Raw genomic sequence first — 57671 nt, 5'->3', positions numbered from 1 at the left:
TTAAAATGCTTCTGGAATCAGATGTTTTCACCATGATCTGTGGATACAGCAGCACGGCATACAGATCTGGTAAAATAGGTAACGAAATAAAATCTGCTGGATCACTGGCCTTTTGCATCACCATACCACCTATGATGGACGGCGCCACATTGTCAACGTGCGGACTACCACAGGCTGCCTTTTCGCCTTGAGCGGCAAAATAGACCAATTGGTTTTTAGTGAAAGGCTCGCCCATGATGTCGTTGTAAGCAAAAGCTGCAGCGGCACTGCTCGCACTACTCGACCCTAAACCGCTACCAGAAGCAAAACCTTTTTTGATGTGAATATCAACGCCTTTGAAATCCTGCAATTCTTCCTGCATGCAACGCACGACCACAGAGCAGCAATTCTTTGCTGCTTCCATAGGTAGGTCAGCGCCATTTTCTATGGACAGGATCGTATTGGAATCAGTCCCGTTAAATGACATCGTGACCTCATCGCCTATTCCTTGCAGGGCAACTCCCAGAAAGTCAAAACCCACATTAAAATTGGCTATGGTGGCAGGTGCAAAAGCGGTTACCTTTTTCATGATTTCCTATTGAAGATGAGCATCAAATCTGCAAAAACTCCACTTGCGGTGACTTCTGCACCAGCACCAGCACCTTTGATGACTAGCGGCTCGTCCACGTATCTTGAGGTGTTCAACGCGATGACGTTGTCCTTTCCTTCCAGGTTATAGAATGGGCTGTGCGATGGAACTTCTTGCAAGGCGACAGACATATTGCCATCGTTTAATGAAGCAACGACCTTGAGTTTGCACGCTTTCGCGAAAGCGGAATCATAAATAGCCTTAAAGTGCGATTCATGCTTCAACAATTCCTCAAAAAGAATCTCGTTACTGGCCGCATTCTCGCAAGGCTCTGGCAAGAAACTTTTGTAGGTGATGTCGTCAATCTCGCGATTCAAACCAGACTCACGCGACAAAATCAGGATCTTGCGCATCACGTCCAGACCGCTCAAATCGATCAATGGATCTGGCTCTGTATAGCCTTCATTCATCGCCAGTCTCACCACATCTGCAAAAGGTTTTGTGCCATCATATTCATTGAAAATAAAGTTGAGACTACCGGAAATGACAGCCTCGATCTTGTGGATGCGATCACCGCTAATGATCAAATCCTGTATGGTTTTGATGACCGGCAAGGCCGCTCCAACCGATGTCTCATATTTGAAATCGCAGTTGTACTCGCGTGCGCTGTGGTTGAGCTCTTCAAACAGTTCCTGCGAACTGCTGCAGGCAATTTTGTTACAGGTCACCACCGAGATGCTTTTCTTGAGCAATGGCAAGTAGCCGTCACTCACAATTGCGGACGCGGTCATGTCTAGGAACACACTGTTGGACAGGTTTTGGTCCACGATTTCCTTCAGGAAATTTTCATAAGCGCCGTAATCCTTTCCGTTTTCCTTGAGTGATTTGATGTCTGCGGTGGATAGTCCATCATTGCTATCAAACAGCATCTTGCGGCTGTTTGCGACACCACAAATCTTAAGATTGAGGTTGTAATCTTCCAGCAATGCCTTGCGCTGACCGTCCAGCATAGTGAGGAACTCACCACCTACATTCCCAACACCAGCAATGAAAATATGGATGTTTTTTACCGGTTTTGAGAAAAATCGCTCGTGAATGACGTTGAGTGCCTTAGTCTCATCCTTTTTATCAATCACGATGGATATGTTTCTTTCACTAGCGCCTTGCGCGATCGCCGTCACATTAATACCATTCTCACCTATGGCGCTGAAAACGTGTCCACAAAGTCCTACTTTGGACTTCATTTTATCACCTACTAGGGCTATAATGCAGTGATCCAAGGAAACTTGCGCCTCGTTAAATTGTTGTTTGGCAATCTCTTCGGCAAAGCGATTATCAAGGATCGTTTTTGCAAAGGCTGCCTTGCTTTGATCAATACCTAGACCAATACTTTGCTCTGAACAGCTTTGGGTGATCAAAATGATATTGATGTCGTTATCTTCCAACACCTGAAACACTTGACGTGCGCTACCCTTACGACCTGATAATCCAACACCAGAAACTGTGATCATCGCGATATTGGCAAGTGAAGAAACACCTTGAATCTTGTGAAGGTCTGATTTATTATGGTCACTAATGTAGGTTCCCAATTGATCAGGTGCTCCTGTATTTTTAAGTAATAAAGGGATTTTCTTATTGCGCAGCGGTATTACAGATGGCGGATAAAGAACCTTAGCGCCAAAGTAGGCCATCTCAAATGCTTCTTCATAACTCAGGTTTTCAATAGCGATGGTTTGCTTCACCTTTCTAGGATCTGCACTTTGTACACCATTCACATCACTCCATATTTCTACGGATGCAGCCTCAAGCACATTTCCTAAAAGAGCTGCCGTATAATCGCTACCACCGCGACCTAAGGTGACCACTTCACCTTTTTCATTTGATGCAATAAAGCCGCCAATGATATAGTTGGCATTTTTTACCATGGCAGCTGCTTGTGCCGCTGTTTTTTCAAAGTCAACCGTAGTGTTCAAGTAATCACCATTTCCTGTAATGATTTTAGTTGGATCCAATAATTCAATCGTTAATCCATGAGCATTGAGATAGCGATGTACTACAAAGGAGGAAAGTCGTTCCCCAAAACTTAGGATCAAGGCTCTGGTCCTATTGGATAATTCCTGCAACGTGAATACCGATGTACAGATATTCTCCAACTGATTGCATTTTTTCTGGATCTCTACAAGAACTTCCGTTTGTTGTTTGTCTGTGAAATAATTCTTGATATGATCCACGTGAATATCCTTGAACTCTTTAAGCAATACGTGAGGTTCTTGTTGCAAGGAATTTGTAGCGATGGATTCCAATAGATTGGTAATTCCAGAAAATGCAGAAACTACAACGATAAAGGATTCTGATTTTGACTCAATAATGTTCTTGAGCTGTTTTAGGTTGGCTGGTGAAGAAACGCTGGTTCCTCCAAATTTTAATACGATCATGGAATAATTTTATGGAAATGGTAAATGCTATCTCTATGATAGAAATGATGGTCTGATGTAGTATGTAAATAGATAACCCTTAACGGGTAATAATAGTAATACGTCCACCAATGGTTAACGTATCTGCAATAGAAGAAATGATTTGCACTATTATCATAATTCCAAATGTATACAATTGAATTGAATTGACATTTTTTTAACTAAATAATTTCTAAAGCGATTTTAGACCTAGCTCAAAAGTTGTAGTTGTGTGAAAAATTAGATAAAATTGAGGTGTATTGGCTTTTATATCGACAAACGACCAATAAATCAGTTTTAGTTGTGAACAATTATTTTTAATCTGATTTGCATTCAAACTTAACAATGACAAGCAATTATAATTTTTTTTAAGCCTTTTAAAGTCTGGTTTACCAAATAAAAGTTAATTTTTTGAATAGTTCTATTTGTTTCTAGCGGTCTTATTTCTCTAGTTTTAAGTTCTCGAGAAAAGTGTTTTAATCAATTTAACCCCTAATTCATTTAACAATGACAAATTCCATTTTCAAAAAAACATTCTTAGGACTTTCTGCTTGTGCCCTATTATTTACGGCTTGTGAGAGAGAAGAAAGTTTTGATCAAGAAGTAGATCAAAAATCAGAGCTTGCCAAAGCAAAAGCCTATGCAGAAGAAATAGGTTATCACCCAGATGATATAAAAATCGATCAATTCATGTTACCTGATGGATCTACTGAAGAGCGCATCTTTATAGAAGATGACATCGCTCTTGAGGCATCAGACTTTTATGCCCTAGAAAACATGAACACCATTGCAAAGCAATACCGCACGACTAACCTTGTTACCGGTACTAATCGCACGATTGATATTATAGGTTACACTGGTGGCGGTGGACAAGGACTGACCAATACGCAACGTACAGCTCTGCAATGGGCAGTTGACAACTACAATAGGTTGAGTGGTGTAAGTTTGACTTTTAGACTAACCTTTGGTACAGCATACCAAGATAAAGACATGGTCATTTATCGTAATCCAGGAAACACTGGTGCTGGTGGATCTGCTGGTTTCCCTTCTAGTGGTAGACCTAACAAATTTGTACAGCTTTACGCTGGGATGGATGCCTATGACACTAATGTTAACGAGCACGTTATCACGCATGAGATAGGCCACTCGGTTGGTTTCCGTCATACAGACTATTTTTCTCGCGCTTCTTGTGGACAGAACGTCAACGAAGGTGACGGCGGCGTAGGTGCTATTAGAGTATCTGGAACACCTAGCGGTTATGATCCAGATTCTATCATGCTTTCCTGCTTTAGCTCTGGAGAAGATGGTGAGTTTGGAAGCAATGACATCATCGCATTACAGGCCATGTACTAAGAGTTTATCAAAATTTCTATCAAGGCCTCGATGTGACCACATCGAGGCTTTTTGTTTTAATAATGTAACACACTGTAAATATCGAGGTCGCCCAGTTGCTTTCTTCCTTCCAGAAAATCCAGTTCCATGATAAAATTGGCACTTATTACCTTGCCGCCTATCTTTTCTATGAGTTGGACGGCTGCTCCAGCAGTACCGCCAGTGGCTAGGACATCATCGTGAAGCAATACGTGACTACCATTAGGGATAGCATCCGTTTGAATTTCAATGGTATCTGTGCCGTATTCCAAATCATAAGTGAACTTCTCAATGTCGCCAGGCAGCTTGTTACTTTTGCGCAACATTACAAAGGATGCTTCAAGCGCTTCTGCCAGCAGCATGCCGAATAAAAATCCGCGAGATTCTATGCCAACTACGACGTCGATTTTTTGATTCTTATAATTAGATACGATGGCAGCGGTCATAGCTTTTCTCGCTTTCGCGGAAGCGAGCAACGGAGCAATGTCCTTAAACACGATACCAGCTTTGGGAAAATCTGGAACGTCTTTGATGAAATTTTTGAGTTGATCTGGCGTCATGGGAAGATTGAGATTTATTAAAGTGAAATAAGTTTTGGAAAAATACAAATAACCGTATATTTGCACCCGCTAAAAGATCATTGATCTGAAGTAAAATGGCCTCGTGGCGCAACTGAATAGCGCACTTGATTACGGCTCAAGAGGTTACAGGTTTGAATCCTGTCGAGGTCACTAAATTAAACTCACAAGAGCATCAAAACCTTGTAAATCTTATGATTTGCAAGGTTTTTGTAGTTTTTGGGCAATCATATTATTTGATATAATATGTTTTAATATGACCACAAAGCGGTCAACAAAAATTACTGCGGTCAACGTGTTGACCGATTGCTTTAAAACACTGAACCATAGTTGATTTGACATTCGTCGCATAAAGTTTAACCTTTAAAGACGAACAACTATGAAGTATGAAAACACATTCTCCATCCTATTCTGGATAAATGCTTCACGTGCAAAAAATAACGAAGCTGAAATCTATGCGCGTGTTACCATTAATCAAAAGCGGGTCAATATCAGCTTAAAACGCAAGGTCCTTATTGATCAATGGGATTCTAAAAAGAAAAAGGTCAAAGGTTCTTCAGCAGCAGCTCGTCAACTGAATCAGTACATCGACCAGACGTACACCAAACTATTCCAGATATATCAAGACTTAAAGTTTCAGGAAAAACTGATTACTGCTAAACTCATCAAGGTTCACTACACAGGCGAGAATGAGCAGTCCAAATCACTTCAAAACCTCATCGAATACCACAGTAAAAAAATTGAAAACACACTGGCTAAGGGAACGATTAGGAATTTTGGAGTAACAGAAAACTACCTCAACAAATTTCTAAACACAGCCAAGAAAACAACGGACATCTAGTTAAAAGAGCTCGATTATAAATTCGTGTGCGACTTTGAAAATTATCTAGCCAATTACTGGCCAGCTGGCCATCCAAAAGCCTTAAGTCAAAATACCGTGATGAAACACATTCAGCGCCTACGTAAAATGGTGACGCTGGCCTATCATATGGAATGGATCCGACGGGATCCATTTGTAAGGTGGAAGCCTGTTTATGAAAAGAAACAACGTGAATTTTTATCGGTAAATGAGCTTTCCAATATGGAAAATTTTGAGTTTGCAAGTGAACGCCTAGACAGAGTTCGTGATTTATTTGTCTTCAGTTGCTACACTGGTATCAGCTACGTCGATATTATGAACTTGACTAAGGACAACTTGGTGCTTGGAATAGATGGCGATAATTGGATTTATACCAAACGGCAAAAAACAAAATCATCTGTAAAAGTGCCACTCTTAGGTAAAGCGGAAGACCTTATTGCCAAATACCAAGGACACCCAATGATTGAAGTAACCAGATCGTTATTACCAATAATTACTAATGAAAAGCTCAACGTTTATCTAAAAGAAGTGGCACACTATGTTGGCATTAAAAAAAACCTAACCTTTCATATGGCACGACATACATTTGCTACTACCATCACGCTCTCAAACGGTGTGCCTATTGAAACCGTTTCTAAGCTATTAGGTCATAGCAAGATCGCCACTACTCAAATTTATGCACGGGTATTAGAGAATAAGATCAGTGATGACATGACCGCACTAAAAAGTAAACTAAGAAGTCATAGTAACTTAGATAATTTATCAAAGGCATTGTAACATCTGTTACTGAATCAAATATCTTAAGGGAATATTTTTGAAATAAACATAATCGTAGTGAAGAGATCATATCTATACAGTCTTTTATTTCTGAAATGTCCGCGATGTAGACAAGGAGAATTCTTAGAAGCAAATCCATACAAGTTTTCAAAAATGAACCATGTGTGTGAACGCTGCCCAAAGTGCGATTTAAAATACTCCATTGAACCTAGTTTTTATACTGGTTCCATGTACGTTTGTTATGCTGTGGGTATAGCCTTTGCAGTCGCCACTTATGTTATTCTATTAATTCTAGGAATGGCAGACGACCCTTTGACCATTTTTATTTCGATAGTGTGCATACTAGCATTGACTTTTCCATACATTGGTGCAGTATCTAAGTCCATTTGGGCACATTTATTTTTTAAATATGATCCAAAAATTGCCAAAGAAGTAAATAATGATACAAGAAATTAAAACGCATTACGGGTCTTTATTTGAGCCTGCACTTATTGAAGAAATAAATCAAGTGGCAACGTTTATGGATGTACCAGATGGTCAAGATCTAATCAGACCAGGACAATACATAAAATCAATGCCTTTATTACTTTCTGGTAGTATCAAAATAATGCGGCCTGATAGTGATGGTGACGAGTTACTATTATATCATCTAGAAAAGGGAGATACCTGTGCAATGACCATGACCTGCTGTTTGGGTAATACAAAAAGCGAGATACATGCTGTTACAGAAACACCAGTAAAGCTATTGATGATACCTATTGGAAAAATGGAAGAATGGTCTAGTAAATATAAAACCTGGCGCAACTTTGTATTTTCCAGTTATCATGAGCGTATGATGGAGATGCTTGAAAGTATTGATAACATTGCGTTCAATAATATGGACGAACGACTGGAGAAATACCTTGAGGATAAAATTAGTATTTTAAATAGCAAGCATATCTACACTACCCATAAAGATATTGCCAGTGATCTTCATACAAGCCGCGTTGTAATTTCACGATTACTTAAAAGGATGGAAAATGATAATAAAATAAGGTTGCACCGCAGTTTTATTGAAGTCATGTAACATCAGTTACCGTGTGTAGAGATACCTAAAGATAGATTTGTCATATAATAAATAGACAAATGGAAATCATAGAAATTCTTGGGTACGTTGGAGCTCTTCTTATTGGAGTGGTTTTAGGATTAATTGGCGGTGGCGGTTCTATATTGACGGTTCCCATTCTAGTCTATGCCCTGATGCTTAATCCAGTGGTAGCGACAGCATATTCACTTTTTGTTGTAGGAGCCACGTCCCTTGTAGGTGCTATTAAGAATATGATGAAAGGGATGGTAGATTTTAAAACAGCTATCATCTTTGCTATACCAGCTTTTATCGCAGTATATCTTACAAGAGCATTTTTGATACCAGCTATACCAGTAGAACTTTTTGAAGTAGGCGATTTCATGGTTACCAAAAACCTGGTGATCATGTTATTTTTTGCCATCATCATGTTATTGGCTTCCATCTCGATGATACGCAACAAGCGTAAAGAACTTGAAGAAGATGTTGAAATCACCTACAATTATCCACTTATTGTGATTGAGGGTGTAGTAGTAGGGACAATAACAGGTATAGTAGGTGCTGGCGGAGGCTTTCTAATCATACCTGCACTGGTTCTACTAGCAAAATTACCTATGAAAAAAGCGGTGGCCACTTCCCTTTTCATTATTGCCATAAAATCGTTGATCGGTTTTCTGGGCGATGTTCAAAATTTGGATATTGATTGGGCTTTCCTGCTTTCGTTTTCGGCATTATCCATCGTTGGAATCTTCCTTGGCATCTGGCTCAACAACTTTATAGACGGCAGCAAATTAAAAAAAGGATTTGGTTGGTTCGTTTTAGTTATGGGAGTTTACATCATTTATAAAGAACTAGTTAAGTAACCTGTGTTACTCTCTGGAATTATTTCCTATTTTAATTTTAGTATGACAATATCGCTTTCGCGAAAGCGTAAAAAAGAATAACAAATTTCAAATTCTATAATTATGAAAATCGAACAAATTTATACCGGATGTCTGGCGCAAGGGGCCTATTACATTGAAAGTAAAGGTGTAGTGGCCATAATTGACCCCTTACGAGAGGTGCAACCCTATATCGACAAAGCAGAATCAAATGGAGCAACCATCAAATATATATTTGAGACTCACTTCCATGCAGATTTCGTTTCGGGCCACGTGACGTTATCAGAAAAAACTGGTGCACCTATCATCTATGGACCCAATGCAAATCCTAGCTTTAAAGCGATAACCGCAAAAGACGGTCAAGAGTTCAAACTGGGCGACCTCACATTTGTGGTCCTGCACACACCAGGCCATACCATGGAAAGTACCACCTATCTATTAAAGGACAAAAACGGGAAGGACTATGCGTTATTTACAGGAGACACCTTGTTTTTAGGAGACGTGGGACGACCAGATCTTGCGCAAAAAGCAGCACATATGACGCAAGAGGAACTTGCGGGCACTCTATACGATAGTTTAAGAAACAAGATCATGCCGCTATCAGATGACGTGACCGTATATCCAGCACACGGCGCAGGCTCTGCCTGTGGTAAGAATATGATGAAAGAAACCGTAGATACCTTAGGGAATCAAAAACAGATGAACTATGCCCTGCGGGCAGACATGACTAAAGAGGAATTCATAAAAGAAGTGACAGATGGTTTACTACCACCACCTGCCTACTTCCCTATGAATGTTAAGTTGAATAAGGAAGGTTATAGAGATATTGATGAGGTTATCGCACAAGGCGAGAACGCTCTATCTCCAGATGCCTTTGAAGCGGCGGCTAATGAAACAGGAGCCGTAATGCTTGATACGAGACATCAAAACGATTTTGCTAAAGGGCACATTCCTGGATCCATTTTTATTGGTATCGACGGTAGTTTTACCCCTTGGGTAGGTGATTTAATTAAGGACGTAAAGCAGCCCATCCTATTGATTGCAGATAAAGATCGTATTGAAGAAGTCATCACGCGTTTGTCCCGAGTTGGTTTTGACAATACGTTGGGATATCTTGATGGTGGTTTTGAAGCTTGGAAAAAAGCGAGTAAAGAATATGACACGGTAACTTCTATTCCAGCCGCAGAATTTAAACAAGCTGAAAAAGACGCTCAAAATGAAATGACTGTTTTCGATGTTCGTAAGAAAAGTGAATTCCTAAGCGAGCACGTTTTAAATGCCCACAATACACCTCTTACCGAGATCAACGACCACTTAGCAGAGTACCCTGATAATGAAACCTTCTATGTGCACTGTGCAGGTGGCTACCGCAGTATGATAGCTGCTTCTATTTTAAAAAGTCGCGGTATCCATAACTTAATAGATGTTCAAGGTGGTTTCAAGGCCATCAAGGAAGCAGGAGTAGAAACCACAGACTATGTGTGCCCGTCTACCTTAAAGTAAGATTAATTGGTACAAGGATCATGAAGTGGCAATTACTTACCGCTTTTTGTTTTGAGTTTCTTTTTAAACACAAGCGTTGTCATCGCTCTTTCATCTTGAACATTAGTGGTTTTAATAGGTTCAATGAGTTCTATATCAAACTCCTGTACCAAGTTATCAATCCTTTCACGAGTTAAATAATACGTACCTTTTTGTCCATTTTCCTTATACATTAATTTTGGTGCGTTACCGTCTAACCCAATATTTGATGCCATCCTAATGAGCAACGAGCCATTTGGTTTGAGTACACGAACCAGCTCATCAAACATTGCGGTAAACTGGGCTTCGCTTTGAGCAAAATGCAAAACAGCACAACATATGATATGATCAAAATTGTTATTGTGGTAGGGTAACTTTTCTAAATTTCCAACATTAAAATTTTTGGCAGATTTTGGGTATTCCGCTTTCGCGAAAGCGAGAACATTTTCATCTGTATCTATTCCATAAATATCGAGATCATTGGCATAAAACCACTTTAAATTACGACCTCTACCACAGCCTGCATCTAGAATGGAAGGTCGATTTGTATAACGTCCTTTCAAGATTTGGTCAATTATGTAAATATCAACACCGCCTATTAAATTAAAGGTCTCCTGGTAATTCATAAGCTGTTTTTATGGTCAGAAAAATAGATTGATTTTATCAGGTTTATGTAACACCTGTTACCTAACAAGGTGCCGATTATCCTTAATTTTAGATAACAATATTAAAGCAAATACTATGGAAAATTCAGAATTAGGCAATGTAAACCCAATGCCTAGAATCGGTGATCAAGCACCAGATTTTAAAGCGAAAACAACCAAGGGAGAAATCCAAATGTCAGATTTTGCAAAGGACAAATGGATAGTGATGTTCTCACATCCAGCAGACTTTACGCCTGTCTGTACTACTGAGATGAGCGGTTTTGCAATTCGTAAACAAGAATTTGACGCTCTCAATACAGAACTACTGGGACTAAGCATTGATAGTATTCACTCACACTTGGGTTGGGTGAATAATGTAAGGGAGAACACGGGAGTTTATTTTGATTTCCCCATCATTGCAGACATTGACATGAAAGTTTCAAAACTCTACGGGATGTTACAACCCAACGAGAGTGAGACTGCAGCTGTAAGAGCGGTATTCTTTATAGATCCAAAAAAGAAAATTCGTTTAATCATGTACTACCCACTCAACGTAGGTAGAAACATGGACGAGATCTTAAGAGCGTTGGAAGCTTTACAGGTTTCAGATGAGCACGGCGTGGCTATGCCATTAGACTGGAAGAAAGGTGATAAGGTCATTATACCACCACCAAAGACTTTAGATGAGATGAATGCTCGCATTGCTGATAATACTTGTGAAAAAGTAGACTGGTATATAGCAAAAAAATCACTTTAAGTTATTAGTCTGTTTCAATTAAGGTTGGTAGTAAAGAAGCGACGGTAATCGTCGCTTTTTTTTATGCCATGGTAACAATGATTACTTAATTGAAGGATCACACGGCATAACTTTACTAATGAACAAATAATTATTAATAATATCAAAATCTTGATCATGACTTTCTTAAGCTCAATCTTTGGCGCTAACGCGCAAACTGCCCCTAACCTAAGCATCCTTTCAGCATCAGAGTTTAAAGAGGCAATTACAAACGAGAATGTTCAATTAGTAGATGTACGCACTGCAAATGAATTTAAGGAAGGTGCCATTGAAAATGCATTGAACATAGACTTCTTCCAGCAGGAAATTTTTAATGAAGAATTTAGCAAGCTAGATAAAAATAGGCCTGTATATCTCTATTGCCGTTCTGGTAATCGTAGCCAGCAGGCAGCTAGAAAATTAGACGCATTGAGGTTTGAACAGATTTATGACCTAAAGGGTGGTTACATGGCATGGCCATATAAAAAATAGAATTATGAAGACGACTCTCCAATTACAAAATGTAAAATGTAGCGGCTGTATCAATGGCATCGCGGTCAAGCTACTGAGAATAAACGGCGTCAATAGTGTACAAATGGCCGCTGATGGCTCTGAGGTAACGTTGACATACGACAGCGTTAATGATCTTGCTATTGCAGAACGTACATTGATCCAGATGGGCTATCCACCAGTAGGAATAGAAAATACGATATCCAATAAAGTAATGTCTTTTATTAGCTGTGCTACTGGTAAAATAAATATGAGTTTATGAAATATTTCATCATTTTATTTTCGCTTATACTGCTCAACAGCTGTCATCAAAAGCAAAAATCATCATATCAATCACTCACCACGGTAGATACTAATAAGGGTCCAGTTAATGATGGAAAGCTATTGATGGAGCAGAAGTGCTATTCATGTCACAATTCCAGTACAGATCACAAGGAACGTATAGCATCACCAATGGTCGCGATAAAATCACATTATCTTAATGATAGTACTACTAAAGAACAGTTTGCAAATGCTATCTGGAATTTTGTGCAGCAACCTAGTCAGGAAAAATCAAAAATGAAAGGTGCCATTAGACGTTTTGGCTTAATGCCCTATCAGTCATTTGAAGAGAATGAAATCCGCGCGATTGCAAATTACATGTACGATTACAAGGTCGACGAGCCAGAGTGGTTCAAAGAGCATTTAAAAGATGGCAAGGGCAAAATGAATTATCATAATGACGGAATAAAAGTAGGTGCTATTAATAGGGACCAAAAGAAAACACCAACAGAAAAAGGGATGGAATATGCTTTAAACACCAAAAAGGAACTAGGTAAAAATCTAATGGGCACCATCCAAAAAAAAGGAACTCTTGAGGCAGTTTTATTTTGTAACGCACGCGCCTATCCCTTGACAGACAGCATGGCAACCGCTCAGAATGCTAGAATAAGAAGGGTGAGTGACAAAGCTAGAAATCCGCAGAACGCAGCTAACGATAAAGAGTTAAAGGTTATTGAACAGTTTAAAAAAGCAGTTGCGAATGGCGAAGACTATCTGCCTATAACAAAACTCGAGAACGGGCGCCATGTTTTTTATTATCCCATAATTACAAATTCTATGTGCTTGCAATGTCACGGTAGTCCTAATAAAACAATAAACCCTGAAGTGATTGCAACCATAAGGAATTTGTATCCTAATGATAAGGCGATGGGATATGACATAAACGAAGTACGCGGTATATGGGCTATAGATTTTGATAACACCAATGCAAAATGAAGTTATTGGGACTTATAGGCGGCACATCCTACCACTCTACCGTTGTGTACTATAGAAAAATTAATGAAATGGTAGGCGAACAGATAGGTGCACAGGGTAATCCACCCTTGTTATTGTACAGCATGAATATAGAATTGATGCGTTCCCAAAATACAGAGAAAATCAATGCATCATATCTTGATACTGCATTAAAACTGGAGAAAGCAGGTGCAGCAGCTATAGTTATCTGTGCAAACACACCCCATATGGTGTATGATTTTGTAAAGCCCCAAATAAATATACCAATCTTACATATTGCAGATGCAATGGGAACAGAAGCTAAAAAAAGAGGCCTTTTTAAATTAGGTTTACTGGGCAACCGGCCGACGATGACCAAAGGGTTCATCCCTAAAATATTAAACGAAAAATACCAAATAGAAACCATCATTCCAGAGACAAAGTACCATTCACTCGCACATGATTACATTTCTTTAGAATTGACGCAAGGGATATTCTCAGAGCAAGCAAAAGATTTTTTTCTCAATCAAATACAATTACTTAAAAAACGAGGTGTGAATGGAGTCATATTGGGATGCACAGAGCTACCTATCATCATTAAAGAAAGTGACATCAATATACCGTTACTTTCTACTACAGATTTGCACATAAAGATGGCAGTAGACTTCATTTTAAGTGCATAAGTAAACTTGATGCGAACCAACTATAGTTGGTTTTTAATGAAAGAGCAGCTCTAGATGACCTGCTCTTTTTATTTCTAAAATATCAGGTTGTGTAACTCGGGTTACGCCCTGTGCATCAAGCATTCAATAATTTTACTCTTGAAACAATTACAGATGCACTATAGATTATTAGTAACGCTCTTATTATTTACAATATCTGTTCAGGCACAGAGAGAGCGATATGAGCACAACAGCAGTTGGAATACCTTATCTATTAAAATGGACGTAAAAGAACGCTTGTTTGTAAGATCTGAGTTTAATTTCCGTAGGACTAATTTTATTAAAGATTGGGAGCAAATTGTTTTAAGACCCTCTATCGAATATAGATTGGATAAGTCTATAACAGCGGCAACAGGATATTCCTACATCAAAAACTATAGTTATTCAAATTTTTCCACGCCTCTTGATTTTAAAGAGAATAATCTATGGCAACAACTATTCATACAACACAGCATCAATCAATTTGAGATTTCCCATAGGCTTCGGTTTGAAGAGAGGTTCAGAGAAACAATTGATTCAACAGATAATCGTCATATCATTTCAAAAACAGACTACTCTGGACGATTGCGATATCGCCTAATTATTACCATACCGCTATTTAGTGCAGATAACATTTCAGTGTTAGCCTATGACGAGGTCTTTCTCGACTTTCAAAAAAGATTTCAACCCCAAAAAATAGATCAAAATTGGATCTTTCTAGGATTACGCTTTCGCGAAAGCGAACACATCACTATCTCCTCAGGTTTTCATCGTATCAATATACCTAGGGAAAATAGTTCCATAACCAATAATATCTGGGAAACCAGTATAACCTATACCCTATAAATGAAAACGGTATTTTTCCTGATTATTTCTCTATGCGCAACGCAGGTATCACTAGCGCAACAACATCATCGCATTGAACAACAGACGAATACAAAGGGGCTGCGTATAGCCGCTATTATAGGTCATACTTTCATCAACAGCGATGGGATCGACGGCAACTTATATATCCCTTCTTGGGGTCTTGATCTAGATTATTGGTTCAACCATCAATGGGGCATTGGTCTGCATAATGATGTTGAAATAGAAAACTTTGTAGTTACTAAAAACAATAATGAGACTATTGAACGTGTGAATCCATTAGTCTTAACGCTGGATGGACTTTATCACTTAGATAATGGTATTGTAATCAGTCTGGGGCCAGGTGTAGAATTAGAAAAAAATGAATCTTTTTTTCTGGCTCGAGTGGGCATAGAATATGAATTTGATATAGCAAATGGATTTTATGTAATGCCCACATTATTTTATGACCAGCGTTTTGACGGGTTCAGTACAACAACATTTGGATTAGGTATTGGTCATGCTTTTTGAAAAATTAGAAAAAAGAGATCTGTAACAACAGTTACACATATTCTGATTAGAGCTATTTACATTTAAGAGAATTATAAAGACATACTATGGCAACGCATCATCAAGTACTGATCATAGGCGGCGGGACCGCTGGAATTATGACCGCAGCTCAACTATTACAGCAAAAAATATCCAATAGCATCGCTATCATTGAACCTGCAGAAACGCATTTTTACCAACCCGCATGGACTCTAGTGGGAGCTGGTACCTATGACTATGAAAAAACTGGTAAGCCCATGGCATCGATTATGCCTAAGGGTGTCAAATGGATTAAGGATAAAGCAACCGGTTTTGATCCTGACAATAACGCAGTTTTAACTCTCAATCATGGCGCTGTCACGTATGACTATTTAGTAGTTGCACCAGGTTTAGCCTATGACTTTAGTCTTGTGCTAGGTTTAGGCGATGCCATGGACAAAGGTGTTGTATGTAGCAATTACACAGATCCAGTCCACACGTGGAATGTGATAAAGAACTTTAAGGGTGGTACAGCATTATTCACACAACCTACAACGCCCATTAAATGTGGCGGCGCGCCTCAAAAAATAATGTACTTAGCAGATAGTCACTTCAGAAAAACAGGTGTTAGAGATAAATCTAATGTAGTTTTTGCCACTGCGGGATCAGTGATTTTTGGAGTCAAGGAAATTGCGAAAACTCTCATGAAAGTGGTAGACCGCAAAGACATCAATCTTAGGTTTCATCATAAGCTGGTGGCCGTAGATGCAGAAAAGCAAATTGCCTGGTACGAACTGGCAAAGGATGTAACAGCTGGTGGTTGTGTGGTAATGTCTGGCCAAGACGAAGGAAAATTTATTGACAAGGCATTTCAATATAATTATAAAGATGTAAAAGTAATTCGTGATGGGAAACGCTACGGTATTCATTACGATATGCTTCATACCGCTCCACCTAGTGTAGCACCTAAATTCGTCAAAGAATCCGTTTTAGTCAATGAAGCTGGTTGGGTCGATGTGAACAAGCATACCATGCAGCACAATAAATTTAAAAACATCTTCAGTTTAGGTGATGTTGCTGCCTTACCTACAGCAAAAACAGGTGCGGCAATTAGAAAGCAAGTCCCAGTTGTTGTGGATAATATTAACTTAATGATTCAGACAGATAAATTAGGTTCTAAATCTTATAATGGTTATTCATCTTGCCCTCTAGTCACTGATTATGGAAAGATGGTACTGGCAGAATTTGATTACGACAACAACTTCACACCAGACCCTAAGCTCAAACAAATGTTTATCTCAGACAGTTCAAAAGAGCACTGGCGTTTATGGATGCTTAAAAAATTCATGCTTCCCTATCTATACTGGAACAAGATGTTGAAGGGTATAGATGTGTAAAACTTAAAAGCAAAGGGATATTTCAGAAGGTCATGAATTTACATCGTGACCTTTTTCTTTTTGCGCTCAAAAAGAGAAAGTAAAACAGTATGGTTAGTAGAATAAAAATAAAGCCTCTAACTACAGCTGTAGTTAAATAAAGTTTTCTTGTAAATACCATCTCTTCTACAATTATAGTTGCGTAATTTAAAAATCAGAATTCGCAAGTAGTCAAGCAATGCACTTTTGAGGCTCCCACCTTTCTACCATCATGCTACTGCAATCTTTACTGGAAATAAGTATCTCTTGTTACACTTTAGTTAAAAGTTGATTTTTAACTTTAGAGTCAAATTTAAAGCCCCCATGGACACAGAAATCCTTGCTAGAATTCAGTTTGCCTTTACTATAGCTTTTCATTATATCTATCCACCTCTAAGCATAGGTCTTGGGTTGATCATGGTGTTCTTTGAAGGGATGTACTTGAAGACTGGCAATAAACAATATGAAATACTGACACGATTCTGGTTAAAGATTTTCGCAATAACATTTGGGATAGGTGTTGCCACCGGTATCATCATGGAATTTGAATTTGGTACCAACTGGTCGGTATACTCAAGGTATGTAGGTGATATTTTTGGTAGCGCGCTTGCGGCAGAAGGCCTATTTGCATTTGGTTTAGAAAGTGCATTTTTGGGCATCTTATTATTTGGGTGGAATCGGGTGTCGCCCAGGGTGCATTTTATATCAACCATTGGAGTATTCTTAGGCTCCATGTTTTCTGCCGTGTGGATAGTGGTAGCAAACAGCTGGCAACAAACTCCAGCCGGTTATCACATTGTAGGAGAAGGTTTCAATGCTCGAGCTGAGGTGACTGACTTCTGGGCCATGGTATTTAATCCTTCCAGTGTTGATAGAATCATTCATGTATGGCAAGGGGCTTTTTTGGCAGGGGCATTTTTAGTTTTAAGTGTCCATGCCTATTATTTACTTAAAGGACGATATGTAGAAATTTCTAAAAAGGCGTTCAAGATAGCCTTGGTTCTAGCCACTATCATTTCATTGACGCAACTTATTTCTGGCCATAGCTCTGCAGATGGTGTTGCCGTAAACCAGCCAGCAAAACTTGCCGCTATGGAAGGACATTATGAAGCATCAGCACCGGCAGATTTGTACCTATTCGGTTGGGTGGATAATGAAACCCAAGAAGTCACAGGTGTTAAAATCCCAGGCGGTTTATCATTCCTCGTGCATCAGGATTTTCAAGAGCCTATTACTGGACTCAACGCCTTTCCTAAAAGGGATAGACCTAGTCAGGTAAATGCCGTATTCCAATTTTATCACATTATGATTTCCATAGGCATGATCCTTATAGGTCTAACACTTTATGCCAGTTTCCTGTGGTGGCGTGGGACGCTATTTGATAAGAGATGGCTCCTTAAGTTTTTTGCATTTTCAGTGCTTCTACCCCAGATAGCAAATCAAGTCGGTTGGTTCTCTGCAGAGATGGGAAGACAACCTTGGATTGTATACGGGCACTTAAGAACGGACGAAGGTTTCTCACAGGAAGTCTCTTCCAATCAGATTCTCTTTTCGTTGATTTTATTCTTAATAGTGTATAGCATACTTTTTCTTCTATTTCTTTACTTCATGAATAAGAAGATCAAACATGGCCCTTATGAAGAAGCGCAAAATCCAGACGAATTTTTGAAACACGTATAACAAATCACTATGGAAACTTTTTTAGGACTGGATTATCCCACGCTGTGGTTTTTAGTTGTCGGCTTATTGTTCTCTGGCTATGCCATTCTAGAAGGATTTGACTATGGTGCAGGTGCCTGGCACTTATTTTTCAGAAAGGATTTGAGCAGACGTATCGCCATCAATGCAATAGGACCACTTTGGGACGCAAATCAGGTATTTTTGGTCATAGGTGGTGGTGCATTGTTTGCAGGTTTTCCAGTCATGTATGCTACCATGCTCTCATCGATGTACGTGCCATTTATGTTATTTCTTATGCTTCTGGTTTTGAGGTCCATTTCCATCAAATTTAGAAGTGCAGAAGAAATGCCCTGGTGGCGCAAAACATGGGATATTGTCTATTCCCTTTCCAACATTTTGATCTCCTTTTTATTAGGTGTCGTGTTGGGCAATATTATTCAAGGGTTTGCAATAGGTAAGGATCTAAGCTTTGAAGGAGGTATTTTCTTTCACTTTCTATCGCCCTATGCCATAATGGTAGGAATAACTACAGTAGCTCTATTTATGACGCAAGGAGCTATATTTTTATTGCTTAAAACAGAAGGCCGCCTACATGCTAGGTTAACTTTTTTACTCAAGAGAGGTATGATATTTTTTATTGTTAGTTTTTCTGTAATGTCTTTGTATACCCTCATTTTTGTAGAAGGTGTTACAGAAAATTTTAAAGAGCAACCCATATCGTTCGTTCTCCCTGTCTTGGCGTTGCTGGCAATAGCAAATGTGCCTAGACTTGTTTCAAAGAAAAAATACATCAATGCATTGGTGTTCTCTTCTTTGACCATGTCCTTTTTGTTAATGCTGGTAGCTTTTCAACTTTATCCAGTATTGCTGCCATCCTCCATCGATCCTGAATATAATGTAACGATCTATAATGCAGCTTCTTCACAAAAATCGTTGGGAATTATGTTGACCATCGTATTGATTGGTGCACCACTGCTTGCTGGATATTTCATCTTTCTATATAAAACTTTCAACGGTACCGTAAAGCTGGATGATACTAGTTATTAAATATGGAATAAAGTAACTATTGTTACAATTTCGCTTTCGCGAAAGTGTCATATTTGACAGAAATAGTAAAAATGAATTGGATTTATGAACCGTGGCCTTGGTATGTAGCAGGACCACTTATCGCATTGACCATGTTCATTTTGTTGCTTCTGGGCAAACAATTTGGAATGTCTTCAAATTTGAGGACAGCTTGTGCGACTGTAGGTGCTGGGAAGGCTGCAGGTTTCTTCAAATTTGACTGGAAAGCAGAACGCTGGAATCTTATGGTCGTGTGGGGCGCAGTAGCTGGTGGTTTTATCGGCTCAAATTTTATGAGTGACAATAAGGTCCCGATCAATCCAGAAATAGCACAGCAGCTTCAGACTGAATATCGTATTGAGCTCACGAAATAAATGAAAAACCACACTCCATTAAAGAGTGTGGTTTTTTGATTTCTTGAGGTTTTGTAATTACCATCTTTCGTGGCTGATTCTCTTGTGTGGTGAGACAGCCTCAACAAAAAAATCCAGTAAGGCACTGCCCTACTGGATTTGTATTGAAAATCAAGTTACTCTATTGAATAACGATTTTTCTAGTGATACTGTTGTCGTTGGAATACACTTTCAAGAAGTACACACCGCTGTTTAAAGCGTCAACATTAATCTGGTTGCTGTTCCAGTCATTAAGTGCTTTTACTCTTTTTCCCAATACGTCAAAAATTTCTGCACCTGTTATGGCTTCTGGTCCATTGGAAACCACATTAAGAAAAGACGTGGCTGGGTTAGGATAAATGGAAAGGCTAGTGAAAGCAAAAGACTGTGAAGACGCCACGTCTCCACTCTGACCAAAATTAAGCGCTCCTATATTGTTCTCTACAATTGCTCCTGCAAAAAAACTTGGAATCACTCGACCATCGGTAGAAGAGAACTCGTATTGAGTTCTTTCAGCATTTCTACTGTTGACATCGCCGCCTACCCAATCAGAAGTAGTTTCATCATCAGTAACGGTATATCCATTGCTGTTATTAATGCGTGCAGCATAATCATATTCATCTGTACTTGTCATCACCACCGTGGATCCTGGAAGCGTGATGGTCGTGTTGCCTGGATTTTCTTGTACAAAATTAATCTGTCCATATACGATTTCGCCGCCATCATCGTCAGAAAACCCGATACTATCATAGATGGTCCAGCTTGCAAAAACATCTCCATCTGGTGTACCATCGTCGTTTGAGTCAATATCATCACTTGATTCTGGTTTGACGGGAGCATTGATGAGCATAAAAGTATGACTCTTGTCTTCCAGCGTTCCATCGGTAACATCTAAAAGTACGGCAGCATCAGGATCAATGGTGTAATCATTCCCAGTGGATGCGATCACTAATATTCCATTTGAACCTAAAGAAATGCCACCTAGCGGAATAATACCACCTTGTGAAAACGTGTTATCTCCACTAGAACTAGGACTATCAGACTCTACATCACCTGGATTATTGTCGATGTCACCTTCAATTTGAACTAAGTAGGTTCCTTCGGGAAATGTACCACCGTTAGGGCCTCTCAACTCGATGTATTCATTAGGGAAGTCGTCTCCTGGAGGCGCCACAAATATTTCGTTTATGTAATATTGGGCAGATGCTAATTGTGTCGCCATAAATGCAGCAACTAAAATGAGTAATGTTTTTTTCATAATAAATGGTTTAACTGTTTAGTAAAATGAATTAACGGCCTGGTGCTTTCAATTATCCTGATTAGAAAAACTTGGTCGACCAGACTGGTCTACCAAATATACAGGAATTTTCATTTTACACAACCCTTATATTATGGATCCTTAAAATATTAAGGTATTTACTGTGGATGTATTGGTATTACCCGTCTAGGCTTGCCTTATTCAACATAGCAAGATGATCCTTGCTTAAGGAGTTGGTTGCTGCTTCCCTAAAGGCTTGAAGTTGCCCTGGCTTTGTGGCACTCACGATAGGCGCCGTGATTCCCGGCTGTGCGATGGTCCGCGCAATGGTCACACCAGCTTGTGATATTCCTGTGTCCTGAGATACTTGTTGTAGAGCCTTCAAGACACGCATACCTTTATCGTCAAAGTATTTCTTCAAATTGCTTTCGCGAGAGGTTCCTTTAATGTCATCGATGCTCTCATATTTACCAGTGAGGAAACCGTTAGCCAGTGCCCAGTAATTCGTGACCGCGATATCGTTTTGAAGAACGAAATCCTGATAGCCATTTTCAAAGTCGGTGCGATGTAGGATGCTGTATTCTGGCTGGTAGATTTGATATTTAGGCAACTCATGTTGCTCATGCAAAGCGATGGCCTTTTTAAAGACATCCAGTGGGAAACTGCTGGCGCCTACGTGCCTCACTTTTCCCTCCTTGATCAATCCCGCATAGGTCTCCAGCACATCTGCTACCTCAACGTTGGGATCATGGCGATGTGAGAAATAGATATCTACATAATCGGTTTGTAGGTTGTGGAGACTTTTCTCAATTTGCTGGGTAATGTGGCTTCTGGAAAGGTCGATGTGTCCTTGACCTACATCCATTCCAACCTTGGTCGCGACAATGATGCGGCCCCTTAAGCCGCGTTCCTTCATCCAGGCGCCCAAAATGCGCTCGCTCTCGCCACCTTCATGCCCATCGACCCATCTGGAATACACATCTGCCGTGTCCATGTAATTGAATCCCATTTCGTACAACTCATCCAACACTTTAAAGGACTGTTTGCGATCCATGGTCCACCCCAACACGTTACACCCAAAGGCTACTGGTGGGATTCTTAAATCTGTAGTTCCTATCTGTTTGGTTTCCATGACTTCTTTTTCCTAAGGTACTCCTTAGAAACCTTTCTGGCGAGTTCGCTACCTCGATTTAGCAGTTTTTTAATGTGTACCAGTTGTGGGATGATATCGCTTTCGCGAAAGCGAACTCAATGACCATCTATCCTGCTTCTTTTGTGCTGTTGCGTACGATTTTGACAATGCGGTTGATGAAGATCTGGGAAAGATTCCAGTTGTAACCTTCAAAATCTGTGGTATTCATCACCTGAATGACGACCGTGTCGATGTCCTCGTGGTATTCGGCGAGGCTTTGATAACCTGGTATCAAACCACCATGTTCGTATTCGTAAATCTGCGAATAGGTTTCTTGTTCTGCTGGGGTGAACAAGGTGCCGTCGTTCAAGGCTCTTAGAAATATGCCTACGTCTTGAGGCGTGGCAATCATGGAGCCGTAATCATTGGTCTTGATGTCTTCTTCAACACCTACGTAATAGCCGCTCATCAAACGGTCCAGGTCGATCTCGCTCAAACTAAAAAAGGTGTTTTTTAAGCCTAGCGGTTGTAGGATTTGCTCTCTGATAAATTGATGATGGGAATAGCCTACAGCCTTTTCGATAAGCCTGGTAAGCAATAGGTAATTGGTGTTAGAATATTCATAATCAGTATCTGGAGCAAAGTTAGCCGGTAGATCCAGTGCGTATTCCAGTACATCAGTATTTTTATCTTGAGGGTTTTCCCAAAATCCTGGATATTCTGTAAAATTAGGGATGCCACTGCGGTGCATGACCATGTTGCGCACGGTGATCTGGTCTGCGTACTCAATTCTATCGGCCAGCTCTGGAAAGTAATGTGCTAGGTTCTGGTCTAGAGCTAGTTTGTTCTGGTGTACCAATTTAGTGATCGCAACGGCGACATAAAGCTTATTAATACTAGCAATCTTGAAAAGAGCATGAGGATCTGCGGGAATCTTATTGGCACGATCCTTATATCCAGCAGCATAAAATTGTGGCGCTTTACCAGCTTGATCCACATACACTACTACGCCATCGATATCATAATCGATGATCGCATCGACTTGCTCTTGCACGGTATCTGGCAACGGCATGATCCAGGCTTTTACCAGAACCCATGGAACAAAATACAGAGACCCAATACTGGCTGCGATGAATAAGACTCTAAATATATTTTTAAGCTGGGATTTTTTCATTTGAAATACAAACTTAGCATTTTCCAAAGAACGCAGTTTTTAATTTCTTCAATCCGATGCATTTAGATCTTGCGATGACTCAACAGCTCTGATAGTATTCACATATTAAGTCTTAATATTCTCATTGGCGTGCGTCTTGGTATACTCAATTTCATTGAAAGTAGCTGGTTAATAGAGTTTCTTCTACTCCATAACTCTATTAATTTGATAAATGATATAGCGTCCTTTCAATTTCAAATACTCCACACTTACTGGGTGCCAATTCTGATCTTTCGAATTTTATGATGAACTTTTTACCAAAATTTGATTTGTAAATAATGTTTCCTATGGCATTGTTTTAAATAGTTGAATCACATAGACAATGAAAATACTTACCGCCAAGCCTATGTTGACTTTAGCAAAATCCTTAGCGATTAGTTTGTACGAGTTCTTTAATTGCTTGTTGTTGAGTAAGTAGTTGATTGCAATTTCGCGTCCTGCTAGGATCCCAATAAATGTCCAAGTAGTACTCATGGGTACCGAATTGTAATTTCCATAAAGAAATAGAATCAACCCGTAGCACAAATCAATAATTGTAGCAGAACGGATATTTCTTGTATTAACTTTTTGATTGACAATTTCTTGAATTTTACCACCGCGGTTCTTGAAAATCAATGCCATAATTAATAAAATCACCACAATGGATCCCACTAATACCCAAACCGACAAATCTCTGGGAAGGAATACATATATGTTGGCAAAATCCTGTATCAACCATTGGGACCACAAAAATGCGGTTGAACCCCATTGCGCAGCGATCCAAAACTTTTTTTGGTTGCTTTGTTCTAGTTTATCAATAGATTTTTTGGATTCAAAAAGTTTTGCAATCAACAGGTACAGTACAAATGCAGATACAACAGATAATGCATAGCCGTAAACAGATTTCATTACCATTTTTTCTATAAGCTGCTGACTGGAGAATACACTCAATATTAAAAATGTGGTGCTCACGGGTATTCCAATACGAGTAATAATGAGCAAGGAAAGCGGAGCAATCAAATACCACCAGTTCAAGGTTTCTGGAAGCGGAATCTTATCCAACCTATCGTATGAAACATCACCGTTGTAAAAACACCAGCCGTAAAGTAGCGTACCCACCAAAATAGCAGAGGCATAAGCCCACAATACCGTCCAGTGGGTTTTGTTATTGGAGGTAAGAAAAGTTCCTAAGGTTTGAATAACATCATTCCCGATCACGGCATATGCAGCCAATATAAAACCAACATACAGCACTAATAATTCCATAATCCAGAGTGAATCATCACCGACCTAAACTAAGTTAATCTCTTTATTATTTAAGCAATACGTAGCTTTTTTTACCGTAGTAAAGAATGGAGCAAGAGTACTAAATGTGATTGAATTATATGCGACTAGATATGATAATATAATGCACCACTTAATTATATTCTTTTGCATATAATTATTATCGACAAGGCTATAGAATTGAGTAACAAATTCCATTCTGGAAATTCTTTGATACGCCTTGCGCATTATTATCAGATGCTAGCATTAGGTTCGATTGATCCCGATCTAGTTTTACTCTTTACTAAACAAAATCTGTCCGCCGCCTTGAAATAGGATCATGGCGTTTTCTGAAGGATTGAATTCAAATTTTGCTCCTGCTTGATCAAACTTAAAAGTGTCTTTTTCTGTGGCTTCTAGTGGGAAAGCAGGTTGACCAGTTCCTTGAGCGATCAAGGTAGCTCCTTCTTTGGTTATGGTAATTTTAATAGGAATTTGGCTGGATGCGTAAACTCCCAAATATGGGTCCAGATCTTCCGTGGTTAGACTATAACTTTTAAAGGAAGGAATTTCATAAGGCTTGTTATACATAGCATTTAGTACAGCGACTGAGATATCGTTGTTATTGATATGGGTTCCATTTGATGTTAAGGCATAAGAGACCTTACTCTCTGGAAAATAAGTATATACGGAACTAAAACCATCAATGCCACCCGTATGACCATAACCTATATTTTCATAGAAAGGAAACTGAAACAATCCTTTCCCATAAACGTCTTTTATGATTTTCATAATTTCTAAACTTTCTGGCGTTACCAGTTTTCCAGTAAACAAAGCGTCTGCAAATCTTGTTAGGTCTATTGGTGTTGATGTGATGGCTCCAGCACCTAACGGAATGCTAGCGTCTGTCTCTGGTTCTACCTTCCAAGTATTAAGAAATTTATAGGATTTGGCTTCATTATTAGCAATATCTAAGTTTCTAAAAACATAGGTGTCGGTCAATCCTATAGGTTCAACAATATGCTCTTGAACCAATTCTGAATACGGTTTTTCAAAAGTCTTTTCAAGTATGTAGGACAACAATACAAAATTGGAATTACTGTATTCTGCCTTGCTGTCTGGTTCAAAATCGCTACCACCGTTGGTAATAATACCTACTAGTTCTTGTTCTGTTTTTGACTGGGTATTGTAGGTTAAATATTCTTCATCGTCGGTAAAGTTATGGATACCGCTTCTATGCCCTAATAAATGTTCTAGGGTGATTTTGCTTGAGTTTGCTATCGATGGAAACCACTTGTTAATGGTTTGACTTAAGTTCAGCATCTTCTCTTCGACGGCTTTCATTACTAATACGGCCGTGAACGTTTTTGTTATCGAGCCTATTCTATACTTCGTTTCCTCAGTGGCTTCTACATTATTCTCCACATCTGCGTAGCCTATGGATTTGGTGTAAAGCATTTCGCCATCTTTTGACACAGCAACGCTTCCCATAAATTTGTCGTTTTGTTCTAGTGCTTGAAAATAGCTGTCCAGTTTCGCTTTATCAAAGTTGGTTTGAGAAAAACCGAGTTGGCTCAACGTAAGAAACAGAATTGTGGTGAGAATAGCTTTAGTCATTGGTCAAGTTTTAATTGATTGGACTATAGGTTGCTCTTTTGTGTGAATTGTTTCAATTAAAAACAATTCATTTAAATTTTAATTTTCAGCTAAACTTATCCCTATCAAATAATTGAATGGTTTTAACCGCTCATTAAGTTGAGCAGAATCACATAATATTATCTAGCTTTAGAGGCGAATTTTACGGTCAATAAACCCAACAACCATGTTGCGTGATTATTTAATTAACTTCAATCTTATCATGAGGTAGTAACTCTCGATACCACTTTTCTAATTTTTGATCCTTAAAAAGGAATAAATAAAATTCGTCCTTATTGTAAAAGTCTCGATAAGATAAAACTTCTATTTCGTTGCTGTCTTGAACTCGCTTTTCTGCAATAGTATAGTCATTCCCTAATATCTGCGTTACTTGTTCTTTGGACATACCTAATTCAAGTTTATTCATTTTTGCACTTGTCATATTTACTATCTGGCAAGACACAAAGGAATGTAGCAACAATATTACAAAAGCGGAACGGACATAAAATTTGAAATTTTTCATTTACAAGATTGTTTTAGAATGCGCATTAGCAACTCGATCATTTAGTTTTCCACTAATACAGCAGAAAAAAGTATCATGCGAGGAACACATTGACTTTTCACAAACAATTATCTTGCCCAAAGTTTAATTAAGTTGACAAAGCTGAATTCTATATCAAATTTGAATTGAAAGGTACACAACTGCAATTCTAATTATTACAATTTCATTTCACGCTCTCGATTTAGTAAATAGTTTTTCCACTGTACGACATTGGGTAAAGTAATAGGATAGTTTATAGTTGGATTACACCACTCGTCTAATACTTCTCCAACTTTGTGACCTCCATTGTCTTCCATATCCCAGACAAAATAATCTGAACCAATCGCTATAAGTGAAAGGGTCGTCATATGATGGAGTTTTAAATTCCCATTTAAAACGTCATCACAAATTGCTAGCAAATGTTTGGGTGTGATTATAAATTCACCTTCCTGAATCATTTCAACCTCCTTCCAGTATGCCATTTTTTTCTCGCTTTTAGACTTATCTACTTTCACTAATTCTTTTGCGGGAATTAGTTCTAGGAAATAATCTCTGATCTTAGGTTCTGTCATTACGCATTTCTAAATACTCTCAACTACATCACTCAAATCCTTCCTTGACTTTGGCTTTTGACTAGGCTGGTTGGCGTCTTCTGGATCTCGGTAGCCTATGGCGACGGCCATGAGCGTGGTGTGATCTTTTTGTTTCAGGATTTCGTCATACTTCTCTGGCTCTACACCTTCCATAGGTGTGGCATCGATGTCCATAGCGGCACAGGCGCTTAAGAAAACTCCTGACGCTAGATAGACTTGTTTGTCAAACCAGGCCTTGATCTCGTCCACGGTTTGTGGTTTTATATAGTCGTTATAATAGTTGACGGAGCTTTGTGGTAGGTTTTCGTTCACATGTTGTTCGAACACTTCAAGATTATTGATGCGACTGAAAACGACCACCGTATCACAATCCAAGACCTTATTAGTATTGTGCCACGAGTGCTTGGAAAGCTGTTCTTTAATTTCAGGATCTGAAACAAAAGTGAATTTCCAAGGCTGACTGTTGATAGACGACGGACTTAACCTCAAAATCTCTTTTAGATCTTGAATTTTTGTGCTATCAACTTTCTTTGACGCGTCGTACTTTTTGGTTGTGTAGCGCGTCTGCATGGATTTTAGGAAGGTCATAGGTTTATATATATTGTTGCTAATGGTCGAATATATGGCTAGACGTGTTATTGGCACTTAACTTTGCAAATAGTTACTAAATTGAAAATTCGTGAAGACTTTAAGAAGTATGCGAGAAAAGGAATGTCTTACAGCCACTGTTGTGCGCAGTATTTTAATTATTTATTCTATTAACAATCTCCTCACAAGCTTCCAAAATTATTTTCAAGTCACATCTAAAAAATTCTCTTCTTGAAGTCAGCCTATATTTTTTCAATTTCTCATGAATTTTTTTTTCCGCCTCAATACAATCCTTCGTCGGATAACTATTGATTATGAAAAATTTATCAGGTGAGCTAGTGTTAGATAGCTCTTTCTTTCTTTTTTCAGTATTTCTTTTCGTTAAACCGACTTTAAAAATGTTTTCAGGGTGAACAGGTTGTCTCATTATATAAATGTAGCCTGCATTCTCACCTTGATAACTCTCAATTTGTTCAATTTTTGTTACTCCTTTGGAAGTAGAATAAAATATATCATTTCTCTCAACCCAAGTTTTACCAATAATTTTATTTCCTTTTTTATCAAAACCCTCCTCGTCAATATTTAGTCTTTTCCAAAAGCCTGTTTTTTCAACTTTAAAACTTTCGTCGGTTAGTTCATCACTTATTATAACAGTTTGCTCTTTCGATTCTAGATAATAAAATGGTTTTGCAAAAATTTTATACTTACCTGATACAGAAGAAAATTCTCTTTTAGATAGCGGTCCTTTTATAATAGTATTTAAATTTGTCTCATAAGTTACATCTACAATTCTGTCCTCATTTTCAAACACATAAGATGGAAGTGCTAAACAATAATTTGCAAAATCAAAAACAGCGTCATAATTATTCAGTTCTTTAACTTGATTTTCGTGATACTCTTTAAAATCTTTTTCGGACAAACTTTCTTTGCCATTAAAAATTGCATTAAAGTCATCTGTAAATACTTTAAAACTTAGATTTTCATCTCTTGCAACGAAACGAATATCAATGCTTCTATCTTGCAAATCGAATAGAACACCAATATTATGTGACCATAAGTCATTCCTATCTTTGAAATAGACGACGCCTGGTTCATCTTTATTTTCTAATGTCATTCCAAGAGCCTTTTTATGAGGATGTAGAGAGTTCTCAATTTTTTCTCTCGTATTTTCCTTAAAGTAATTTTCTGCCTCTTGTTTTTCAAAAGATTCACCAGCTTGTATTAGTATAGACACTTCATTCCCTTGCCTTACCAATGATAATCCGCCGACAATAAATGTTTTGCCATTATTTGAAAAATTAATTTCATCATATCCAGTGGTAAAAGTGAAATGGTAGATAACATTATCAGGTATATTTTCGTGGAAGTCGATTTTGTCTAATTCAAAATCTTTTTCGGTAACAAAATCCAAAAAATCTACAAGTGAAACACCATAAGATTCTTCTTCGGAATGTAATTGTAATATTGAGTTATGATGATTGTAAGTGAAAAATGGTTCTAATGTGTTAAATGAAGTAGGAAATGATTGTGGTCCGTATTTTAAAAACCTATCTGCATATTCCATTAAATAATATCTCAAAGTCTTCTCATTTGCTTCTTCTAAACCATTGTTAAGTTGAATAAGTACAATTTTACGTCCTGTGTCAAATTGCTTTTTTAACTTTTTCCATAACCGAGGATTACTCAATCTTAGTTTTTCGACATCAGTTTTATCGGTTCGAGCATCAAACCCCGAAAATATATCTTTTAGTCTCATTTATATTCAATCCTGATTTATATTGCACCTAACGGTTGTGTATAAGAATAGTAGGGCAATTAATGAGCGCAAACCATTCGGATGAAACACAAGCCGAATTTTTGAATTTTTCTTATTGTCTTTTTTTGTTCAATAAGCCAAATTTAAAAATTTGGCGACTTCGTAAAAGTGCCTTTGCTTTTGGGTTAAACACTCATTGCCCTCTTATTTTTTATAGGGTGTTAGCTATGGTTATTTCATTCTGTAATGCCACTTCCCAATAAAACTCACAAAATCTAATATCGCCAATTTCATTAAAAAAGTATGATAAACAAAATCGACCAAAGATTTTTCCTTAAACTTATTTAGTTTTTTAAGATCAGTGTATGGATAATACTTTATTAATTGTTCGTACATAAAATATTCTGTTTTGGCATGACCAATTGCGTTCCTAATTTGACTGTTCAATAAAAACCTATAGTATTTTTTAAATGAGAATAATTTTCTATCACTTGCTTTTTTAATCCATTGTTCAAACTATAATATTGATATAAGGAATTACAATTGCGTATTCCCGAAAAATCATCTTCGCTTTTGTTTTGCCCAAAATTTGTAAATCCGATATAAAAAATTGAAGTCCTAGCCAAAAGCTCAAATGAGTCCTTATAATTTTCTTTTAGCTCATCAAATGAAAAAGTAGTGATGCCGTATTCCTTCTCAAAGACTTCTTCAAATCCGATGTAGCTCAAAGCTATTACAGGAACATACGAAGGTGAGTTTTTGATAAAATCTACAAGTATTTTAGAAGAATTAATAAACTCTCTTTCAATATCACAATACTTATTTAGTTCAGTTTTAAGATGAATCAATGAGGCTTTATCCTTCTGTACTTTGTTGATCGTTCCTTTAAAGAGTAAACGAATTGTGTAACTATTCTCGTAGTTTTTAGGAATTGTATTTAAAATGAAAAATTTAAAAATTTCACTAATGATGTAGTAGCAATTTTCTTGACTTTCTTCAAATGTGTTTTTTAAATCAGGTAATTCGTCCGAAAAATGTTTTTTTGCTTCGGCAATAACGAGTTGATAATTCTTTCCTTGAAAAAGGAAAATAATATTTTCTAATGCATCAATATTTTTGTCTCTATATTTTGCAAATGCTAAATATTTGTCTCGAAAAACCGCAATAGTATCGTAGGATATAGACTGTGTTAAAGCCATATAAGGATTTAGTGTAAAACCAAATGAACCGGGAATTATTTCTGTTGATTGTTGCGGTATAGGTAATTCGGTAGAGATTGGAATTACTGGAATATCATCTGGAAGATTTTCTCCGTCTGTTGGTTTAGCCTTATCAAAATTTAAGCTAACCCCAGGTGGTATTTGTAGTAATTCTCCTTTAAATAAACTGCCACAATTTGGACAACCAATTCTTACTTGAACTTTTTCAAGATAACCAGCCTGAACTTTTACTAAAGATTTGAATTCGCATATGTTACATTCTATTGGAAATCTAAATGTCATTTTTCATAATTATAGCTAACTAGCTAATAAACAAATTGAAGGCTTTAGCACCTATATTCAAGCTCACTTTCAGTTGGTTACAAAAGTCAAAATTTGATTTTAGCACAACTTGTCAATTGGTGGTGGTTATGCAACTTTTTTTGTATTAAACGTTAAACATCGTTTCTGCTTTCGCGAAAGCGAACTAACAAGACTCCTACAACTCTGGCCTGTTGTTATTCACTAGGAATACCGAGTTGACAAATAGCAATTTACCGTTCTCCCAGAAGGCGCGAAACAATGGGTCGTCCACCATATAGATCACGCTACCAGCACCCAGACGCTGCTCGCCAAATACCATGGAGTTCTTTAATTTGGTTTTGGCCGTGTCGCCTGCAAAACCAGATACATTCACCACATCGTCTGTGATCCAACCCACGTTGTAACCGTCCTCCAAATAGCTATAGGAATCGCTGCCCAACTTTAAACTGTAATAGGCATCACCATAACCAAAGGCCATAGGGTGCGTCTTGTCCATCGTGATCTTGAATATACTACCGGTGATCAAATCTGTGGTTCCAGATTCCTCACGAGCGGCATAGGGGATCAATAGGTCTTTCTTCTCGTCCTTTTCTTCGGTAGAGTCTTGATCCTTGTCGTTTTTGGTAATTCCAAAACCGTCTTTGTCTGCAAATGCGCTCACGGCACCAGACAAGGCGACGACCTTGCCGCCACTGCGTACAAAAGTCTTGACTTTATTGAGTGTGCTCTCATTGAGCAAACTGCCGTAGTAACCGTCTGGCATGACCAGCACGTCGAATTGACTTAAATCGGCACGGCCTAGATCGCCGGTATCGATAGAGGTTACAGGATAACCCAAGTCTTGCTCAAAGAAATACCAGGTCGCACCATAACTTAAGGAAGACGTGCGCTCACCGCGCAACAAGGCCACTCGTGGCGCACTGATCAACTTCACGTCCGGCGAACCAAAATCTGGTCCTGAGGTGGCAAAAGAACTTAGTGCTGGTTCCAGTCCACGCTTGAATTCATTAGCCACCGAATTCACGATCAAACCAAAGTTGTCGATTCTTTTGTTGTCGCTTTTGGTAATGATCAAACTACCGCGGTCGTAGGTGGTGCCGTTATTGACAAAGGGCTTTTCGGTAAAGCGTACTTTGATACCGGCTTTTAATAGTTTGGCCAGGAATCTGGCGTCTTGCATGCTGTTCCATTTGGCAATATAACCGGTCGCTGTGTTGTTGGTATTGTCATCCGTCTTGATATCGAGCGTGGCGCTGGTCGCAGAAACGTTGCTGGTGCTGGCAACGGCTTCTAGGCCGTAGGCTTTGGGTAAGTTCCAGGCCGTAATGTCATAGGTCAATGGTGTGGACAATTGGGCATTAGGCTCAAAAAGCACTTGGACCATTTTCCCTTTCGGCTGGTTGGTAGAAACGACCATAGCGGTATCGTATTCTAATGTGGTTTTCTTGTCGTTGTTGTAGCCTAAACCGCTGGTTTTTCCCTTGCCTGTAAAGCCGTATTGGATCTCGTGACGGTCCAACAATTTTGCCAGTGCCATGAGTTGGTCGGTGCTGCCTTTGAATACAAAGCTTTTGGTAGTCAGGTTGCTGTTGTCAAAGTATTTCTCAAATTCGGTATTGAGTTTTTCTACGTTTTGGGAAGCGACCTCGATAGTGGAGAGTCCGGTAGTCTTGTGGTGTGCCACACGATCTACCAGCGTCAATTCAAAACCTTCGTCATTGTTGATTCCCAATCCAGCACGGCCGTGACCGGCTTGCTCATAGGTCATTCCTATCGCGCCCATGTAGGTAGGATAAGTATCGCCATAACTAGGGTACAATAAATCAAAGCGTTCTCTGGTAAAATACAACCAGCCTTCATTATCAAAATACTTGGCGTGATTCTGTCCTATTTTGGTCTGGAACTCGCGTTGGAAATCGGTAATGATCTCGTGAAAAGGTTCTGCTGCCGGAGCGAAATAGTACGGCTCATTAATGCCTTGCTCGTGAAAATCCACATGTATTTGTGGCATCCACTGGTTGTACACTTTCAAGCGCTGCTGGGATTCTACTTGCGTGGCCCAAGCCCAATCACGGTTCAGGTCAAAAAGATAATGATTGGGACGACCACCAGGCCATGGTTCGTTGTGTTCTGCAGCGATTTGTAAGGGATCGTACGGCTGGCTCGCCACCTGATTGTACCAGTTGGCATAACGATCGCGACCATCTGGATTCACACATGGATCGATGATGACGACCGTGTTTTCCAGCCAGTCTTTTTTAGTCGTGATCAATTCATACAGCGTCACCATGGAAGCCTCAGTACTGCTGGCCTCGTTACCGTGCACGTTGTAGGATAGCCAAACAATCGCCTTATCTGAAGTCGCATTGCCTTCAATAATTCCTGTCTGGGCCAGATTGTTTTTTCTGATTTGCTCGATGTTGTTTTGGTTCGCTGGACTGGTCACGATCGCATAGGTAAGCGGTCGGCGCTCGTTGGTCATTCCATATTCCTGATAGGTGACCATATCGCTGTTTTCGGCGACATGTTCAAAATAGCGCACCACATCGGCATGGCGCGAAAACTGGGTTCCTATTTCATAGCCTAGGAAATCGGCTGGAGATTGGAGTTGCGCCTGCACGGCGATGCTGGCGAGAAATAACAGACTTAAGAATAATGATTTGCGCATGAATAACAATTTGAAGTGCTAAGCTACTTAATAAACCGCAATCCCTTTTTGAAAAATCTAAATCTGTTATGCAGGAGTTATTTACCAGGAGTTTTTGAAGTAGTTCGCTTGCGCGAAAGCAGAATAGCAATAAGCTTTCTAACAAGTCAACCGCTCGTTCTCGGCACTTCGACTAGCTCAGTACGGCGCTGCCGCTCGAACCGGCTTGCTTTTCTATAAATCACAATCTCTTTAAACCAATATCGAGCATTTCGGCAAGCTCAATGTAAACTACAGTCGAGATATGGTTTGAGCACGATCTTTTTAACTGACCGAATCGCTCGTTCTCGACTGTCGCTCGAACCGGCTTGCCTATAAATTGCAATAAAGCTTTTGAACCAGTATCGAGCATTTCGGCAAGCTCAATGTAAACTAAAGTCGAGATATGGTTCTTGTTATGAAGCTCATCGTTTCCAATCGTTCGTTCTCGGCACTTCGAAAAGCTCAGTACGGCGCTGCCGCTCGAACCGACTTCTTTTTCATAGTTCACAAACTCAGTAAACCAGTATCGAGCGACAGTCGAGATATGGTTTTTGTTACTATCTTCATGACATGTTCAACTCATTCCACATCTATATTCTAGAATGCGCTGACGGCAAATTATACACCGGAATCACAAGCAATCTGGAACGTTGGCTGCTCGAACATCAAACAGGCTACAGAGAAACAGCTTACACCTTCCACCGCAGACCGGTTAAACTAGTATTCCAAGAATCCATTGGTGATTTGTTCCAAGCCCTACATTACGAAAAGCACATCAAAAAATGGTCTGCAAATAAAAAGTGGGCGCTGATCAATGGAGATTTTGATAGGCTCAAGATCTTGGCGCAATGCCAGAATGATTCTAGTAGTGCTTTTGTTTCTTCAGAGTACGTTCCTAAAAAACTTCGTGGTAAATGAACCGCTCGTTCTCGACTGCCGCTCGAACCGGCTTGCATATAGGTTGCACAATCCTTGTGAACCAGTATCGAGCGAGAGTCGAGATATGGTTTTTGTTATGAAGCTCATCGTTTCCAACCGCTCGTTCTCGACACTTCGACAAGCTCAGTGCGGCGCTGCCGCTCGAACCGGCTAGTTTTTATATTTAAAACAATCCCAGTTAACCAGTATCGAGCATTTCGGCAAGCTCAATGTAAACTACAGTCGAGATATGGTTTTAGCACGATCTTTTTAACTAACAAAATCGCTCGTTCTCGGCACTTCGACAAGCTCAGTGCGGCGCTGCCACTCGAACCGGCTTGCTTTTCTATAAATCACAATCTCCATAAACCAGTATCGAGCATTTCGACAAGCTCAATGTAAACTAAAGTCGAGATATGGTTCTTGTTATGAAGTTCATCGTCTCAATCTGCTCGTTCTCTATCCCGATAACTATCGGGACTCGAACCGGCTTCCATTGAAATTAAAATCCTAAAATAATACAGAGTAAACTACTGATCATCCAGCGTCACGGCATCTGGTGAGGCGCCGCATTCTTTGAGAATATCGCTAATGTCTTCCGTCATTTGTGGTGGTCCACAAACGTAGAAGTTTTTATCAAAATCATCCACCTGATTTTTGATCAGTTCCTTGTCCACTCGGCCTTTGAGATATTGGGTATCTTTTTGATCGGTAATGACATAGGTTACGCGATCGCCCAGCATTTGATCCAGTTCATCTTTCAGGATGATGTCCTTTTCGGTTTTGTTGGAAAACAATAAATGCAATCCGTCCAGTTTATTTTTGGTTTTCAGGTCCCTGAACATCGCGATGTAAGGCGTGATTCCAGCGCCACCAGCAATCACATAACCGTCACCTTTATATTCAATCGCGCCCCAAGTATCTCTAATGATTAAATGATCGCCTGGTTTCACGTGATCCAGTGCCTCAGTCACGCCATCGTGATCGGTATAGATTTTAATTACAAATTCCAGATCCTCGTCACCGGTAAGACTGGTGAAGGTGAAAGGTCGTTTCTCATCCTTCCATTTTTCCTGATCAATAGAAACCTCGGTCGCGTGACCTGGCGTGAATTCATAACCGTTTGGTTTCTCCACGCGAAATTGTTTAACGTCGTGAGTTAATTGTTTGATCGACTTAATTTTAACAGAATGTGCCATTTTTTTCTTTACAAGATAGAACATCTGCAACCTAGGAAAAAAGCATTGGTGGCGCATCGGCACAACTTTAGTAAAAGTTTAAGCCGGTGAGCTGCTCTGCAATGACGCACCACATCATGTAACTATAGAACCAATAAGATGTTTTCTCAAGGATGCTGCTGTGATGCGCAATAAGTCTCGTTTTAATTTCGCTTTCGCGAAAGCGAAATCCAGACAACACTTATAAGAACAAAGTAGAATCATTCCTACAAACTATTTTCACCTTGCTATCTTTGCCGCATGGCTCCAACCCAAAAAATAGGAATTACACTCGCCGGTGGCGGCGCAAGAGCATCGGCACACATAGGTGTGTTACAGGCGCTCAATGAAAATGGTATTTTTCCTAGCGAGGTGTCTGGCGCCAGTGCTGGTGCGATGATAGGTGCGTTGTACTGCCATGGCTACTCGCCTTTGGAAATTTTGGAATTGTCCATGCAGGAAGAATTTGTGCGCATCTTTAAATTCCAACTTTTAACGCGTGAATGGAACCGTCTGGCCATGCTCAAAAGGTTATTGGAAAAGCACTTGCCAGAGAACAGTTTTGAGGCCATGAAAATCCCTTTACATGTTTGCGTGACCAACCTCAACAAAGGCATTAGCGAATATTTAAACCAAGGCGATTTAAGCACCAGTATCATCGCGTCCTGTGCGATACCAGTCATTTTTAAACCGGTCGTTTTTAATAATGCTACTTATGTGGATGGCGGCGTTCTCAATAATTTACCAGTAGAACCACTGCTGAATCGCGGCATGAAAATCATGGGTGTGAGCATTTGCCCGCACGAGGAACTGGAAACCATTAAAGGCATTAGAGAAATTAGCGAACGCGTTTTCCAACTGAACGTATGGAGCAATACAGAACAGCGCCTACGACAGTGCGACGTCGCTTTAGAAGTGGAAGAATCCTTTCCCTACGGAATTTTTGATGTCAAAAAATCGGAAGAACTGTTCAAAATAGGCTATGATTGCGCCATCAAGCAGATGCCCCAAATTATCGCTGGGCTTTCTTGAGTACCGTCGTTATTCCATTTTCAATCTGTTATTTTAACAATTACCATATTTAATATTATTGCATATCAATAGGTTACAAACGTCGCCGCCGCAGACGTTAAACACGTAATGCCGTTGCATTTTTGACATTATATTTGTCCAAACAAGTATTTCATGCGCAACATTATTCTCCTAGTCATTCTTCTTTCTGCACTGCCGCTTCAAGCGCAGCAAACCTTTACCATTGATCGCGGAGAGACTAATTTGTGGCAGGATTTTACCTATGACATGGGTAATGTGTTTCAAGGGGTTGGCTTTGCTTATAGCAGGCCACTGTATTGGGATGGTGGTGACGCACTTATCGCTGGTGGCGTTGCGGCGACCACTTTGGGGATTTTTGTTATTGACGACGATATCAATCGAGAGTTTAGAAGTCATAGGGATGAAATTCCTTCCATCCTGTTGGATTATGGAAATTATGCTGGTGCGCCCCAAAACAATTACGGTCTTACTGGAGCCATTTATCTCACTGGTTTATTCACTCGCAATGAGAAACTAAGACGCACTGGTGTGCTGCTCATATCCTCTGCTACAGCTACCGGCTTTTTTCAGCAGTTGACCAAATCGGCGACGGGTCGTGCGCGACCTAGCGGTGGCTTTGGCAAGAATCACTTCAAGCCATTTGGCGGCGAGTCGGTTTATAGATCCTTTCCATCCGGTCACGCAGTATTGACCTTTACCAATGCGCATGTGATAGCTAAACAATTTGACAATGCATGGGTCAAAGCCGGAATCTATGCCGTAGGCGTCATTCCTGGATTATCGCGCATCTATGACAACCAGCACTGGGCCAGCGATGTATTCTTGAGTTGGGCGCTGAGTTATTTTATGGTAGAAGCTATCGACCTGTATTTGGATCGCAAGTACGAGCAAAAATACAATGACGACCGCACCAAAAAGACTTCGCTAGACCTCAACTTCTCTCTTACCAGTATAGGTGTAAGTTACAGTTTCTAACAATTCCTTTTTAAGTATTGGTGTAGGTACGCTTTCGCGCCTGCCTTTCGGCAGACAGGAAAGCGTGCTCCTTTTCCATATTAAATGCATGGGAAAAGCTATTTTGCGACCTGAATCATCTTGACATCAAACCAACACAATATGGAGTTCAACCTCACCGAAATCATCGGATATCTAGCCAGTCTATTCGTCCTGCTATCCTTTTTCAATAAGAACCTGCGAAAGTTACGCATCGTTAATTCCGTAGGCTGCGGTTTTTTCGTCGCCTATGGTTTTATGCTGGGTAGTATTCCCGTAATCGTGACTAATGTCGCCATTCTAGGCGTCAACGCATATTACCTTTTCGTCAAAAAAGAAGACATAAGACCTAAAGAAGAACTAGAAAAAAAATAACCTTCCATGTTCAGGTTTTATAGGCTGTACAAGCCTTTGCCGTGTAAATGTCGGGTTTAAATACCCTCAAAAGTTTCCTTCAACCTTTGTTTCATCCCTAACATTGTTCCAACCAAATGAAAGAAATCATGAAACAACCACAACTAGGCGACTACATCGCTAACCTGCGAAAAGAACAAGGACTGACTCAAGAAGAGCTTGTCGAGTTATGCAACATCAATGTGAGAACCATCCAGCGAATTGAAGCTGGTGAAGTCACACCTCGCAATTATACGATCAAGAATATTCTTCAAGCGCTAGGAAGTTCTTTTGCAGAAATCACTCAAGAACTTCAAGAGAAACCTAAAGCTGAACAAGCTCCAGAAAACTTGTTGAAGAACCCTAAAAATGGATTGTGGATCGCGATCGTTGGAATGGCTTACGTCCTTACCTCGCTTCCATTAACGATGATCGATTTGTCACTCAACTTTTTTGACCATGCCATGGTCACTTCAGACATTCGGTTCTTAATAGCAATATTGTATAGCGTTCTAGCGACCGTATTTTATTTAGGATTCTCCTTCAACCTGAAGTTCAAGTCACCACTTTTGAAAATTTCCGCTGTTGTATATCTAATTGCACTCCTTTTTGCAGAGATTCTATTCATGGACATGTACAATTCTAGTGTGAATGCTTCTTTTGACGCCCTAAATATAGGAATGAGCATTGTGGTATCTATTGTATTTGCAATTGCCATCGCTTTATTAAGCATACCATTTTTTCAAAATCGAGGTCGCTTCTCAGGCCCTTATAAATATTTAGGATATCTATTGATTGTTGCAGCAGCGTTCAACCTAACCGTATTATTATTTCCAATAGGAAGTTTGCTCGTTACCCTATTTGAGATTATGATAGTGATTTATTTTATTCAGAACCACCAAGCTTTTGCCAAAGCAAAGAATATAGACTAGCTGAATCTTTTCAAATTCTCCACCTGCTTTTCAATCGCGGTTTTAAATTCGCTTTTTAATCTGTCGATAAGTTCGTGTGCTGGAACGCTATCTTTGATAGTAGCCACACCTTGACCGGCACTCCAGATGGTTTTCCAGGCTTTGGCCTCGGTATCCATTTCTTTACCAAAGTCAATTTTGCCAGTAGCTTGCAATTGCTCTTCAGTAATTCCAGCGGCTTTCAAACTGGCAGCAAGGAAATTAGCCGACACTCCAGAAATAGCGGCCGTGTACACCACGTCAGATGATCCAGCGTCGATGATCATCTTGCGGTATTCATCGGTTGCTTTTGACTCGTTCGTATTGATAAAGCGCGTTCCCATGTAAGCCAAGTCTGCTCCCATTTGCAAGGCACTGGCCACATCTTGACCAGAACTCATGGCACCAGAAAGCAGGATTACACCATCATAAAACGAACGCACCTCACGTATAAACGGCATGGGATTCAACGTACCCGCATGACCACCAGCGCCAGCACAAACCAGTATCAAGCCATCGACTCCAGCTTCTTGGGCTTTTTCGGCATGGCGTTTTTTGATTACATCGTGAAATACCAAACCACCATAACTATGCACCGCATTGACCACATCTTTAACAGCACCTAGTGAGGTGATAATGAGTGGCACTTTATGTTTCATACACACTTTTAAATCGGCTTCCAGTCGTGGGTTACTGCCGTGAACGATCAAATTGACGCCGTATGGCGCAGCCTTCTTGCCAGTTTCTTCTTCCCATTTTTTGAGCTCGGTCTCGATTTGTACTAGCCATTCTTCAAAACCTTCGGTAGATCGCTGGTTAAGAGCCGGAAAAGTTCCTACAATTCCGTTTTTACAGCATTCAATGACTAGGTCCGGTCCAGAAATTAAGAACATAGGCGCTGCCACCACGGGCAATGAAAGGTGATCGATAAGAGAGCTTGCAGTCATGAAAATGGTTTTGGATAAAGTTACGAGTAAATGAATAAACAAAATCCGATTGGAGGTTTTTGATATCAGGTCTCTCATCCATCTCATCAGCCTTTCAGTCTTCCGTCAAATTAATTCCTACAACAATTTGTTAATGAGCTATTGGGCAAACCTCGTTACACTATTTTTGATCCATGCAAAGAATAAAGTGGCTTGTTTTACTGTTGGTGTTTCTCGCTAACGTACCGTGCCAGGCACGGCATAAACTTTCTGTTCCTTCCGCTTTCGCGAAAGCGAACCAAAAACCGAACTCACAAAAGTTTACCCTATCAGGAACCATTACAGATCAAGCCAATGGCGAGACTTTGCTCAATGTCAATATCTTGATCCCAGAACTGGGCACGGGAACCATCTCAAACGAGTACGGCTTCTACTCCATCACGCTGGATACGGGCACCTATGAAGTGATCTATAGCAGCATTGGGTTTCAAAGTGTCACCAAAACCGTGGTGCTGGACCAAAACCAAAAACTTTCCATCCAACTGCAGGAACAAGGCGAGCAACTGGATGCCATTGTGATCGAGAGCGATATTGAACAATTAAGCACACGGTCACCGCAAATGAGCGTCAACGCGCTATCCATTGAGTCCATTAAAAAAATACCAGTTGTGCTGGGAGAAGTGGATTTGATCAAATCCCTTTCCCTATTGCCTGGAGTAACGACTGCCGGTGAAGGCGCCAGCGGATTTAACGTACGTGGTGGCGCGGCAGATCAAAATCTGGTGCTGCTGGATGAAGCTACGCTGTATGGTAGCGATCACCTTTTTGGGTTCTTTTCTGTTTTTAATCCAGACGCCATCAAAGATCTGAAATTGTACAAAGGTGGTATTCCTGCGCGCTATGGCGGTAGGGTTTCCAGTGTACTGGACATTTACCAGCGCGATGGAAATAAAACGAAATTGAGCGGTACTGGTGGTATAGGAATCGTAGCGAGCAGATTGTTGCTGGAAGGTCCTATCCAAAAAGACAAATCCTCATTCCTAATAGGTGGACGCAGCAGCTATGCACATTTATTTTTCCCGCTTTTTGGGTTAGAAAACCAAGCATACTTTTATGATCTGAACGCTAAGGTGTCCTTCAATCTGGATGACAGGAATCGACTGTACGGTTCGGCATATTTTGGACGTGATGTATTTGAAATAAACGAACTTTTTGGCAACACCTTTGGAAATTCTTTTGTGAATGTACGCTGGAATCATATTTTCAATGAAAAATGGTTCAGTAATGCATCGGCTATATTTTCAGATTATAATTATGCATTGGAACTTGAGTTTGTGGAGTTTGAATTCTTTAGCGGGATTACCAATCTCAACCTTAAATACGACCTGACCCATTTTGCCAGTGATAAAGCAAAACTGCGCTATGGGATCAACTCCATTTATTATGAATTTGATCCTGGTAAAATTGTTCCCACAACTCCTACAAGCCCCATCAATGAGGCACAGCTGACTAAAAAATATGCTTGGGAAAATGCCGCTTATGTTGATGGCGATTTTAAAATCACAGATGATCTCAATATCAATGCAGGATTGCGCTTGACCACCTTCAGCCGATTGGGCCAAGATTTGATCAATGTTTACGAAAACAATCAGCCATTGTTGTTCAATCAAGAGCAAGGTGTCTATGTAAGCGCCATGCCTATCGACAGAATAGCCAGCAGCCGCAGTGACGTCTTAAAAACCTTTGTAAACCTCGAGCCGCGATTCTCAGCCTCCTATAGTCTGGATGACGATACCAGTATCAAAGCGAGTTACCAGCGCATCAATCAATACATTCATTTAATTTCAAATACTACAGCGCCTACTCCATTTGATCTTTATGCGCCTAGCGGTGACTTTATCAAGCCCCAAAAAGGCGATCAAGTGGCAGTAGGTTTCTTTAAAAACGTTGGAGATTATTCCGTTGAACTGGAGTCCTTCTATAAAACCGTAGACAATAGACTGGATTATATTGATGGTGCAGATCTTATCGCCCAGGAAGCCGTGGAATCTATTTTGCTCGCTGGTGAAGCCAGAGCCTATGGTCTCGAACTCTTATTAAGGAAAAACGAAGGTCGCCTGCAAGGTTGGATTGCTTACACTTTATCCAAAAGTGAGCAGAGAACACCTGGAAGAAATGCATCGGAACCTGGCATCAACAACGGCAACTGGTACAATGCGCCATGGGATAAAACACACGACTTGACCGTTACCGCTAATTATGAATGGAATGAGAAGTGGAGCTTTGGATCCAATTTCACGTTACAAACCGGCCAACCTGTAACTTTCCCTGATGGTCAATACGAATTCAACGGATTGTTTGTACCAACGTTTGAATCGCGCAATGCCAGTAGATTGCCCATTATTCACCGTCTGGACCTATCAGCTACCTACGTTCCAAAACCTGAAAAGACCCAAGGCTGGCAAGGCAGTTGGGTATTTAGCCTCTACAATGCGTATAATAGAAGAAATGCGGCCAGCATCAGCTTTGGTGAGAATGATGACACCGCACGCAACGAGGCTACCAGGCTTGCTATTTTTGGAATCGTTCCTGCAGTTACCTATAACTTCAAATTTTGATCATGAAAAAGTGGTTCTACATTATACTACTAGCGGTGAGCTTCATTCAATGTGAAGATGTGATCGATGTGGATTTGAATACCGCAGCATCACGATTAGTCATCGATGGTCGCTTGGAACTCTTGAGCGACGGCAGCAGCCGCAATACCATCAGATTAACCAGATCGTCAGGTTTCTTTGAAGAAGTCAATCCTGTGGTGAGCGACGCCAGTGTTCAAGTGGTTGTAAATAACGGTATTTCATTTCCGTTTAGATTTGATGAAACGCGCAACCTTTATATCAACAATAATCTAAGTTTAGAGGAAGGTTCTACCTATACTTTAGAGATTGTGGATGGTAACGACTTTTATAGAGCAAATCAGCAATTGATAAGCACCGTACCACTGGGAAACATTGAACAAACCGAGGTAAGCGGTTTTGGCGATTTCACGCAGATTACGGCTTTCTTTCAGGATCCAGAGGCGCTGGGTGATTATTATTTGTTCACCTATGAAGATCCAGATAACTTCCAGCTGGACGTATCTGATGATGAGTTTATCAATGGCAACCTATCACCTACCAGCTTTTTTGTCGAAGATTTAGAGCCTGGCACCAACATCCAACTAAGCATCACCGGTATTGACGCACAGGCATTTCAGTTTTTTGAGACCTTGATCCAGCAAACGGATGACAGCGGCGGCGGCCCGTTTGATACCCAACCTGCTGTCGTAAAAGGAAATGTTTTTAATGAGCGTAATCCAGATCGTTTTCCGTTTGGTTACTTTCGGGTAGCGCAGGTGTATGAATTAAATTATGTAAGTGAATAAGGCATTTAGTGAATAAACTCAACGCTTTTTTCAATGGGTAAACGCACCTTTTTCATATCGGCAAAAGGGTCTTCTGCACTGCGATAGCCTACCGGTAGCATCAATACAGATTTCAAACCTTTAGCCTTAAGGCCTAATAGACCATCAATTTTATCGGGTATGAAACCTTCCATGGGACAACTATCGATCTGTTCCTGCGCACAAATATTCATGAGTGTTCCCAGCGTGATATATGCCTGATTTCTGGCCCATTGCTCCACTTCTTCCACCGCCATCGCATCAAATTTTGTTGTAAGCTGGTCCACAAACGGTTGTAGCACCTCATCACTGGTGTCTCGAACGTCCTTGACTCTCTTAAAATATCGGCGTACATAATCTGCATCGACCGCCGTGGTGCAAATAACAAGAACGGCAGAAGCATCGACGACCTGGCGTTGGCCAAAGGCCATCGGCACCATTTGATGTTGAATATCTGCATTTTGAACCACGATCAAACGACACGGTTGCAATCCATAGGAAGTAGCGGTAAGATTGAAGGCTGCGGCCAGCATTTCCAGCTGTTGCGGCTCTAGGTTTTTATTGGGATCAAAATTCTTGGTGGCGTATCTCCATTTCAGGTTTTCAATACTTTTCGTCATCGCTTATCGTTATATTTGTGGCTTAAGGTTGATGATAGGTTCGCTTTCGCGAAAGCGAAAAAATCACGTCCATTGTTACAACAGCCCACAAAGGTAATCCCTAGAACATTGATGCACGTACAGATCGCGAAAACAGCCACCGCCGATTTATGAAAAGACTACTCAATATCATTGTGTTCTTAGTGGTTGGTGGTCTTCTTGCCGTGGTTTTCCTGCAGGTGTATGTGAACCAGACAGCGGCACCGCACATGAAATATAATCTTGAGGATATCGAACCGGCTTACACCGGCATCGTGCTGGGTGCCAGCGTACGGCCCGACAAGAGCCTATCGCCTATTCTGAAAGATCGAGTCGACGCAGCCTATACGGCGTATCAAGAAGGTAAGATCAAAAAGTTTTTGTTGAGTGGCGACCATGGCCAAACAGATTATGATGAAGTGAACGCCATGAAAACTTATCTGAATAACAAAGGCGTTCCCGACAGTGATATCTTTCTCGATCATGCTGGTTTTGATACGTATGATAGTATGATACGCGCACGGTCGATTTTTAAGGTGGAGAAGGCGATTGTATTTACCCAAAAATTCCATCTGCCCAGAGCGGTCTATCTAGGTCGCAACCTGGATCTAGACCTGGAAGGTTTTGCCGTGGACCCTAAAAGCTATGAACCTTCGGCATACCTCAAACGCCGTGAATGGCTTGCTAATGTAAAAGCATGGACAGAGATCTATATAGAAAAGCGACCGACTTTTGAAGGAATCTCGATTCCCATCACGGGCGACAGCAGTCCTACTCACGATCAATAATTCGTATTCCCTTAACAGTATCAAGTTAACAGGTGTTAATTGCAACGCTTTACCGCATTGATAAGACTATCTTTAAAAGGAACTAAAGAAATAACATTATGAGCGACGAGACCCCAAACCCAGAGAAAACTAGCAAAAGAGAACAGGCAATCAATCTAGAGGAAACTCACGGAAAAAAGATCAATCATCAAGTACAAGATAAAAAAGAACATCACCAGCCTAGAGATAGTACACAAAATCAATCCTAAAGGATGATGACCATACCAAACTGCTTCTTTTGAGGCAGTTTTTTTTTGCGATAAAACGGCCTAATTAAATAAATCTAGTATATTTGCACCCGCAAAATTAGGTAACTGTTTTGCATTTTAAGGAGAAGTGGCAGAGTGGTCGAATGCACTGGTCTTGAAAACCAGCGAGGGTCACACCTCCAGGGGTTCGAATCCCTTCTTCTCCGCAGAAAAGCCCAGCATCGTAATGATACTGGGCTTTTGCATTTATGGTTGACAAATAAGTTGACTTATCTGCTAGAAGTGCTACCCATTTACGACGTCATTTTACTCTTCCAAACTCCATTCGGGCTGTGTCTTGCTAAATTTTAGGTAAGTTTGTAGTGAACTCAAAATTAAATATGTGAAGTAATACTTCTCAAAACTTATTATAGCGTTTAGCTCTAGATCCAATCGAAATCGCCAATTTTCTGATCTGACAAGCTGTTTTAAACGCGGTGCCCATGGGCGCTGCTGTTTACTCTTGTCATGGTGTTTGGCGATACCCGATTGGATAGTAATTCAGTTAGCGCCTTATTTATTGGACACTATGAAAGAAAAAAGATTCAAGCTAGAACTTGACGAAGCACTCATCACTGACACTCAAAAACAGCTGATAGGACGTTATTGGAATTATGATGAGGAAAACAAAAAGTTTGTGGATAAAGCCAAAACCGTTTTTCAAGACAATGACATGTCACTTGCTGCCAATCTGAGTTTAATAAATTCTCTTTCAACGATGAGAATGGCTAAACTTTGTAAAGTATGTTTGAATGAGTTTTGGTTGCCAGTATACTCACGAACTCAATTTATATACAATATCACTTGTCACATTGATATACCTAAATATTTTACCTGTGAAAAGTGTAGAATATTATTGAAGGAGGAACAGTTAGCAAAAGTTGAAAAGGAAAGAGCAAAGATTGTTGAGCAGATTCGTGAAGCTTATGAACAGCAACGTTATAAATCATTAACAGGGTTTGAATTTAAAGTTTTGATTAACACGCTAAAGAATAATAATTATAATACTACATTGAAATATTATGGCAATCAAGGTTCACATGGAGCCTTTATAAAAACCTTAGATAAATTAGATACCTTAAACCTTGTACAGATCAATCAAGAATCTATGAGCGAATGGTACAGAGAGATTCTTTTTGTCAAAGAAACTCAAGAAATTCTATCATCGATTTTGCCTTTTGATCCCAATAAAAAGGAAACGGTTTTGCCTGAAAATTTGGATAGTTCTGATGCCGATTTAAACTTTGCAAATGAATTGAAATTTTTCTTATACCCCAATCATGATAAATCATATTTGAGTCCTGATTTCAGCACGCTAATTGAAATCAAGGAGGATATAGTTTTAAAAAAAGGCACGACCTTCAGTGCAGGTGGCTGGATTAAGAAAAATGGACGTATAAACGTATCTATTGTCCCAACTAGCGAAATAGAAGCTAATACTAGAAGTATCTCAATGGAAAAAGTTCCTAAAGAGATAGGTGATTTGATGAATCTACATTTCTATAAGTTGAAATAGTAAATCGATTTAAAAATTAATTCCATATGCAGTCAGCAGTACAAATAATGAAAAAGCTATAAACTTAATTCATAGACATAAAAATTTAAAGATACGGAATAAATGTAGCCAGTGATTTAACTGAGTTGATTGATCTAGAATTAAATACATATGCTGATCTTGATAAATCTGTTGGCGAACTCGAAAGTTTAGCTCTAAAAGCTGTTGATTTGTATTTTTGGACTAGCGATGATTTAGACTATTTGAAACAATATATATGTAGAAAAAAGTCCTTTGTTTTGATATGAATTGACAAACATTCTAATTGGAATTAGCCATCTTCAATGGTATCAATAAGCCAAAGCTTTAGTTGAAATAATTGAATTAACTTTTCTATTAAACTGTCCTCATAAGAGAATGTCTCAAGATTTGATAAGCTCCTTAAATTGCTAGTATAAGTACAATTGCCAAGGTTACTCACAATAATGATGCAGTGCATCAATGGATTCCTTCATCTTCACATCTGAAGTTCTAGAATCTTATATTTCTTTTTGTAAAGAGGGTAGCAACTCCATCTGCTATTTATGCCGCTTTTTTGGTGACATATTTAATGACCGCTTCTAATTACTCGTGTGACACTCCATTCAATAGAGCTGATAAATTTTTCTAAGGATTTACAAGCTCGTAGCTTACGATTTTTATGAAAATATAGTCATCTTCAACTTCAGCAGATTGAATTTAAAAAGGTTGTCTAGTTCGATTGAAGAAATTTATTTGCCGTAAGAAAATTTTTGATTCTTGATTGAAACTCGCTTTTGGCAAATGTTAGTACTAAAATCAATATACAACTCTCCATCGAACATAAAACGATCTAAGAAAGCACATATTAATTACAAGCTTTTTCGGATTGGCTATTCTGTAATCTTTTCAACATCAATAAAACAAGTTTCACACGTACTCATCGACAATGATTACCTCTTCAAACTAAAATGCCCTTTAAAACTAGAACCATCCGACGTTTGATATTCAAACCAATAGTCACTGGACGGTAAAGGCTCACCATTAAACATTCCATCCCAACCTTGATCAGAAGCTGTTAAGCTACCTAGTAATTTACCGTAGCGGTCATAAATAAACACTTGGGAAGAAGGATCTGCAGCGGCATTTTCAATATGCCAGGTATCATTAAATCCGTCGCCATTGGGCGTAAAGAATCTAGGATAATCAAGAATGATGACCATCTCTGTAGAGACACCGCAACCTGATATATCTCTTACAGTTACCTCATAAGTTCCAGCGTCCAGCCCTTCAAAAACATTCGGTCGCTGAAAGCTAAATCCATCAATGGAATATTCAAAGCTGCCTTGCGAACTCAAAACGACCTCTATTGAATTACTGTTTTGGGAAAAGTCCTGAACATCGATCCGCTCGATTTCTGGAACGATGGAAGGTACTACGGTAAATTCCCTAAAGGTTTCGCATATAACCGAGTCGTATTCATTATAAACGGTAACCGAATAACTTCCTGGTTCAGTAATACTAACAAGATTAGTCGTCGACCCTGTGGACCATTCGATACGATCATAGGTACCGTCCAATTCGATTTCTAAACTATTGAGGTTATTACATAATGGATATTCAGTTTCTAGGTCTAGAATGGGCCTAGCAACAAGCTCCACTTGAAATGACGTGGTATCATAACAATCCTCTAAAAGAAAGTTTTCCGTGCGTACAAACACCTCTATTGATTGATCGGTCTCCAATAGGCCAGCAGCTATTTCATTGATACCAGCTTCTGCATCAGTGAGACTCAAATGGTAGGATACGACCACATCCACTTGAGACTGTCCATTTAATACGGAATCCGTTTGGACATTTAGATCTACGGTAACTGGACCTCCATTTTGATTTTCACAGACCTCTAGTTCACCAGGTGAGTTGGCCACGGGCATTCTATAAACTCCCAAGCTAAACGAGGTGACCTCATAACAAGTCTCATTAGCTACATTACTGATGCGGGCAAATACTTCCGTATTGCCATTATTGATGGTATAATCTGTGGTGATGGTATTAACCTGAGTCATAGCATCTACGGCCGATTCAAAATATTCTATGGTAAATACCGCAACAGGCTGGGTTCCTAATATGATAGCATCAAACTCGGTCAGGTCAAAGTCATTAGTCAAAGGCACACTTGGATCCAGACACAAAAACACATCATCCACAGTGTTGGCGATGGGCTGATTATCAACAATTAAATCAAAAGAAATTTCTGTAAAGCAACTGGACTCATCTGCTGCGCTCAATCGCGCTGTAATTTGTTCTCCTGCAGATGTAATGGTTTTTGCACTAGATAGTGTAAGCGGTGAGCCATCGGTTTTAAAATAGCTGATCTCCGCATCTGCCTGGCCATTGATGATGTCTTGTTCAATTTGTGTAAGGTCAAACTCATATAATCCATCCTGATCGCTGTCACAAGCTCTTAAATCATCTACTGGTTGCGCTTGCGGTGCGGTTCTAACATTGAATTCTAACGGAATCTCAACAAAGCAAGTAGCTGTGTTTCCTGCAGTCACATTGGTTTCTACCCTAGCAGTCAGGGTTTGAGAACTAGTAACAAATGGATTAGGCAATGGCGAGGATAGGGTTGTACCGTTTTGATCGGTGTATGTGATGGAAAACGCCGGATCATTGCCTGTCAATTGGTTTTCTAGATCTGAGGTATCAAACTCGTATAAACCATCGTCATCCGTATCACATTGATCTGGTATTGTAATCGTGACGAGTTCAGGTTGCCGCGTCACATTCAGTGTGATATGATGACCTAAGCCCAAACAGTCATTATCAATCTCGCTATCCACTCGCACGTAGATTTCTTGTTGGTCTCTATAATCTATGTTCTGATAGTTGGACACATCAACAATCGCATTCAGTTCACGTAGGGCGTCATTCTCATTCCTATAAAACCGAATCACCAACTGCTGTCCAGATGGGAACTGATTTTCAATTTCTGGAACAACGCTACTAAAATCAAATGTCGCAACTCCATCGGTGATATCAGGTCCATCATCGCAGACGTAAAATTCCCTTATGAAAGAATCGGGAATCTGTGTGGTGGTAACGGTCAGCTGTATTTCGGCAGTACGATAACAGCCGGCTTGATTTTCTACTCGTACGAAAACTAGATCGCTACTAACCGTTTGATTGGTATAATCGGTTGGATCGGTTATCGGGTTGATTCGTAGTTCTGCATCAGCAAGGGAATTGTAAAATGTAAAAACCTCGTTGCTCGCATTGCTCGAAATCTCTTCTTTGGTTTCCTCGAGGTTAAAAACACTAAAACCATCCTGGTCGTCATCACATTGCTCGAGACTGATGACAGAATTTACAGTAGGCAGTTCCTCGACCTGGAGGCTAAAAGAACCAACCGTCTGGCAATCGGTATTGTTTGGATTGGAAGCGGTAAAATAAATCTGTTGGGACCTTGTTAGATTATCATAATTCGCAGGATCTGCAATGGGAGTAGCAAGGCCACTATCTTCAAAATAAGCGATATCATAAACGGTGTTGGAACTATTGGCCAAATAGCTATTCTCATTAGCTGTAAGATCAAATAAAATCCTTCCGTCTGCATCGGTTCCCACACTCGTATTATCGCAAAAAACGAGATTAGGAATATTTCCAGCTAGAACAGCGCTTTCAAATACTTGTATGTTCGCTTTCGCGAAAGCGGCACAATCATCATTATCACTGTTGGTAACCTGGGCAATAATTTCTTGAGCGGTAAACGCGTTGCTATTGATATAGGCGGTTGGATCTTGAATAGGTGTGTTATTATCCAAGTCCGTCTGAGACGCAAAATAGGTCACGTTGAATTGTACGGGATCCTGACTGCCTAAAAGAACACTATTCCATTGAGTGAGATCAAATGCCGTAAATCCATCATTGTCATCATCGCAAATGGCTATATCCTCAATTGAGTTGGCAACAGGCTGCTCGAAGATTTCGATCTCTTGGGTTTCTGTAAAGGTTTCAGGACCTATAGTGATTACCGCAGTTACCATGTAAGTTCCAGATGCTGTATATCTATAGGTGGGTTCAATTTCATTTGAGGAACCGCCATCCCCAAAATCCCATTCAATAGAATCCACGGTATCACTGGTAGTCAAACCAAAGGTGGTTTCATCTCCCAAACAAACATTTTCAAAAGCAATAGTTGATGAAAAATAGGACTGGATAAAAGGTGGAAGCCCATAAAGCGGAATACCACCTTCCAAAACAACTCCTTTTGTTTGGTAATCTGAGTCGAGTCCTAAAACATTCGGTTTATTGATGACGCCTAAGTATTCTCGCTCAAACTGGCCTACATAGATTTTTCCATTGGGTCCTAGCTGAAGCCCAGTGTATGGTGTGTCAAAGAAAAAGGGCCTTTCTGGTCTAAATTCAATTGGCGGACTTCCAAATAAATCGACTTGTGATTCTAGTATGGTTGATTTATCATGAATGCTTATATCCAACTGGTATAATCCATGAAGAGGATCTGAAAGATATAGAACACTACTGTCTGGAGAAAACTCAACGCCATAGGGCAATACTCGATCAAAAACGGTAGTCCTTAAATCAGACCCTATAATTCTTAATGGGTCAGATACTTTTCCTGATGCATTATCAAAACGAAAAATCTCTACCAATCCTCCAGGAAAACCATCCTCGCTATGTATAGCAACCAGTTTAGAGCCGTCTGGAGACACTTTCATATATCCGATCACCTCAAAACGGGACATGGGTGCATAACCAATAGGTGTTATTACAGGGGTCTCCTGTAAACCTTCATCAGTCACTAGATAGCTGTAAAACTCATTAGTAAGGTGTTTATGGGTAATGACCCATATATCACGATTGTTGGCATGACTAACTGCGGTTATTTTCTCAGTTGATGGTGTATGAAGCAATATATTCTTATCTGATGTCACATCGCCTAGACCACCATTAAGTCGCATATCGATGATACTGTATCGCAAACCGTTTTCTTCTCCAAAATCATCTACAGTAAAAATATAGAACAAGTCCTCCTTACCTGGGTAGGGAACAATGATTCCAGATTGTGTAGTAGATATATCACCTAGCAAGCCACTTCCATTAGGCATGACATTGTGGTTGCGATCCCAAACTTCCATCCCATTAGAATAGAACATAAGATTACCATCGCGGTCAGAAATAGCGGAACAACCTTCCAGAGAAAACATCTGACTGTCCGTCAACGCTACAGGTTCCCCTTGATTAAAGGTAATGCCAGCCTTATCTCCAAAATACCAGTTGTTGGCTTGTTGTTGGGCATATACTTGATAACACAAACACAATGCTAAAGTAATTATTGAAGTTTTGATAATTAAATGGATTACATATTTTAAAACAGACCATCATTAAATTGACAAATAAATGCTTAGAAACACGAATGCATAAAATGCTAAACTTACAACATAATTGCAATGGCTATCAGACAGATCAGCAAAATTTATAGTCCGAAAAAAAATAACCTCCGTATTGTTTGACCCACATAAATCGCCGATAAGTCCCGTATAAACTGAAATATCAGATCAAACATATTTTACCAGTAAATAATTTTTTTTGGCTATTATTTTATTATCCTTGACACAGCCCTAGACCTCCGCTTATTTTTAATGACATTAGCTTTTAAAGGAGTAATTAGATTGATAGTATAAACTTTGCCAAACCCTGCTGTACCTATTGAATGGCAATTAATGTCAACTCATTTATGATTTATAAACCAGAGTGCTAGTCATATTTTAGGCTGCTACCTAAATCCAGTTATAAGCTTGTATGGTATGTCACTGACGGTTAGATGAAGAGAAACCTTTGGCTTGAATCCTCATTTTATTTTTTAGCAAATAAGGGACTATTTCTACACCTAAAATATCTTTATTCAGTGCTTTCTATACAGAGTTGTAATTTTGTATTCCTCAACATAAATACTCATAACCCGTTTATTTATTTCTTGACCAAATAGTAAATATAACTTCAAATTGATCAATAATCATTTCCATTATAACACTCCTATAATTTTCTCAATCTAGTTCGTTAAACACTTTTAAAATTTTTAAAGAATCCGTGTAGAATTCAACACCTCCTGATGAAGCAAATGGAACTTCATAATAAAATATATAAATTGAATCAAGCTCTGAATTATAATCTAAATTGGAATGATTTTTAACCGTCCTAATCTTCATTGGATCACCCATTATATTGATCGCATCACTAAAATTCATTCCTATTTTCAACCTGAAAGAATTTTCTATATTTTGATCTAATCTTTTATTTCTTTTACAATTAGTAATAGAAAATAAAAAAAAAAATAAGAAAAAAAAATAGTTCTCATAACCTGTTTCTATTAGTCAAATAAAAGTTAAAGTTATCAATAAAGTTTACATTATTGAGTGCTTGGTGTAAAAACACTGCACGTTTAATTCCGTTGTATTTAATCGATTCTGATCGTATTAAGTCGAAAAAACCTTCTCCAACTTTATTTGAATAAAAATCCTGTTCTTGAAATGCCGAATCATTAAATCCAAAAATGGCTTGTCCTACTTCAGTTAAAAAACCAGTCTCCTGTCCATATGCTCCAATTACTAGAGCATGACGCATATCAATTACTTTATTTTTTATTATAGGATCTAGGACATAGCGATAGTCTAGATCAGGGCCACCCCTTTCTGTTATAATTTTTCCAGAAGGTCGCTCATTAGCTAATTCTGAAAAAGATTTCCCTTGATTAATCTGTTTAAATTCCTTCCATGTAACAGATTCCTTGTAGTTCTTCATTCCTGATCCCAGAATATTTTCTATCTGTTGAAAATACCAATCACTTCCACCATTGTCAAAAGCAGTTTCTAAGTTTCCAAATTCTTCTTTTGATACAAATAATGTACCAGTTTTTCCATCATTAATTGTTCCTAGATCATTTCCCGTATTAATGTCAACGTAATCTGTGAGAAACTTCGCTCCATCAGGATCTATTCCATTCAACGGGTTATTCCCCATCCCAAGATAAGGAGAATTATATTGCTCAGCGGGATCGGTGGTCAGCCACCTACCTATACGCCCGTCCCATAGCCTAAGCTGGAAGGCCTCCTTGCCAGTCTCTGGATCCTTCTCCTGCCCCTGGTAGGCATAGCGGTAGTCGCCAATGGTGTTTCTCGCGGGCATCGGCATCCCAAAGGGGTAATAGTCCGTAGCGCTGGTAATGGCGGCATCCAGATCCTGCTTGAGGCTAAAGTTGTCGATGTATACCGTCGTGGGCTGTCCGTTGTCGATACTGCCACTCTTCTCAAAAGTAATGTGTACCCTGTTGTCACTGCCGGCCGTGGGCTGGTGGGTCACTTCAAAGCGTCCATCACGATCCAGTAGCGTATAGGTACGCTCCTGCCAGGGCTCTAGGCTACCATTCTTGTATTCCCAGATCATCATATAGGTAGCCTCTTGGTTGCCCCTATCAAAATCAAAAGAGACCGTAAAGGGCTTGGATGGATCAATATCAAAATCATGGGCACTGTAGTTCCACCGGTTGGTGATGGTGAGGTTGAGCCTGCCGCCATCGTTGGAAACACTGACTACCGGCGGGCCTTCTCCCCATCCTTCCGTGTCATACTCAAAGTCCTGGGTATCGTTTGCGGCTACACTGGTCGGCGAGCGGCGCACCACGGCTCTTACGTTGCCCAGGTGGTCAGTCAGCTGGTAGTGGGATGAGGCATCAGCCTTCCTATATATTCCCACGCGCCCACTGCCGTAGATAGGGTACTCCTTGGGTGTTCCATCCACGTAGATGGCCATCGGGCTGCCGCTGGCATCCCTGACGTACCACGTCCTTGTCTGTGCCACACCATTTTGAAAATGCTTGGTCTTCCATAGTCGGTGTCCACGGTCGTCATAGCCAAAGGTTACTGCTGGCAGGTTCGTAATTAGGTTGGTGATCTGCGTGACCAGCCCACTGGCGTTGTAGACATACCCTATCTTGTCCTGAAGGTTCTTGGTCAGCTGGCCTATGGAGTTGTAGTTGTAGTTGTTCACCGGTTGGCTGGCAAGATCGCCAACACCCCTATTACCCGCAGCATCCGCTACCCTATCCAGCTGGTTGGGCTTTCCAGTCTTATAGCTGTAGGTCAGGTTGTCCATGACATTGCTGCCGGATACCGTATTCTTGTTTCTCCTAAGACTCTGTATATTCCCATTGGCATCATAGGTAAGATTGTCCACCTTGTAGTCCGTCGCTGCTGCTCCAGCACTGTTGTATGTGGCCGACTCCAACCAGTTGTTGCGGTTGTAGCGGTAGCCGTATCTGGCCATGGGACGATTGCCCGTAGCGGTATTCCAGGCGATTCCCTTGATGTTCCCGTTGAACTGCTCCGCTCCGGAGCTGCCAAGTTGGGAGGAGAACGATCCCGATCTTAAATAATCGCTCGAGTTATAGTCGATACTCATCCCAAAGAAGTCGTTGGAATCGCCTCCAGGATCACTCGTACTGTTGAGTCCCGGGTGGTTGATCGACTTGAGCTGACCGTTCAGGTTATACACATAGTCGATCCCCTGCAGGCCGCCTCCGATCTCTGTGCGCTTCAGGGCGCCCGTCTCATAGTAGTCATAGAGCGCGTGCTCGGTAAAATTGACCCCATCCGTAGAGGTCTCCACCCGTGTCAGGCTGTAATCAATCGGGTGGTAGCTGTAACGGTGGATGAAGCGTTCGCTGGGTTGATGCTTCTGATAGTCCACCATGTTCACGCTTCCCGTAATGTCGTCGTAGGTATAGTCGATGGTCTTGAGCCCAAGACCCGGTATGTTCTGTAATATCCACTTCACGCGTCCATATACGTCGTAGCTGTAATAGGTGGTCGTATGGTCGTTGGAGCTCTTGGCCACATTACCGTCCAAAAAGGTGGGATTTCGGTAGTCTACATGAGCACCGATTCCCGCCAGCTCTCCAGCTGGAAGCTGGTCGTATACCGTGGCCTGCACTTCAATCTTGCTTCCAGAGGGAAGCGCGGTAGTATCTGGATCAGCTGTAGCAAAACGGCTGCTATTGATCACACCGCTCTCCACGGGCCTTCCCAACAGATCGTAATTCGTGTAGGAGAACTGGTTTACTGCCGCCTGCTTGCTGTTCTGCGAATAGCGTATCTGACCGTCTTCCCTATACTTGAAGTTCGAGGTGCCCTCGTCGGGACTGGTGGTCGATATAAGTTGGCCCATGGTGTCGTAGGTGTAGGTCGTCTCCAACCGGTCCAATGGCTGGGTGCTCTTGGTCAGCCTACCTATCTTGTCGTAGTAGTTCAGGCTGTAATCGTAATAGTTCTCCTTGTAGGTCACGCTTACCGTGCCCGTACCTACATTGGAGGCCTCGACCCGATAAAAACCATTGGGCAAGGAGGTCGTACTTATTGTCACCTGCTCTTCGGTAATCAGGTCAAAAACCCTGATCTGTACCCCTGGACCTTTGTTTACGGTAAATCCCGTGATGTTCTGTGGCACATGGATGTCCACAAAACCTTGTTCCCCAATTACTACCGTCGTGTTTCTAATAGTACCCAAACCACTTCTCGCAGCGGCCAAGGTCCTACCATCCGTGTCGGTAAAGACCACGCTCTCCTCACCGTGGACGTCTCGGCTCACCGTCTTGAGGATCTTCATGCCCTGCGAGGTGTTGTAGCTTGGATCACCAAAGGCTCCTTGCTGGGCTAGTTCTGCGCCCGCCTTCATCGTAAAGCTATATCCGTTCTTCCACTTACCACCCGTCTTGTTACCGCCCAGTACTCTTAGGGCTTTGCCCGGATTGAGTTTACTGTAAACCGTCCTACTAAAAGGGTAGTCCGTGATGTCCTGATAGGCCTCATTAGTGTTGTTTCCGCTATAATACCAGCCCAGTGAGAGCCCTTGCTCCCCAACGGGCTGCGGATTCTCGGGATCTGTCTCGAAGTCTGCCATATCATACTGCTCACCATTAGACTTTTTGATGAACCCTTCCTTGTACAAAAAGGTCTCCTCCCCATAGGCGGGTGCTCCCAGTGTCTGTAGTGCTGGACGTCCCTGACTGTCATATAAGGTCTGCGTTGCCCAAGTGGTATTGGTCTTGAAATCTAAAGTTAAGTTCTGTACAGGTTTCCCTAGATCGTCAAAATAGGACTTGGTCTTCCCAATGGGAAGCTCCGTGACATCATAGGTAGTCGTCTTGATCGTGTTCCAGGGCTCCTCGCCCACATCGCCTACGGGACAGCCCTGATTATCGGACTCTCCCGTATAGTTGGGACAGGAATCGTCGGCATTCAATACCCAATAGTTGTCATTGGGTGGGTTACAGGAGGTAACCGATATACTGGGATCACCCAGACCGTCCTGGTCGTAGTCTCTGTACCAAGTGTAGATAAAATTATCGCCGTCGCTGTCATTGCAATCATCAGCGTTATCTACATAACCTAGTGGAGGCGTACATGTAGGAGACGACGTTGGTGTCAAAA

General features: G+C 40.3%; 46 protein-coding genes, 2 tRNA genes and 2 pseudogenes (2 of these 50 only partly in view). 30 read left to right on the top strand and 20 right to left on the bottom strand.

From position 1 onward, the window contains the following. A protein-coding gene (locus tag BST86_RS02005) for a homoserine kinase (protein WP_105981799.1) crosses the window boundary here: on the bottom strand, positions 1–568 show its 5' portion. The gene continues 359 nt to the left of window position 1, outside the view; only the first 568 of its 927 coding nucleotides appear in the window; its start codon is at positions 566–568; its stop codon lies off the left edge, out of view. After that, positions 565–3003, bottom strand: a complete 2439-nt coding sequence (gene thrA, locus BST86_RS02000) for a bifunctional aspartate kinase/homoserine dehydrogenase I (protein WP_105981798.1) — start codon at positions 3001–3003, stop codon at positions 565–567. Before thrA ends, BST86_RS02005 begins: the two co-directional genes overlap by 4 nt. A gap of 525 nt (positions 3004–3528) precedes the next feature. Here thrA and BST86_RS01995 point away from each other — a divergent pair. After that, on the top strand, positions 3529–4374 hold the full coding sequence (locus tag BST86_RS01995; protein ID WP_105981797.1) for a M57 family metalloprotease: 846 nt from the start codon (positions 3529–3531) through the stop codon (positions 4372–4374). A gap of 56 nt (positions 4375–4430) precedes the next feature. Here the strand turns inward: BST86_RS01995 and BST86_RS01990 are convergent, their stop codons facing one another. Then, positions 4431–4952, bottom strand: coding sequence for an adenine phosphoribosyltransferase (locus BST86_RS01990; protein WP_105981796.1), 522 nt, complete (start codon positions 4950–4952; stop codon positions 4431–4433). A gap of 97 nt (positions 4953–5049) precedes the next feature. Here BST86_RS01990 and BST86_RS01985 point away from each other — a divergent pair. From BST86_RS01985 to BST86_RS01960, 7 genes and pseudogenes are all read left to right on the top strand, one after another. Continuing rightward, positions 5050–5123 (top strand) — tRNA-Arg (locus BST86_RS01985). A gap of 226 nt (positions 5124–5349) precedes the next feature. Beyond that, the gene (locus BST86_RS15120; protein WP_317046501.1) at positions 5350–5811 is read left to right on the top strand and encodes an Arm DNA-binding domain-containing protein; all 462 of its coding nucleotides are present in this window, start codon (positions 5350–5352) and stop codon (positions 5809–5811) included. A 12-nt stretch (positions 5812–5823) separates the two neighbouring features. Further along, a pseudogene (locus BST86_RS15115) lies at positions 5824–5976 on the top strand (phage integrase SAM-like domain-containing protein); the annotation flags it as partial. Further along, positions 5959–6606, top strand: coding sequence for a site-specific integrase (locus BST86_RS15110; protein WP_317046555.1), 648 nt, complete (start codon positions 5959–5961; stop codon positions 6604–6606). The pseudogene BST86_RS15115 and the gene BST86_RS15110, both read left to right, overlap by 18 nt. Positions 6607–7045: 439 nt before the next feature. Then, positions 7046–7672 (top strand): Crp/Fnr family transcriptional regulator, encoded by a 627-nt coding sequence (locus BST86_RS01970; RefSeq protein WP_105981794.1) that lies wholly within the window; start codon positions 7046–7048, stop codon positions 7670–7672. 59 nt (positions 7673–7731) lie between these two features. Continuing rightward, the gene (locus BST86_RS01965; protein ID WP_105981793.1) at positions 7732–8532 is read left to right on the top strand and encodes a sulfite exporter TauE/SafE family protein; all 801 of its coding nucleotides are present in this window, start codon (positions 7732–7734) and stop codon (positions 8530–8532) included. A 102-nt stretch (positions 8533–8634) separates the two neighbouring features. After that, on the top strand, positions 8635–10053 hold the full coding sequence (locus BST86_RS01960; RefSeq protein WP_105981792.1) for an MBL fold metallo-hydrolase: 1419 nt from the start codon (positions 8635–8637) through the stop codon (positions 10051–10053). A gap of 32 nt (positions 10054–10085) precedes the next feature. Here the strand turns inward: BST86_RS01960 and BST86_RS01955 are convergent, their stop codons facing one another. Beyond that, on the bottom strand, positions 10086–10697 hold the full coding sequence (locus BST86_RS01955; protein ID WP_105981791.1) for a class I SAM-dependent methyltransferase: 612 nt from the start codon (positions 10695–10697) through the stop codon (positions 10086–10088). A gap of 115 nt (positions 10698–10812) precedes the next feature. On the opposite strand from BST86_RS01955, the gene BST86_RS01950 reads away from it, so the two are divergent. The 11 genes and pseudogenes from BST86_RS01950 to BST86_RS01900 all read left to right on the top strand — a co-directional run. After that, positions 10813–11472, top strand: coding sequence for a peroxiredoxin (locus BST86_RS01950; RefSeq protein WP_105981790.1), 660 nt, complete (start codon positions 10813–10815; stop codon positions 11470–11472). A gap of 156 nt (positions 11473–11628) precedes the next feature. Continuing rightward, a complete protein-coding gene (locus BST86_RS01945) occupies positions 11629–11982 on the top strand; it encodes a rhodanese-like domain-containing protein (protein ID WP_105981789.1) in 354 nt (117 codons plus the stop codon). Between the two features lie 4 nt (positions 11983–11986). After that, positions 11987–12262: a heavy-metal-associated domain-containing protein gene (locus BST86_RS01940; protein ID WP_105981788.1), complete on the top strand. Its 276-nt coding sequence runs from the start codon at positions 11987–11989 to the stop codon at positions 12260–12262. Continuing rightward, positions 12259–13257 (top strand): Tll0287-like domain-containing protein, encoded by a 999-nt coding sequence (locus BST86_RS01935; RefSeq protein WP_105981787.1) that lies wholly within the window; start codon positions 12259–12261, stop codon positions 13255–13257. The genes BST86_RS01940 and BST86_RS01935 overlap by 4 nt, the downstream gene beginning before the upstream one ends. Then, positions 13254–13937, top strand: coding sequence for an aspartate/glutamate racemase family protein (locus BST86_RS01930; RefSeq protein ID WP_105981786.1), 684 nt, complete (start codon positions 13254–13256; stop codon positions 13935–13937). The genes BST86_RS01935 and BST86_RS01930 overlap by 4 nt, the downstream gene beginning before the upstream one ends. A gap of 138 nt (positions 13938–14075) precedes the next feature. Then, positions 14076–14801 carry a DUF2490 domain-containing protein gene (locus BST86_RS01925; RefSeq protein WP_242446440.1) on the top strand — a complete coding sequence of 242 codons (726 nt, stop codon included), beginning with the start codon at positions 14076–14078 and terminating at the stop codon, positions 14799–14801. After that, positions 14802–15329, top strand: a complete 528-nt coding sequence (locus BST86_RS01920) for a hypothetical protein (protein ID WP_105981784.1) — start codon at positions 14802–14804, stop codon at positions 15327–15329. It begins immediately after the preceding gene. An 86-nt stretch (positions 15330–15415) separates the two neighbouring features. Next, positions 15416–16723 carry an NAD(P)/FAD-dependent oxidoreductase gene (locus BST86_RS01915; RefSeq protein ID WP_105981783.1) on the top strand — a complete coding sequence of 436 codons (1308 nt, stop codon included), beginning with the start codon at positions 15416–15418 and terminating at the stop codon, positions 16721–16723. Positions 16724–17065: 342 nt separating this feature from the next. Beyond that, positions 17066–18421 carry a cytochrome ubiquinol oxidase subunit I gene (locus tag BST86_RS01910; RefSeq protein ID WP_105981782.1) on the top strand — a complete coding sequence of 452 codons (1356 nt, stop codon included), beginning with the start codon at positions 17066–17068 and terminating at the stop codon, positions 18419–18421. Between the two features lie 9 nt (positions 18422–18430). Next, entirely contained in the window at positions 18431–19468 is a 1038-nt protein-coding gene (gene cydB / locus BST86_RS01905; RefSeq protein ID WP_105981781.1) for a cytochrome d ubiquinol oxidase subunit II, read from the top strand. A 71-nt stretch (positions 19469–19539) separates the two neighbouring features. Continuing rightward, a pseudogene (locus tag BST86_RS01900) lies at positions 19540–19839 on the top strand (YeeE/YedE family protein); the annotation flags it as partial. A 181-nt stretch (positions 19840–20020) separates the two neighbouring features. Here the strand turns inward: BST86_RS01900 and BST86_RS01895 are convergent. The 11 genes from BST86_RS01895 to BST86_RS01840 form a co-directional block, all read right to left on the bottom strand. Further along, positions 20021–21136, bottom strand: a complete 1116-nt coding sequence (locus tag BST86_RS01895; RefSeq protein ID WP_105981780.1) for a T9SS type A sorting domain-containing protein — start codon at positions 21134–21136, stop codon at positions 20021–20023. A 178-nt stretch (positions 21137–21314) separates the two neighbouring features. Then, entirely contained in the window at positions 21315–22268 is a 954-nt protein-coding gene (locus tag BST86_RS01890) for an aldo/keto reductase (protein WP_105981779.1), read from the bottom strand. Positions 22269–22395: 127 nt separating this feature from the next. After that, positions 22396–23442, bottom strand: coding sequence for a serine hydrolase domain-containing protein (locus BST86_RS01885; RefSeq protein WP_105981778.1), 1047 nt, complete (start codon positions 23440–23442; stop codon positions 22396–22398). A gap of 324 nt (positions 23443–23766) precedes the next feature. Next, complete coding sequence (locus BST86_RS01880) at positions 23767–24726, bottom strand: hypothetical protein (RefSeq protein ID WP_105981777.1); 960 nt, start codon at positions 24724–24726, stop codon at positions 23767–23769. Positions 24727–25017: 291 nt separating this feature from the next. Beyond that, entirely contained in the window at positions 25018–26340 is a 1323-nt protein-coding gene (locus tag BST86_RS01875; protein ID WP_105981776.1) for a serine hydrolase domain-containing protein, read from the bottom strand. A 220-nt stretch (positions 26341–26560) separates the two neighbouring features. Continuing rightward, positions 26561–26785 (bottom strand): DUF3192 domain-containing protein, encoded by a 225-nt coding sequence (locus BST86_RS01870; RefSeq protein WP_172443298.1) that lies wholly within the window; start codon positions 26783–26785, stop codon positions 26561–26563. 290 nt (positions 26786–27075) lie between these two features. Further along, positions 27076–27471 carry a hypothetical protein gene (locus BST86_RS01865; RefSeq protein ID WP_105981774.1) on the bottom strand — a complete coding sequence of 132 codons (396 nt, stop codon included), beginning with the start codon at positions 27469–27471 and terminating at the stop codon, positions 27076–27078. A 9-nt stretch (positions 27472–27480) separates the two neighbouring features. Beyond that, positions 27481–28080: an NAD(P)H-dependent oxidoreductase gene (locus tag BST86_RS01860; RefSeq protein ID WP_105981773.1), complete on the bottom strand. Its 600-nt coding sequence runs from the start codon at positions 28078–28080 to the stop codon at positions 27481–27483. 154 nt (positions 28081–28234) lie between these two features. Next, positions 28235–29836 carry a GIY-YIG nuclease family protein gene (locus BST86_RS01855; protein ID WP_105981772.1) on the bottom strand — a complete coding sequence of 534 codons (1602 nt, stop codon included), beginning with the start codon at positions 29834–29836 and terminating at the stop codon, positions 28235–28237. Positions 29837–30279: 443 nt separating this feature from the next. Continuing rightward, positions 30280–31338: a hypothetical protein gene (locus BST86_RS01845; RefSeq protein WP_105981770.1), complete on the bottom strand. Its 1059-nt coding sequence runs from the start codon at positions 31336–31338 to the stop codon at positions 30280–30282. A gap of 196 nt (positions 31339–31534) precedes the next feature. After that, entirely contained in the window at positions 31535–34027 is a 2493-nt protein-coding gene (locus BST86_RS01840) for a M14 family metallopeptidase (protein WP_105981769.1), read from the bottom strand. A 591-nt stretch (positions 34028–34618) separates the two neighbouring features. Between BST86_RS01840 and BST86_RS01830 the strand changes: the two genes are divergently transcribed. After that, complete coding sequence (locus BST86_RS01830) at positions 34619–34966, top strand: GIY-YIG nuclease family protein (RefSeq protein WP_105981767.1); 348 nt, start codon at positions 34619–34621, stop codon at positions 34964–34966. 530 nt (positions 34967–35496) lie between these two features. Here BST86_RS01830 and BST86_RS01825 read toward each other — a convergent pair. Further along, entirely contained in the window at positions 35497–36165 is a 669-nt protein-coding gene (locus tag BST86_RS01825) for an FAD-binding oxidoreductase (RefSeq protein WP_105983915.1), read from the bottom strand. Positions 36166–36444: 279 nt separating this feature from the next. Here BST86_RS01825 and BST86_RS01820 point away from each other — a divergent pair, with 279 nt between their 5' ends. The 4 genes from BST86_RS01820 (at position 36445) to BST86_RS01805 (ending at position 39554) form a co-directional block, all read left to right on the top strand. Next, positions 36445–37215: a patatin-like phospholipase family protein gene (locus BST86_RS01820; RefSeq protein ID WP_055412193.1), complete on the top strand. Its 771-nt coding sequence runs from the start codon at positions 36445–36447 to the stop codon at positions 37213–37215. 153 nt (positions 37216–37368) lie between these two features. Continuing rightward, positions 37369–38211 (top strand): phosphatase PAP2 family protein, encoded by an 843-nt coding sequence (locus BST86_RS01815; RefSeq protein WP_197709216.1) that lies wholly within the window; start codon positions 37369–37371, stop codon positions 38209–38211. Between the two features lie 141 nt (positions 38212–38352). Further along, positions 38353–38604 carry a YgjV family protein gene (locus tag BST86_RS01810; protein ID WP_105981766.1) on the top strand — a complete coding sequence of 84 codons (252 nt, stop codon included), beginning with the start codon at positions 38353–38355 and terminating at the stop codon, positions 38602–38604. A 116-nt stretch (positions 38605–38720) separates the two neighbouring features. Further along, positions 38721–39554, top strand: coding sequence for a helix-turn-helix domain-containing protein (locus BST86_RS01805; protein WP_105981765.1), 834 nt, complete (start codon positions 38721–38723; stop codon positions 39552–39554). On the opposite strand, the gene BST86_RS01800 is transcribed toward BST86_RS01805, so the two are convergent. Next, the gene (locus tag BST86_RS01800) at positions 39551–40519 is read right to left on the bottom strand and encodes an NAD(P)H-dependent flavin oxidoreductase (RefSeq protein WP_105983913.1); all 969 of its coding nucleotides are present in this window, start codon (positions 40517–40519) and stop codon (positions 39551–39553) included. The genes BST86_RS01805 and BST86_RS01800 overlap by 4 nt on opposite strands. 173 nt (positions 40520–40692) lie before the next feature. Here BST86_RS01800 and BST86_RS01795 point away from each other — a divergent pair, with 173 nt between their 5' ends. Next, entirely contained in the window at positions 40693–43116 is a 2424-nt protein-coding gene (locus BST86_RS01795) for a TonB-dependent receptor (RefSeq protein ID WP_105981764.1), read from the top strand. A 2-nt stretch (positions 43117–43118) separates the two neighbouring features. After that, on the top strand, positions 43119–43922 hold the full coding sequence (locus BST86_RS01790; protein WP_105981763.1) for a DUF4249 domain-containing protein: 804 nt from the start codon (positions 43119–43121) through the stop codon (positions 43920–43922). Between the two features lie 5 nt (positions 43923–43927). Here BST86_RS01790 and BST86_RS01785 read toward each other — a convergent pair whose 3' ends face one another. Next, positions 43928–44560, bottom strand: a complete 633-nt coding sequence (locus BST86_RS01785; protein ID WP_105981762.1) for an NAD(P)H-dependent oxidoreductase — start codon at positions 44558–44560, stop codon at positions 43928–43930. A gap of 149 nt (positions 44561–44709) precedes the next feature. Between BST86_RS01785 and BST86_RS01780 the strand changes: the two genes are divergently transcribed. The 4 genes from BST86_RS01780 (at position 44710) to BST86_RS01770 (ending at position 47169) form a co-directional block, all read left to right on the top strand. Then, positions 44710–45366: a SanA/YdcF family protein gene (locus tag BST86_RS01780; protein WP_105981761.1), complete on the top strand. Its 657-nt coding sequence runs from the start codon at positions 44710–44712 to the stop codon at positions 45364–45366. A gap of 98 nt (positions 45367–45464) precedes the next feature. Beyond that, complete coding sequence (locus BST86_RS14850; protein WP_172443297.1) at positions 45465–45614, top strand: hypothetical protein; 150 nt, start codon at positions 45465–45467, stop codon at positions 45612–45614. Positions 45615–45735: 121 nt separating this feature from the next. Beyond that, a tRNA-Ser gene (locus BST86_RS01775) sits at positions 45736–45820 on the top strand. A 362-nt stretch (positions 45821–46182) separates the two neighbouring features. After that, positions 46183–47169, top strand: coding sequence for a hypothetical protein (locus BST86_RS01770; protein WP_105981760.1), 987 nt, complete (start codon positions 46183–46185; stop codon positions 47167–47169). Between the two features lie 950 nt (positions 47170–48119). Here the strand turns inward: BST86_RS01770 and BST86_RS01765 are convergent. Continuing rightward, complete coding sequence (locus BST86_RS01765) at positions 48120–52502, bottom strand: T9SS type B sorting domain-containing protein (RefSeq protein ID WP_105981759.1); 4383 nt, start codon at positions 52500–52502, stop codon at positions 48120–48122. Between the two features lie 1039 nt (positions 52503–53541). Further along, positions 53542–57671: the 3' portion of an RHS repeat-associated core domain-containing protein gene (locus tag BST86_RS01755; RefSeq protein WP_172443296.1), read on the bottom strand. 502 nt of this gene lie beyond the right edge of the window; 4130 of the gene's 4632 nt are visible here — the last part of the coding sequence; the start codon falls outside the window, past its right edge; its stop codon occupies positions 53542–53544.

This window comes from Nonlabens agnitus (assembly GCF_002994045.1).
Classification (GTDB): Bacteria; Bacteroidota; Bacteroidia; order Flavobacteriales; family Flavobacteriaceae; genus Nonlabens; species Nonlabens agnitus.
This window is presented reverse-complemented; position numbering and strand designations above follow the sequence as displayed.

Coding starts and splice junctions, on each gene's coding strand:
- thrA (WP_105981798.1), bottom strand. CDS start 3,003: ATGATCGTATTAAAATTTGGAGGAACCAGCGTTTCTTCACCAGCCAAC.
- BST86_RS01995 (WP_105981797.1), top strand. CDS start 3,529: ATGACAAATTCCATTTTCAAAAAAACATTCTTAGGACTTTCTGCTTGT.
- BST86_RS01990 (WP_105981796.1), bottom strand. CDS start 4,952: ATGACGCCAGATCAACTCAAAAATTTCATCAAAGACGTTCCAGATTTT.
- BST86_RS15120 (WP_317046501.1), top strand. CDS start 5,350: ATGAAGTATGAAAACACATTCTCCATCCTATTCTGGATAAATGCTTCA.
- BST86_RS15110 (WP_317046555.1), top strand. CDS start 5,959: ATGGAATGGATCCGACGGGATCCATTTGTAAGGTGGAAGCCTGTTTAT.
- BST86_RS01970 (WP_105981794.1), top strand. CDS start 7,046: ATGATACAAGAAATTAAAACGCATTACGGGTCTTTATTTGAGCCTGCA.
- BST86_RS01965 (WP_105981793.1), top strand. CDS start 7,732: ATGGAAATCATAGAAATTCTTGGGTACGTTGGAGCTCTTCTTATTGGA.
- BST86_RS01960 (WP_105981792.1), top strand. CDS start 8,635: ATGAAAATCGAACAAATTTATACCGGATGTCTGGCGCAAGGGGCCTAT.
- BST86_RS01955 (WP_105981791.1), bottom strand. CDS start 10,697: ATGAATTACCAGGAGACCTTTAATTTAATAGGCGGTGTTGATATTTAC.
- BST86_RS01950 (WP_105981790.1), top strand. CDS start 10,813: ATGGAAAATTCAGAATTAGGCAATGTAAACCCAATGCCTAGAATCGGT.
- BST86_RS01945 (WP_105981789.1), top strand. CDS start 11,629: ATGACTTTCTTAAGCTCAATCTTTGGCGCTAACGCGCAAACTGCCCCT.
- BST86_RS01940 (WP_105981788.1), top strand. CDS start 11,987: ATGAAGACGACTCTCCAATTACAAAATGTAAAATGTAGCGGCTGTATC.
- BST86_RS01935 (WP_105981787.1), top strand. CDS start 12,259: ATGAAATATTTCATCATTTTATTTTCGCTTATACTGCTCAACAGCTGT.
- BST86_RS01930 (WP_105981786.1), top strand. CDS start 13,254: ATGAAGTTATTGGGACTTATAGGCGGCACATCCTACCACTCTACCGTT.
- BST86_RS01920 (WP_105981784.1), top strand. CDS start 14,802: ATGAAAACGGTATTTTTCCTGATTATTTCTCTATGCGCAACGCAGGTA.
- BST86_RS01915 (WP_105981783.1), top strand. CDS start 15,416: ATGGCAACGCATCATCAAGTACTGATCATAGGCGGCGGGACCGCTGGA.
- BST86_RS01910 (WP_105981782.1), top strand. CDS start 17,066: ATGGACACAGAAATCCTTGCTAGAATTCAGTTTGCCTTTACTATAGCT.
- cydB (WP_105981781.1), top strand. CDS start 18,431: ATGGAAACTTTTTTAGGACTGGATTATCCCACGCTGTGGTTTTTAGTT.
- BST86_RS01895 (WP_105981780.1), bottom strand. CDS start 21,136: ATGAAAAAAACATTACTCATTTTAGTTGCTGCATTTATGGCGACACAA.
- BST86_RS01890 (WP_105981779.1), bottom strand. CDS start 22,268: ATGGAAACCAAACAGATAGGAACTACAGATTTAAGAATCCCACCAGTA.
- BST86_RS01885 (WP_105981778.1), bottom strand. CDS start 23,442: ATGAAAAAATCCCAGCTTAAAAATATATTTAGAGTCTTATTCATCGCA.
- BST86_RS01880 (WP_105981777.1), bottom strand. CDS start 24,726: ATGGAATTATTAGTGCTGTATGTTGGTTTTATATTGGCTGCATATGCC.
- BST86_RS01875 (WP_105981776.1), bottom strand. CDS start 26,340: ATGACTAAAGCTATTCTCACCACAATTCTGTTTCTTACGTTGAGCCAA.
- BST86_RS01870 (WP_172443298.1), bottom strand. CDS start 26,785: ATGAATAAACTTGAATTAGGTATGTCCAAAGAACAAGTAACGCAGATA.
- BST86_RS01865 (WP_105981774.1), bottom strand. CDS start 27,471: ATGACAGAACCTAAGATCAGAGATTATTTCCTAGAACTAATTCCCGCA.
- BST86_RS01860 (WP_105981773.1), bottom strand. CDS start 28,080: ATGACCTTCCTAAAATCCATGCAGACGCGCTACACAACCAAAAAGTAC.
- BST86_RS01855 (WP_105981772.1), bottom strand. CDS start 29,836: ATGAGACTAAAAGATATATTTTCGGGGTTTGATGCTCGAACCGATAAA.
- BST86_RS01845 (WP_105981770.1), bottom strand. CDS start 31,338: ATGACATTTAGATTTCCAATAGAATGTAACATATGCGAATTCAAATCT.
- BST86_RS01840 (WP_105981769.1), bottom strand. CDS start 34,027: ATGCGCAAATCATTATTCTTAAGTCTGTTATTTCTCGCCAGCATCGCC.
- BST86_RS01830 (WP_105981767.1), top strand. CDS start 34,619: ATGTTCAACTCATTCCACATCTATATTCTAGAATGCGCTGACGGCAAA.
- BST86_RS01825 (WP_105983915.1), bottom strand. CDS start 36,165: ATGGCACATTCTGTTAAAATTAAGTCGATCAAACAATTAACTCACGAC.
- BST86_RS01820 (WP_055412193.1), top strand. CDS start 36,445: ATGGCTCCAACCCAAAAAATAGGAATTACACTCGCCGGTGGCGGCGCA.
- BST86_RS01815 (WP_197709216.1), top strand. CDS start 37,369: ATGCGCAACATTATTCTCCTAGTCATTCTTCTTTCTGCACTGCCGCTT.
- BST86_RS01810 (WP_105981766.1), top strand. CDS start 38,353: ATGGAGTTCAACCTCACCGAAATCATCGGATATCTAGCCAGTCTATTC.
- BST86_RS01805 (WP_105981765.1), top strand. CDS start 38,721: ATGAAAGAAATCATGAAACAACCACAACTAGGCGACTACATCGCTAAC.
- BST86_RS01800 (WP_105983913.1), bottom strand. CDS start 40,519: ATGACTGCAAGCTCTCTTATCGATCACCTTTCATTGCCCGTGGTGGCA.
- BST86_RS01795 (WP_105981764.1), top strand. CDS start 40,693: ATGCAAAGAATAAAGTGGCTTGTTTTACTGTTGGTGTTTCTCGCTAAC.
- BST86_RS01790 (WP_105981763.1), top strand. CDS start 43,119: ATGAAAAAGTGGTTCTACATTATACTACTAGCGGTGAGCTTCATTCAA.
- BST86_RS01785 (WP_105981762.1), bottom strand. CDS start 44,560: ATGACGAAAAGTATTGAAAACCTGAAATGGAGATACGCCACCAAGAAT.
- BST86_RS01780 (WP_105981761.1), top strand. CDS start 44,710: ATGAAAAGACTACTCAATATCATTGTGTTCTTAGTGGTTGGTGGTCTT.
- BST86_RS14850 (WP_172443297.1), top strand. CDS start 45,465: ATGAGCGACGAGACCCCAAACCCAGAGAAAACTAGCAAAAGAGAACAG.
- BST86_RS01770 (WP_105981760.1), top strand. CDS start 46,183: ATGAAAGAAAAAAGATTCAAGCTAGAACTTGACGAAGCACTCATCACT.